This window comes from Pseudoalteromonas sp. SWYJZ19 (genome assembly GCF_015864375.1).
Classification (GTDB): Bacteria; Pseudomonadota; Gammaproteobacteria; order Enterobacterales; family Alteromonadaceae; genus Pseudoalteromonas; species Pseudoalteromonas arctica.
Window position 1 is genome coordinate 57,672 of the sequence record NZ_JADYXI010000011.1, and the last position, 57,671, is coordinate 115,342.

53 protein-coding genes, 2 tRNA genes and 2 pseudogenes (2 of these 57 cut by a window edge) are annotated in these 57,671 nt (G+C 38.0%); 22 read left to right on the forward strand and 35 right to left on the reverse strand.

Annotated elements, in window-relative coordinates:
* From I6F45_RS12240 to I6F45_RS12250, 3 genes are all read right to left on the reverse strand, one after another.
* Positions 1 to 127: the beginning of a GGDEF domain-containing response regulator gene (locus tag I6F45_RS12240; protein WP_024598317.1), read on the reverse strand. 791 nt of this gene lie to the left of the window's left edge; the window shows 127 of its 918 coding nt (coding positions 1–127); its start codon is at positions 125 to 127; the stop codon falls past the left edge of the window.
* 193 nt (positions 128 to 320) lie between these two features.
* The gene (locus I6F45_RS12245) at positions 321 to 623 is read right to left on the reverse strand and encodes a DUF6172 family protein (RefSeq protein WP_002961433.1); all 303 of its coding nucleotides are present in this window, start codon (positions 621 to 623) and stop codon (positions 321 to 323) included.
* Between the two features lie 179 nt (positions 624 to 802).
* Positions 803 to 1,330, reverse strand: a complete 528-nt coding sequence (locus I6F45_RS12250; RefSeq protein ID WP_165728208.1) for a VC2046/SO_2500 family protein — start codon at positions 1,328 to 1,330, stop codon at positions 803 to 805.
* Positions 1,331 to 1,442: 112 nt separating this feature from the next.
* On the opposite strand from I6F45_RS12250, the gene I6F45_RS12255 reads away from it, so the two are divergent.
* Together I6F45_RS12255 and I6F45_RS12260 are read left to right on the forward strand one after the other, a co-directional pair.
* Positions 1,443 to 1,527: transfer RNA gene (locus I6F45_RS12255), tRNA-Tyr, on the forward strand.
* A 97-nt stretch (positions 1,528 to 1,624) separates the two neighbouring features.
* A tRNA-Tyr gene (locus tag I6F45_RS12260) sits at positions 1,625 to 1,709 on the forward strand.
* Between the two features lie 85 nt (positions 1,710 to 1,794).
* On the opposite strand, the gene I6F45_RS12265 is transcribed toward I6F45_RS12260, so the two are convergent.
* Positions 1,795 to 2,427 carry a M48 family metallopeptidase gene (locus I6F45_RS12265; RefSeq protein ID WP_442960271.1) on the reverse strand — a complete coding sequence of 211 codons (633 nt, stop codon included), beginning with the start codon at positions 2,425 to 2,427 and terminating at the stop codon, positions 1,795 to 1,797.
* A 343-nt stretch (positions 2,428 to 2,770) separates the two neighbouring features.
* Here I6F45_RS12265 and I6F45_RS12270 point away from each other — a divergent pair, with 343 nt between their 5' ends.
* Entirely contained in the window at positions 2,771 to 6,103 is a 3,333-nt protein-coding gene (locus I6F45_RS12270; protein WP_197160637.1) for an MHYT domain-containing protein, read from the forward strand.
* Positions 6,104 to 6,106: 3 nt separating this feature from the next.
* The gene (locus I6F45_RS12275; RefSeq protein WP_197160638.1) at positions 6,107 to 7,099 is read left to right on the forward strand and encodes a response regulator; all 993 of its coding nucleotides are present in this window, start codon (positions 6,107 to 6,109) and stop codon (positions 7,097 to 7,099) included.
* On the opposite strand, the gene I6F45_RS12280 is transcribed toward I6F45_RS12275, so the two are convergent.
* Complete coding sequence (locus I6F45_RS12280) at positions 7,096 to 7,536, reverse strand: VOC family protein (protein WP_197160639.1); 441 nt, start codon at positions 7,534 to 7,536, stop codon at positions 7,096 to 7,098. The genes I6F45_RS12275 and I6F45_RS12280 overlap by 4 nt on opposite strands.
* Position 7,537: 1 nt before the next feature.
* Positions 7,538 to 8,269, reverse strand: coding sequence for an HD domain-containing protein (locus I6F45_RS12285; protein WP_231609664.1), 732 nt, complete (start codon positions 8,267 to 8,269; stop codon positions 7,538 to 7,540).
* Between the two features lie 64 nt (positions 8,270 to 8,333).
* Between I6F45_RS12285 and I6F45_RS12290 the strand changes: the two genes are divergently transcribed.
* Positions 8,334 to 9,524, forward strand: coding sequence for a class I SAM-dependent methyltransferase (locus I6F45_RS12290; RefSeq protein WP_007581068.1), 1,191 nt, complete (start codon positions 8,334 to 8,336; stop codon positions 9,522 to 9,524).
* Positions 9,525 to 9,554: 30 nt separating this feature from the next.
* On the opposite strand, the gene I6F45_RS12295 is transcribed toward I6F45_RS12290, so the two are convergent.
* From I6F45_RS12295 to I6F45_RS12345, 11 genes are all read right to left on the reverse strand, one after another.
* On the reverse strand, positions 9,555 to 9,851 hold the full coding sequence (locus I6F45_RS12295) for a PilZ domain-containing protein (RefSeq protein ID WP_007581065.1): 297 nt from the start codon (positions 9,849 to 9,851) through the stop codon (positions 9,555 to 9,557).
* Between the two features lie 9 nt (positions 9,852 to 9,860).
* Positions 9,861 to 10,241: a response regulator gene (locus I6F45_RS12300; protein ID WP_007581064.1), complete on the reverse strand. Its 381-nt coding sequence runs from the start codon at positions 10,239 to 10,241 to the stop codon at positions 9,861 to 9,863.
* Between the two features lie 75 nt (positions 10,242 to 10,316).
* Positions 10,317 to 14,204, reverse strand: coding sequence for an ATP-dependent RNA helicase HrpA (hrpA, locus tag I6F45_RS12305; protein WP_197118893.1), 3,888 nt, complete (start codon positions 14,202 to 14,204; stop codon positions 10,317 to 10,319).
* A 272-nt stretch (positions 14,205 to 14,476) separates the two neighbouring features.
* On the reverse strand, positions 14,477 to 15,508 hold the full coding sequence (locus I6F45_RS12310) for an isoaspartyl peptidase/L-asparaginase family protein (protein ID WP_010555079.1): 1,032 nt from the start codon (positions 15,506 to 15,508) through the stop codon (positions 14,477 to 14,479).
* A gap of 290 nt (positions 15,509 to 15,798) precedes the next feature.
* A complete protein-coding gene (locus I6F45_RS12315; RefSeq protein WP_002961447.1) occupies positions 15,799 to 16,503 on the reverse strand; it encodes a SapC family protein in 705 nt (234 codons plus the stop codon).
* A gap of 336 nt (positions 16,504 to 16,839) precedes the next feature.
* Entirely contained in the window at positions 16,840 to 17,550 is a 711-nt protein-coding gene (gene pgl, locus I6F45_RS12320) for a 6-phosphogluconolactonase (protein WP_165741606.1), read from the reverse strand.
* A 2-nt stretch (positions 17,551 to 17,552) separates the two neighbouring features.
* Positions 17,553 to 19,025, reverse strand: coding sequence for a glucose-6-phosphate dehydrogenase (gene zwf / locus I6F45_RS12325; protein ID WP_101163306.1), 1,473 nt, complete (start codon positions 19,023 to 19,025; stop codon positions 17,553 to 17,555).
* Between the two features lie 268 nt (positions 19,026 to 19,293).
* Positions 19,294 to 20,940, reverse strand: a complete 1,647-nt coding sequence (gene pgi, locus I6F45_RS12330; RefSeq protein ID WP_165741604.1) for a glucose-6-phosphate isomerase — start codon at positions 20,938 to 20,940, stop codon at positions 19,294 to 19,296.
* 668 nt (positions 20,941 to 21,608) lie between these two features.
* On the reverse strand, positions 21,609 to 23,864 hold the full coding sequence (locus tag I6F45_RS12335) for an aminotransferase class V-fold PLP-dependent enzyme (RefSeq protein WP_197160640.1): 2,256 nt from the start codon (positions 23,862 to 23,864) through the stop codon (positions 21,609 to 21,611).
* A 135-nt stretch (positions 23,865 to 23,999) separates the two neighbouring features.
* A complete protein-coding gene (locus tag I6F45_RS12340) occupies positions 24,000 to 25,076 on the reverse strand; it encodes an AI-2E family transporter (RefSeq protein ID WP_165728202.1) in 1,077 nt (358 codons plus the stop codon).
* A complete protein-coding gene (locus I6F45_RS12345; RefSeq protein ID WP_002961455.1) occupies positions 25,069 to 25,287 on the reverse strand; it encodes a sulfurtransferase TusA family protein in 219 nt (72 codons plus the stop codon). Before I6F45_RS12345 ends, I6F45_RS12340 begins: the two co-directional genes overlap by 8 nt.
* Before the next feature lie 145 nt (positions 25,288 to 25,432).
* Between I6F45_RS12345 and I6F45_RS12350 the strand changes: the two genes are divergently transcribed.
* Genes I6F45_RS12350 through I6F45_RS12370 form a run of 5 tightly spaced genes read left to right on the forward strand, consistent with a single transcriptional unit; the run spans position 25,433 to position 28,952 of the window.
* Positions 25,433 to 26,098 (forward strand): hypothetical protein, encoded by a 666-nt coding sequence (locus tag I6F45_RS12350; protein WP_197160641.1) that lies wholly within the window; start codon positions 25,433 to 25,435, stop codon positions 26,096 to 26,098.
* A gap of 1 nt (position 26,099) precedes the next feature.
* Entirely contained in the window at positions 26,100 to 27,557 is a 1,458-nt protein-coding gene (locus tag I6F45_RS12355; protein WP_007581042.1) for a M48 family metalloprotease, read from the forward strand.
* A gap of 53 nt (positions 27,558 to 27,610) precedes the next feature.
* Positions 27,611 to 27,958 (forward strand): arsenate reductase (glutaredoxin), encoded by a 348-nt coding sequence (gene arsC / locus I6F45_RS12360; RefSeq protein WP_197160642.1) that lies wholly within the window; start codon positions 27,611 to 27,613, stop codon positions 27,956 to 27,958.
* Positions 27,958 to 28,512, forward strand: coding sequence for an NAD(P)H:quinone oxidoreductase (gene wrbA / locus I6F45_RS12365; RefSeq protein ID WP_197160643.1), 555 nt, complete (start codon positions 27,958 to 27,960; stop codon positions 28,510 to 28,512). Before arsC ends, wrbA begins: the two co-directional genes overlap by 1 nt.
* A complete protein-coding gene (locus I6F45_RS12370; protein WP_007581036.1) occupies positions 28,509 to 28,952 on the forward strand; it encodes a DUF2069 domain-containing protein in 444 nt (147 codons plus the stop codon). The genes wrbA and I6F45_RS12370 overlap by 4 nt, the downstream gene beginning before the upstream one ends.
* Positions 28,953 to 29,034: 82 nt before the next feature.
* Here the strand turns inward: I6F45_RS12370 and I6F45_RS12375 are convergent, their stop codons facing one another.
* Together I6F45_RS12375 and I6F45_RS12380 are read right to left on the reverse strand one after the other, a co-directional pair.
* Positions 29,035 to 30,372: an ankyrin repeat domain-containing protein gene (locus tag I6F45_RS12375; protein ID WP_197160644.1), complete on the reverse strand. Its 1,338-nt coding sequence runs from the start codon at positions 30,370 to 30,372 to the stop codon at positions 29,035 to 29,037.
* Between the two features lie 230 nt (positions 30,373 to 30,602).
* Positions 30,603 to 31,196: an MlaC/ttg2D family ABC transporter substrate-binding protein gene (locus I6F45_RS12380; RefSeq protein WP_007583914.1), complete on the reverse strand. Its 594-nt coding sequence runs from the start codon at positions 31,194 to 31,196 to the stop codon at positions 30,603 to 30,605.
* A gap of 244 nt (positions 31,197 to 31,440) precedes the next feature.
* On the opposite strand from I6F45_RS12380, the gene I6F45_RS12385 reads away from it, so the two are divergent.
* Together I6F45_RS12385 and I6F45_RS12390 are read left to right on the forward strand one after the other, a co-directional pair.
* Positions 31,441 to 31,977, forward strand: coding sequence for an acyloxyacyl hydrolase (locus tag I6F45_RS12385; RefSeq protein ID WP_165728195.1), 537 nt, complete (start codon positions 31,441 to 31,443; stop codon positions 31,975 to 31,977).
* A gap of 126 nt (positions 31,978 to 32,103) precedes the next feature.
* A complete protein-coding gene (locus I6F45_RS12390; protein ID WP_165728194.1) occupies positions 32,104 to 32,250 on the forward strand; it encodes a DUF2897 family protein in 147 nt (48 codons plus the stop codon).
* A gap of 53 nt (positions 32,251 to 32,303) precedes the next feature.
* On the opposite strand, the gene I6F45_RS12395 is transcribed toward I6F45_RS12390, so the two are convergent.
* Positions 32,304 to 33,674, reverse strand: a complete 1,371-nt coding sequence (locus I6F45_RS12395) for a YjiH family protein (protein ID WP_165728193.1) — start codon at positions 33,672 to 33,674, stop codon at positions 32,304 to 32,306.
* A 66-nt stretch (positions 33,675 to 33,740) separates the two neighbouring features.
* Entirely contained in the window at positions 33,741 to 34,802 is a 1,062-nt protein-coding gene (bamC, locus tag I6F45_RS12400) for an outer membrane protein assembly factor BamC (RefSeq protein WP_165728192.1), read from the reverse strand.
* A gap of 359 nt (positions 34,803 to 35,161) precedes the next feature.
* On the opposite strand from bamC, the gene I6F45_RS12405 reads away from it, so the two are divergent.
* Both I6F45_RS12405 and bcp read left to right on the forward strand, forming a co-directional pair.
* Positions 35,162 to 35,695 carry a glycine cleavage system protein R gene (locus I6F45_RS12405; protein ID WP_007583906.1) on the forward strand — a complete coding sequence of 178 codons (534 nt, stop codon included), beginning with the start codon at positions 35,162 to 35,164 and terminating at the stop codon, positions 35,693 to 35,695.
* 11 nt (positions 35,696 to 35,706) lie between these two features.
* Positions 35,707 to 36,186, forward strand: coding sequence for a thioredoxin-dependent thiol peroxidase (gene bcp, locus I6F45_RS12410; protein ID WP_002963124.1), 480 nt, complete (start codon positions 35,707 to 35,709; stop codon positions 36,184 to 36,186).
* Positions 36,187 to 36,766: 580 nt separating this feature from the next.
* On the opposite strand, the gene I6F45_RS12415 is transcribed toward bcp, so the two are convergent.
* The 3 genes from I6F45_RS12415 to I6F45_RS12425 all read right to left on the reverse strand — a co-directional run bounded on the left by I6F45_RS12415 (position 36,767) and on the right by I6F45_RS12425 (position 41,027).
* Positions 36,767 to 37,285, reverse strand: coding sequence for a GNAT family N-acetyltransferase (locus I6F45_RS12415; RefSeq protein WP_165741693.1), 519 nt, complete (start codon positions 37,283 to 37,285; stop codon positions 36,767 to 36,769).
* A 461-nt stretch (positions 37,286 to 37,746) separates the two neighbouring features.
* On the reverse strand, positions 37,747 to 38,964 hold the full coding sequence (locus I6F45_RS12420; RefSeq protein ID WP_197160645.1) for a hypothetical protein: 1,218 nt from the start codon (positions 38,962 to 38,964) through the stop codon (positions 37,747 to 37,749).
* 791 nt (positions 38,965 to 39,755) lie between these two features.
* Entirely contained in the window at positions 39,756 to 41,027 is a 1,272-nt protein-coding gene (locus I6F45_RS12425; RefSeq protein WP_197160647.1) for an IS4 family transposase, read from the reverse strand.
* A gap of 292 nt (positions 41,028 to 41,319) precedes the next feature.
* Here I6F45_RS12425 and I6F45_RS12430 point away from each other — a divergent pair, with 292 nt between their 5' ends.
* The 4 genes from I6F45_RS12430 to I6F45_RS12445 all read left to right on the forward strand — a co-directional run bounded on the left by I6F45_RS12430 (position 41,320) and on the right by I6F45_RS12445 (position 44,285).
* Positions 41,320 to 42,327, forward strand: a complete 1,008-nt coding sequence (locus tag I6F45_RS12430; RefSeq protein WP_165740084.1) for a zinc-binding alcohol dehydrogenase family protein — start codon at positions 41,320 to 41,322, stop codon at positions 42,325 to 42,327.
* 57 nt (positions 42,328 to 42,384) lie between these two features.
* Positions 42,385 to 43,053 (forward strand): oxygen-insensitive NAD(P)H nitroreductase, encoded by a 669-nt coding sequence (gene nfsB / locus I6F45_RS12435; RefSeq protein WP_197160649.1) that lies wholly within the window; start codon positions 42,385 to 42,387, stop codon positions 43,051 to 43,053.
* A gap of 67 nt (positions 43,054 to 43,120) precedes the next feature.
* On the forward strand, positions 43,121 to 43,753 hold the full coding sequence (locus I6F45_RS12440) for a putative quinol monooxygenase (protein ID WP_197160651.1): 633 nt from the start codon (positions 43,121 to 43,123) through the stop codon (positions 43,751 to 43,753).
* Positions 43,754 to 43,814: 61 nt separating this feature from the next.
* Complete coding sequence (locus I6F45_RS12445) at positions 43,815 to 44,285, forward strand: carboxymuconolactone decarboxylase family protein (RefSeq protein WP_197160653.1); 471 nt, start codon at positions 43,815 to 43,817, stop codon at positions 44,283 to 44,285.
* 541 nt (positions 44,286 to 44,826) lie between these two features.
* Here I6F45_RS12445 and I6F45_RS12450 read toward each other — a convergent pair.
* The 3 genes and pseudogenes from I6F45_RS12450 to I6F45_RS12455 form a co-directional block, all read right to left on the reverse strand.
* Complete coding sequence (locus I6F45_RS12450; protein WP_269435521.1) at positions 44,827 to 45,570, reverse strand: substrate binding domain-containing protein; 744 nt, start codon at positions 45,568 to 45,570, stop codon at positions 44,827 to 44,829.
* 36 nt (positions 45,571 to 45,606) lie between these two features.
* Positions 45,607 to 45,756 (reverse strand): annotated as a pseudogene (locus I6F45_RS21540) (LysR family transcriptional regulator); the annotation flags it as partial.
* A 273-nt stretch (positions 45,757 to 46,029) separates the two neighbouring features.
* Complete coding sequence (locus I6F45_RS12455; protein WP_197160655.1) at positions 46,030 to 46,926, reverse strand: LysR family transcriptional regulator; 897 nt, start codon at positions 46,924 to 46,926, stop codon at positions 46,030 to 46,032.
* Between the two features lie 119 nt (positions 46,927 to 47,045).
* On the opposite strand from I6F45_RS12455, the gene I6F45_RS12460 reads away from it, so the two are divergent.
* Complete coding sequence (locus I6F45_RS12460; RefSeq protein ID WP_197160657.1) at positions 47,046 to 47,681, forward strand: NAD(P)-dependent oxidoreductase; 636 nt, start codon at positions 47,046 to 47,048, stop codon at positions 47,679 to 47,681.
* Between the two features lie 64 nt (positions 47,682 to 47,745).
* Here I6F45_RS12460 and I6F45_RS12465 read toward each other — a convergent pair whose 3' ends face one another.
* The 4 genes from I6F45_RS12465 to I6F45_RS12480 all read right to left on the reverse strand — a co-directional run bounded on the left by I6F45_RS12465 (position 47,746) and on the right by I6F45_RS12480 (position 52,588).
* On the reverse strand, positions 47,746 to 48,585 hold the full coding sequence (locus I6F45_RS12465; protein ID WP_165740070.1) for a nuclear transport factor 2 family protein: 840 nt from the start codon (positions 48,583 to 48,585) through the stop codon (positions 47,746 to 47,748).
* 161 nt (positions 48,586 to 48,746) lie between these two features.
* Positions 48,747 to 49,571 (reverse strand): acetolactate decarboxylase, encoded by an 825-nt coding sequence (locus I6F45_RS12470; RefSeq protein ID WP_331460652.1) that lies wholly within the window; start codon positions 49,569 to 49,571, stop codon positions 48,747 to 48,749.
* A 135-nt stretch (positions 49,572 to 49,706) separates the two neighbouring features.
* Positions 49,707 to 52,229 (reverse strand): antibiotic biosynthesis monooxygenase, encoded by a 2,523-nt coding sequence (locus tag I6F45_RS12475; protein WP_197160661.1) that lies wholly within the window; start codon positions 52,227 to 52,229, stop codon positions 49,707 to 49,709.
* Between the two features lie 53 nt (positions 52,230 to 52,282).
* Entirely contained in the window at positions 52,283 to 52,588 is a 306-nt protein-coding gene (locus I6F45_RS12480; RefSeq protein ID WP_197160663.1) for a DUF1330 domain-containing protein, read from the reverse strand.
* Between the two features lie 868 nt (positions 52,589 to 53,456).
* On the opposite strand from I6F45_RS12480, the pseudogene I6F45_RS12485 reads away from it, so the two are divergent.
* A pseudogene (locus I6F45_RS12485) lies at positions 53,457 to 53,792 on the forward strand (transposase); the annotation flags it as partial.
* A gap of 375 nt (positions 53,793 to 54,167) precedes the next feature.
* Here the strand turns inward: I6F45_RS12485 and I6F45_RS12490 are convergent.
* Both I6F45_RS12490 and queE read right to left on the reverse strand, forming a co-directional pair.
* Positions 54,168 to 54,911 carry a class I SAM-dependent DNA methyltransferase gene (locus tag I6F45_RS12490; RefSeq protein WP_197160667.1) on the reverse strand — a complete coding sequence of 248 codons (744 nt, stop codon included), beginning with the start codon at positions 54,909 to 54,911 and terminating at the stop codon, positions 54,168 to 54,170.
* A 285-nt stretch (positions 54,912 to 55,196) separates the two neighbouring features.
* Positions 55,197 to 55,862, reverse strand: coding sequence for a 7-carboxy-7-deazaguanine synthase QueE (queE, locus tag I6F45_RS12495; RefSeq protein WP_197120016.1), 666 nt, complete (start codon positions 55,860 to 55,862; stop codon positions 55,197 to 55,199).
* Positions 55,863 to 56,007: 145 nt separating this feature from the next.
* Here queE and queC point away from each other — a divergent pair, with 145 nt between their 5' ends.
* Complete coding sequence (gene queC, locus I6F45_RS12500; protein WP_007583902.1) at positions 56,008 to 56,664, forward strand: 7-cyano-7-deazaguanine synthase QueC; 657 nt, start codon at positions 56,008 to 56,010, stop codon at positions 56,662 to 56,664.
* Between the two features lie 86 nt (positions 56,665 to 56,750).
* On the opposite strand, the gene I6F45_RS12505 is transcribed toward queC, so the two are convergent.
* A complete protein-coding gene (locus tag I6F45_RS12505; RefSeq protein WP_197160669.1) occupies positions 56,751 to 57,200 on the reverse strand; it encodes a methyltransferase family protein in 450 nt (149 codons plus the stop codon).
* Between the two features lie 208 nt (positions 57,201 to 57,408).
* Between I6F45_RS12505 and I6F45_RS12510 the strand changes: the two genes are divergently transcribed.
* Entirely contained in the window at positions 57,409 to 57,651 is a 243-nt protein-coding gene (locus I6F45_RS12510) for a hypothetical protein (protein ID WP_197160671.1), read from the forward strand.
* Positions 57,652 to 57,655: 4 nt separating this feature from the next.
* Here I6F45_RS12510 and I6F45_RS12515 read toward each other — a convergent pair whose 3' ends face one another.
* Positions 57,656 to 57,671, reverse strand: the end of a protein-coding gene (locus I6F45_RS12515) for a hypothetical protein (RefSeq protein ID WP_197160673.1). Its footprint extends 1,007 nt past the window's final position; only the last 16 of its 1,023 coding nucleotides appear in the window; its start codon lies off the right edge, out of view — the gene reads right to left on this strand; it ends in the stop codon at positions 57,656 to 57,658.

Below are 57,671 nucleotides of genomic sequence, written 5' to 3' on the forward strand. Positions count from 1 at the left end.
TTACACTAAAATGCTCTGATAATATTTTTTTTAATACAATTAAGCTTAATAGCTGATCGTCAACGACAAGTACCTTAGAGCTCTTTAAGCTTAATTTCAATTGGTGGTCAGAGTAATTTATCGGCATGGTACAACTGTTTTGTTTTTTTTATTAAACACACCCTATATCACTACATTTTGTTATGCAAATGTTAACAAAGTAAAATTCTACTTATTGGTTACTAATAAAAATGATTTATGGTGAATCTTTAATGCATAAAAACAAAAAATGAGCCACTTGGGCTCATTTTAAAACTTCGAACACTTAATTAAATTAAGTGTTATTCGTCATCATCTAAATCTAACTGTTGACGTTGTGCAGGTCGAGCTAAAATCTCTACATAGAAAGAGGTCAAACCTTGCTTTTCAATTTCGCCAATTTGGTTACTTAATTCAGCAACGTGCACAACTTGCGCATCTTCAGCTGTGTTACCAAACTTACAGTCAAATGCCCAATAGTCAGCATCTTCAGGTAGCGTTTTATTACGCTCTCTTTTCAAATATTTTTTCACTTCGTGCTTTGCAGCATCAACCATACGAGGGTATTTGATTTTCTCGTGATTTAGCGTGAATGTTTTCTTCATTACGTTCCTAATTACCTTGGTTTAATGATAATGGCATTTCATGTCATACCATTTGACGCCATTATAGCAATTGCATTTAATTTTTGGATGCTTTTTTTTCATTAAATCAATTATTAGCAAATATATAAAGCAGACCCGTTATAAAGCATATATTAACTGGTGATTATTACAATCATATATCACACCGCAATGAGCTGAAGTGGTTGATGTAATGCATCATTATTAAGGCTGTCGTAAAAAGCAGCTGCATCTATAGGGGGATTAGCTAGTTGGGTTTGTTCGCTTTTAATTCTTCTTCTGACGGCAAGCTCACAGTTATCTATTATATTAAGTGGAATATGCTTATCATCATTTCTAATCGCAAGTGGTTCAGGGCTTAAGCATTGTCTTAACTTAATACTTGTCATACCACAGTGCTCTCCTTCTTGAGATATTAATGATGCATTAAATTGTCCAACCAACATATTATATTCATCAGGGGCTAAAAGTTGCTTTGGACCTGCGCCAAATTGCTTTCTTAACGCCTCTTCTTCTATAACTAAATTATCTATTTCAGTTTTTGGTAAATGAAATTGACTAAAGTCGAGTGCGTCATGTGACAGCATCGCTAATAATAGTGCAAATTCGCCACGGCGATTTTCATGCACACTATTATTGAGTCTACTGTTTAACTGACTCTCTGTGATTAACAAATCATCTATTTGCATAGTCTTTAGCCGATTGTGGTAACTGATAGATATTTATCGGCTTTATTTCAATTTTCTTTAGCTTTTTTCTTTACTTAAATACGCAATTTGCTATTATCAGCGCCGTTGCATTGGAGGGGTTCCCGAGCGGCCAAAGGGATCAGACTGTAAATCTGACGGCTCAGCCTTCGCTGGTTCGAATCCAGCTCCCTCCACCACTTCTCTACTATTCCTATATTCCTATATTCCTATATTCCTATATTCCTATNTTCTTACCGCTAAGTTAAGTGGGGCCAAATGCAATAAAATTAGTGTGGAGGGGTTCCCGAGCGGCCAAAGGGATCAGACTGTAAATCTGACGGCTCAGCCTTCGCTGGTTCGAATCCAGCTCCCTCCACCACTTCTCTACTATTCCTATATTCCTATATTCCTATATTCCTATATTCCTATATTCCTATATTCCTATATTCCTATATTCCGTAACATCAAAACACCCACTGTAAACTCATACCATTTTGTTTTAACCAATTAGATGATGTTTTGTAATCGGGGAAAAACGCCTCTACTCGCTGCCAAAAAGCTTTGCTATGATTTAAATACTTTAAATGGGCAAGCTCATGAACAATCACATAATCTATAGCGTGGTAAGGAGCACCTATAAGATGTAAATTAAAAGTGAGTTCTCGCTTGCTATTACAACTCCCCCACTTTCGTTTATAAACACCTATTTTTAAATCATTTGGCAACTCTTCACCCATTTGAGTACAGAAATACGCTAAACGCATTTCTATGTAAGCAATAAGCTGCTCTTTTAAATAAGTCTCTAATAGCTGTCGATACTTTTGATTAGTGTTTTTAACTCGAGGAGATATTGTAATAAGTAAGTGGTCATCATACGGGGTTACTTTGGAATCTTGGCCTGAGTCCAATTTCAAATAAATAGTTTCTGAAAAAACACTTATTTTTTTAGATTCAAAAGGGTACTGCTTAGTGTCATCAATTGACAATTGTTTTTTTAATTGTTCTGCAACCCACTCTTGTTTGTCAAATAACCAAGTATCAATGTGTTTTTTTGCGACAAAATGTGGCGCATACACAGTTACCTTTTGACTATGCACTTTTATTGCGACTGTTTTGCGTCTAGTACTCTTTTTTAGTTGATATTCAAACACGACCTAAACTCTAAATATTGCATCCGTTTATATAATCCATATTACCATCAATTTTAAACTCTTAGGCATACAGTCGCACCTAACTCCTAATCCACTTTATTATAATAAGCTATAGATTGAGCCGTCTGTTTTATTTGAATTGAAAGTTAAAATATTTTATTTACTTCAATAACAAAAAATAAATAAACTTGGTTAGAATTCGTCACTTTATAGCGCGATTAGAAATAACGGTTCATTTATTAGTAAATTAGATTAAACTTGTAAAATAAAGATTATATTTCGAGCCGTTATGCTATCAGCTTTCTTCATTACAGACCAAGATCCAAGCCTAATACTCAATGGGGTTTACGACCCTCTTCTAGTCTCAATGTCTGTATTAATAGCCATTTTTGCTGCTTTTTTTACTACAAAGCTCATTGATTTAGCAAAAGAGACTAAATTCCCTCGTTATCAACGTTTAGCAAATATAACCGCAGCAACTGTATTTTCTTCTGGTATTTGGAGTATGCACTTTATAGGTATGTTAGCTTTTTCGCTATGTACTAATATAAGCTACGATCCAACAATCACACTACTCTCTTTTCTTCCTGCTTTATTAGCATGTCAGTATGCAGTATCAATACTTGTAAATAGTGATGGAAACTTTAGAGTGCTCAGCATTTGCTCCATCTTACTAGGGGCTGGTATTGGTACAATGCATTACAGCGGTATGGCTGCAATGGAGCTTTCCCCAATGTTGCGCTATGACCCACTGACCTTTGGCCTTTCAATTTTAGTTGCCGTCGCTCTTTCGTTTATAGCGTTATATAGCCGCTTTAATCTTGAAAAATTTTTTCCAAAACTATCATACCTACAAAATAGAGCCATCAGCGCTACAATATTAGGCTTTGCTGTTGCTGCTATGCATTATATGGGCATGGCATCTACACGCTTTGTTGCAACATCTCCTCTTTTATATGACGACGCAAATGCTTCTGCTGGGCTCACTTTTGTAGCCATCGCGGTTGCAACTGCAACGATTGCCATTACAAGCGTAGTAGCGGTACTTAATGGCATGGTCAGATATAAAATGTTACTTGAAGAAAAGTCAGCCGACGAGTCTCGCTTAAACGCAATTTTAGGCACAGCCATTGATGGAATCGTAACGATTGATCACACCGGCATTATTTTAAGTTTTAACGAATCAGCCAGTAAAATTTTTGGCTGGCACGAAAATGAAGTACAAAATCATAATATTAAAATGCTAATGGATGATGCTATCGCGATGCATCACGATAGCTACCTTTCTAAAGCTAAAAATATTGATTTAGGTAAAGTAATCGGTGTTAACCGTGAAATTTTTGCAAAGCATAAAAATGGCCACTTATTCCCGATTCGTTTGGGGATTGGAGAAGTTAATCAGCCAGGGCAAAATCCTCTATACGTAGGCTTCATAACCGACTTATCAGAGCAACGAGCTTTACAAAAAAGCCTTGAAGAAAAAGAGCAAAAATACCGCTCTTTAATGGATAACATGCCAGGTGTGGCTTTTAGGTGTAAATTTGATGATAACTGGACCATGCTTTTTATCAGCCCGAGCATCAACGAGTTAACGGGTTATAACCCTAATGAATTTACTGAACATTGCATTGAATTTAACGATCTAGTTTTAAAATCAGACCAGCAACCTATTGTAGATGCCGTCACAAAAGCCGTAGAAGAAAAACGTCAGTATTCAATCGAATATAGAATTCGCCACAGAAGCGGTAAAATCTTATGGCTTTTAAATAAAGGCAGCATCGACTTTGACCCCCAAGGCCAAGCAAAGTGGATTGATGGTGTTTTAGTCGATATTACAGAACGCAAAGAATATGAAGAAAAACTAGAGCAAGCTAAATTTAAAGCTGAAGAAGCTGCTTATGCAAAGCAATCTTTTATGGCTAATATGAGCCATGAAATACGCACCCCAATGAATTCTATAATAGGTTTTAGTGACTTGTTAATGGATACCCCACTTGATCAAGAACAACAAAAACATTTAGTGACCGTAAATAATGCAGCGCGTTCATTACTTAGATTATTAAATGAAATTCTCGATTCGGCAAAACTAGAGCGCGGTAAGCTCACTATTGAGCTAATACACTTTAGTTTAAAGCCAGTAATAGACAGTATTATTTCTACTTTTTGGTTAGAAGCTAAAAAGAAAGATTTAGAACTTAAACTTCATATTAAAGAATCAGTAAGTGCTACTTATTACGGTGACCCAGATCGACTCAGGCAAGTACTTACTAATTTAATTGGTAATGCTATTAAGTTTACCGAAAAAGGCTCTGTTACCGTAACTGTTGCTATAACACAAAATCAGCATCTGTTTTTTGAAGTGCAAGATACCGGTATTGGTATTGCAAAAGATCGTATTCAAGCAGTGTTTCAACCTTTCGAACAAGCCGATGGTACTACTACTCGCCGTTTTGGTGGTACAGGTCTTGGTACTACCATAAGCAAACAACTTGTAGAGCTTATGGGCGGAACAATAAACTTAGTAAGTGAGCTAGGTAAAGGCACCTGCTTTTACTTTTCATTGCCGCTTACTTTAGGTGACGAAACTAAAATAGATCATTTTGATGGTCTACACACACAACTGCCTGCACTTAGGGTGTTAGTAGTTGACGATATAGAGCAAAATACAGAACTACTTTCTTTACTCCTGTCACGCGATCAACATGCAGTTACCAAGGCATCTAACGGACTTGAAGCGATTAAAGTATTTGAAGAACAAGACTTTGATGTCATTTTAATGGATATACATATGCCATTGTGTGATGGCATAGAGGCAACACAAAAAATAAGAGCAATAGAAAATCAAAGACAAATTAAATACACGCCAATTATCGCGCTCACAGCCAGTGTATTACAACAAGATAAGCTTACGGCTAAAAAAGCAGGCATGAATGGCTTTGCAAATAAACCCGTCGATATAAATCAGCTAAACCAAGAAATAGCACAAGTGCTTGGTCTTGGTATTGCAAAAGAAATGGTTATATCGCAAAGCGATCCTAAAGCGCAGCATATAGATTTTGAAAAAGGGTTAGCTCTTTGGGGTTCTAAATGTAAGCAACTTACAGAGATTACTAAATTTATTAGTGGCAGTAATAAACGGTTCGAAACATTATTCAGTGATAAATTATCAAACATAAAAGATGTCGATAGCACCATTCACACACTTAAAGGTGTTGCTGGTAACTTAGGCCTAATAACATTAATGAAGTTATTAACCGATTTAGAGCAAAAACAAAGTGACGCTAAAGTTATTAGTACTTTAGACGATATAAAAAACGAGCTACTTGTCATCTCACAATTGCTATCATCTAATACTTGCGATAAGCCAAGTAGTAAGCCTGAAGATAATAGTTCTGACACGCTATCAATTGATGAAATTAAGTCACTGTGTAAGACGCTCTATCAAGATGCACAAAATGCAGAATTAAATGATGAGCTACTAGCAAAACTGCAACGCGGCATACCTTCAATCTATAAAAATGAAGTTGATGCTATAGCCGAGGCCTTTGATGAATTTGATTTTGATAAAGCACACGTAATACTAGAAACCTTACTTGAAAAACTAACAAACAATGAGTATTAATTAATGGATTTTACAACAGATAGGCCACGAGTATTAATTGTTGACGATGAGCCTGCAAATCTAAAAGTAATGCGCGAAGTGTTAGGTAATCAATATCGTATGTCGTTTGCTAAATCGGGTGATGCCGCATTGGCACTACTTGAAAAAGAACTACCAAAGCTAATCTTGCTCGACATAATGATGCCAGATATGAATGGGTTTGAAGTCTGCCAGCGGGTAAAAAACAATCCTAAAACGTCTCATATCCCCATTATTTTTGTGACAGCTTTGGGGGACGAAAATGATGAATTTAAAGGTTTTGAACTTGGTGCCGTAGATTATATTACTAAGCCAATAAGCCCTGCTATTGTAAGAGCTAGAGTTAAAACTCACTTATCGCTAGTGCAAGCTGAGCAATTAAAACAAGCACATGTAGATTTAGTACAACGCCTAGGCCGTGCTGCTGAATATAAAGATACTGACACTGGCGAACATATAGTGCGTATGAGCCAATACAGCAAAGTATTAGCATTAGCGCTAGGTATGGATGAGCAAAGTGCAGAGCTTTTACGCCAAGCCGCCCCAATGCACGATGTTGGGAAAATAGGTATCCCTGATGCTATCTTACTCAAGCCAGGCAAGTTAACTTCTGAAGAGTTTGAGCATATGAAGAAACACGCCATAATTGGTGCACAAATATTAGCAAATTCTTCATCGCCATTATTACAACTCGCTCATAAACTTGCTATTGAACACCACGAAAAATGGGATGGTTCAGGCTATCCTAACGGGATCAAAGGCGAAGAAATATCAATTGAAGGTAGAATTGTTGCCGTTGCTGACGTTTTTGATGCTCTGACTTCAAAACGCCCTTATAAAGAGGCATGGAGTGTAGAGAAAACAGTTTTGCATATGCAAGAGCAAGCAGGAGCTCATTTTGATCCCGCTCTAATCGAACTATTTGTGAAAAACTTAGACGATATTCTTGCTATAAAAAATTCAAATCAAGAAAGCTAATTCTTTTTAGCGCTGTGAGAGCCAAGCTCAACATTTGGATAGTAAGACTTTATATAACGATAGTCATGTGAGGTAATTTCATGGCTATTACCGCTTCCATCTTTAAAGTACATAGAAAACGTTACACCATGATCTGCTAAAACTACTTTTATATTTAAACCCTCAAGATGATTACGCCATTGAATAAATTGCTCGCCAGTTGCCAAAAATGCAATCCCTTTACTACGCCCCTCACCTTCAAAAAGTGCTAAACGAGTTGTTGAACTAGCGTCTTCAAGTGTTAAAGGGCCGCGTCCGTCCTCATCCCAAAAGGCAAGCTCGGATACTACACTAAAACCTAAAACACGCTCATACCACTTAACGGCATCAACCAAGCTATCAACATTTAAATGGCAATGATCAATCCCAGATAACTTAGGTATGCTTGTATTATTCACGTTACTCACCTATTTCTGACTTTAATTGCTCTAAAAAGTCATGCATATACCTTGTACGTCTATTCGCTTCTGCTTTAGCAGATGGCGTATTCATACTATCGGCAATATGTAATAACTTTATAAAAAAGTGATCAAGCGTGTATTTTTTATCATCAGCCTCGCGTTCAATACAAAAAGGGTCTTCTGGGTTATACAATAACCGAGAAATTGATCCGCCTACTTTCATGCAGCGACTCACCCCAATAGCGCCCAATGCATCCATTCTGTCAGCATCTTGTACTATTTGCGCTTCAACTGTTTTAATTTTTATATTTGCGCTGAAACTATGAGCGGCAATGGCATGATGAATCTCATCAAAAAGTGACTCGTCATAATTAATAGATTTTAAAAATTCCAATGCCTTATCGGCTGCCATAGTAGAGGCTTTTGCACGATCAGGGTGGTTTTTAGCCACCGCCACACAGTCGTGCATCCACGCTGCAGGTAATACAACTGACATGTTTGCCTGCTCCGCATTACATAACTGTATTGCAACGCGCACCACGCGTTCTATATGGGTAATATCGTGAGCAACATCGGCATGCACTAAAGAGGTTATAAATTCTCTACATTGTGAATTAAGTATTTTTAAATCGGGGCTTAAAACGGCGTCAGGCACTATTAGGTTCCAAAAGCTAATGAATCGATAAATTATCCGTACTTTACCGTGCTTTATGCCCACCTTGCAAAACATTCATTGTATGTTGCTCCTTGCTTGACTAAAATACAGCGCTTATTTATTACTACTGAGAAGCCTTATGTCATCTGCCGTTTACCTACAAGCTGGTCGCGATAAATCATTAAAAAGAAAACACCCTTGGTTATTTTCAAAAGCCATCAAAAAAATTAAAGGTAAACCTGGATTAGGCGACACAGTAACGATTCACGATAGCGAAGGTAAGTTTTTAGCAACTGCTGCTTACAGCCCTCACTCACAAATTCGTGCACGTGTTTGGAGCTTTGACGAAAAAGAAGTAATTGATCAAAACTTTTTTGAACGCCGTTTACGTCGCTCATTAGAAGCACGTAGCCAAGTAATAGAAGAAGGCGGATTAACAGGGTTTCGATTATGTGCTGCTGAATCTGATTACTTACCAGGCGTTACAATCGATAAGTTTGATAATGTATTAGTGTGTCAGCTACTAAGTGCGGGTGCCGAGCGTCATAAAGGCGAGATTGTTGGCGCGTTGATGTCTATTTTCCCAGGTTCTAGCATTTACGAGCGCTCAGACGTAGAAGTACGCACTAAAGAAGGCTTAGAGCCAATAAAAGGCGCTCTTTGGGGTAACGAACCAACACAGCCGGTACTTATTGAGGAAAACGGTTTTAAAATTGAAGTCGATATAATTGATGGACATAAAACAGGCTTTTATTTAGACCAGCGCGATAGCCGCGCCGCACTTGAGCGCTTCTCAAAGGGTAAAACGGTACTTAACTGTTTTAGTTATACAGGTACATTTTCGTTGTACGCCCTGCGTGGTGGATGTGAGCATGTAACTAACGTAGACGTATCTCAACCCGCTTTAGATACAGCAAAACGTAATGTTGAGCATAATAACTTAGATTTAAATAAAGTAAGTTTTGTTAAGCAGGATGTATTTAAGTTACTACGCCAATACCGCGACGAAGGTAGACAGTTTGATACCATCGTAATGGACCCACCAAAGTTTGCTGATAATAAAGCGCAGCTAACCGGTGCGTGTCGTGGTTACAAAGATATCAACATGATTGCCATGCAAATACTAAAACCAGGTGGAACATTACTAACGTTCTCATGCTCTGGTTTAATGGAACAAAACTTATTTCAAAAAGTAGTAGCCGATGCAGCACTTGATGCAGGTAAAGACCTACTTATAATGGAGCGATTAAACCAGGCAGCTGATCACCCAATTGCTGGCAGCTACCCTGAAGGCTTTTACTTAAAAGGCTTAATCTGTAAGGTTTTTTAATATCTACTATTGAGTTTAACTGGATTCAAGTTAGTTAAACTGAATGATTTCAAGACCTGCTGTTACCGTGCCATCATCTTCTTTGCTGGCACGTATTACTTTTGCTGTTGCATTTAAAGGCGCAATACTTGGGTGAGTTGAATCAATGTTCACCGTCAGTAATGTATTAGGTTCAAGTAATTCATCTAAATGAATTGATAAACCTGTTGCACTTAAATCCACGCACTCTGCGGCAAAACTTAAACCCGCTATTGGTTCTATCGTTGTTAAATTTGCAGGTGTATTGATCTGCATGCGTCTAAAATTTCGCTTATCATCAGTAAACATACGTTACCTCTAAAAAACCGTGTTAATTTCTTCCAACAAAGCACCCACTGAAAATGGCTTTACAACATATGCGTTACAACCAGCGTCAAACCCTGCTTGTTTTTCAGATGGAGACTCTAGGCCCGATACCATAACAACAGGAATATTTTTTGTTTCAGGTGTGTGTTTCAGCATTCGGCATGTATCATAACCATCAAGACCAGGCATACAAACATCAAGCAAAATTATATCTGGCGGACTCGCAATTGCCGATGCAAGACAGCTTTGCCCTGAATCTGCATAACTAACATCAAATTTCGACGCGAGTGCTGCTTTGAGCATTTCAAAATTAAAATACTCGTCGTCTACCACTAAAAGTCGCTTTGTTTTATGTTCAATCGATGAGGACATAACTATGTCACTTCCTTTTCAAAACAAAAATAAATCCTCCTATTAAGGTACTAAGCTTAATAGAAAATGCAAGTTTTATTCTATCTCTTTTATCGCATTGAGTACCCGTTTAGCAGATATTGGGTAAGGCGTGCCAAGTGTTTGAGCAAATAGCGACACTCTAAGCTCTTGTTGCATCCAAAAAATAGCGGTTACTTCTTGTGGAATAGGCAAGCCTTTAGGCGTTTTATTAACTACTTTTTTGTACTCTTGAGCAACTTTATCCAACTCTAGTACGCATAACCTATCACGATTTGGATCCACAGGCAGCTTCTCTAAACGTTTTTGAATCGCTTTTAAATAACGAATTAAATCCGTTATTTTATCTGCGCCATGCGCGCTCACAAAACCTTTAAATATAAGTGACTCAAGCTGTGATTTTATATCGCCATGCGCGGTTATCATGGTTAAATCAACGCGCCCTTTCATTTTTTTATGCAGTGCGTGCGCAATACTTAATACTTGCTCAACTTGCGTTGCAATCGATACAACGGCATCACCTAGCTCACCTCGTATTTGCTCTTTTACTGTTTCAAATGCTTTTTCGTCGCGTATATCGCCGTGTTTCACTAATAAGCTATCAACACCTGCGGCGATACAATCATCAATTAAATCAGCTATTTTACCAAATGGATTAAAGTACAGACCCAGCTTTGCCTTATTCGGTAAGTTTTGTTGTAAGTACTTAATTGGCGACGGCACATTTAACAATACTAAACGGCGCAAACCTTGTTGATGCGCTTGCTGCGCTTTTGCTTCACTATCAAAAAGCTCCACTGCAGCGGCTGATTTTTTATCCACCAGCGCAGGGTATGCTTTTATTTCGTATTGACCTTGTTTTTTAACATATGACGCTGGCAGCTCACCAAAGTCCCATTGTGTTAGGTCTGATTTTTCAATGCCTTTATCGGCTACTTTAGACAGTGTTTCGGTTACTTCACCTTGCAGCTCTGCTTTAAGTTTGGCTAAATCAAGTCCACGAGCAAGTAACTTATCGTGTTCATCACGTACTTCAAACTGCAATCGTAAATGCGGTGCAAGCGCGGTTAAATCCCACGCTTCTGCATCAACTCTCACACCTGTCATTCTTAATAAGCGCGTAGCTAAAGCATCAATTAAGCTACCTTGCATTGGCTCAATAGCTGCAAGTACTGCATCTGCATAATTTGGTGCTGGCACAAAATTACGGCGAAGCGATTTAGGCAATGACTTTATAAGCCCACTTATTAGCTCATGTCTAAATGCAGGTATATGCCAGTCAAAACCACTCTCTTGTACTTGATTCAACAGTGCTACCGGTATTTGCACCGCAACACCATCAACCGCTTGTCCTGGGTCAAAATGATAAGCAAGCGGTAATATAATATTGTCTTGCTGCCATGTGTCAGGGTAGTCAAACTCAGTGATATTACTTGCACCATGCTGCATTAGCTCTTCACGGGTCATGTGTAAGTAATGTTTATTTTGTTGTTTTTGTGTTTTATACCATTTTAAAAATGCAGCGCGGTTATTAATTTCTTTGGGTATTTTTTTATCGTAAAACTCAAATAACGTTTGCTCATCAACTAAAATATCACGACGACGAGACTTATTTTCCAGTACTTGAATATCTTCAATAAGCTCACTGTTAAACGCTAAAAAGCCCTCGTTTAAGCCCAGCTCTTGCTCAACTAATGCAGTGCGTACAAAAAGCTCTCGGCTCACTTTAGGGTCAATATTGCTATAAACACAGCGGCGTTTATTTACAACAAGTAAGCCGTACAAAGTTTGCTGCTCAAACGCGATTACCGCACCTGGCTTTTTCTCCCAGTGTGGCTCTGTGTAGCTACGTTTTACTAAATGCTGTGCTAATGGTTCTACCCAGTTAATGTCTATTTTTGCATTTGTGCGGGCATATAATTTACTGGTTTCTACCAGCTCCGCTGACATGATCCATTTAGGACTCTTTTTAAATAAACCTGAACCCGGAAAAATATGAAACTGACTATTACGTGCACCTTTGTATATTTGCTTCTCATCTTTAAAGCCAATATGGCTCAGCATTCCGCTTAATAACGCTTTATGAACAAGTTCGCCATCAGCCGCTTGGCTGGTTGCTTTCATGCCCATTTCGTTACACACAGTACTTATTTGATAAACAATATCTTGCCACTCACGCAAACGCATATAGGCTAGGAAATCTTTTTGACACAGCTTTCTAAACTGGCCGTTAGTCAGCTCGCTTTGCTGCTCTTCTAAGTAATTCCATAAGTTCAAAAAAGCGATAAAGTCTGAATCTGGGTCGTCAAAGCGACCGTGTTTTTCGTTAGCTGCAGCACGTTTTTCTTGCGGGCGTTCGCGTGGATCTTGAATCGACAGCGCCGCCACAATAACAATCACTTCACGCAATGCGCCAAGTTTGTGAGCTGTGAGCACCATTTTAGCTAAACGAGGGTCTACCGGTAATCGGCTGAGTTCTCTACCTGAAGCGGTTAAACTCGTTTTACTATCACGTTTGTCTGGTTTTACTGCTTGTAGTTCTTCTAATAACGATAAACCATCACTTATATTACGGCTATCTGGTGCTTGCACAAACGGAAATTGCGCCATATCACCAAGCCCGAGTGCCAACATTTGCAAAATAACTGAGGCAAGATTAGTGCGCAGTATTTCAGGGTCGGTAAACTCTGGGCGCGATAAAAAATCATCCTCAGAGTACAAGCGAATACAAATACCCGCTTCAACACGTCCACAACGACCCATACGCTGATTAGCACTTGCTTGCGATATAGGTTCTATTGGCAGGCGCTGAACTTTTGTACGATAACTGTAGCGGCTTATACGCGCAGTACCTGGATCTATGACATAACGAATACCAGGCACGGTTAGTGACGTTTCGGCTACGTTGGTCGATAAAATAATATGACGACGAGAATGTGGCGCAAATATACGGTTTTGCTCTGCGTTAGATAAGCGCGAGTAAAGTGGTAATACATCAGTGTGTTTTAAATTACGCTTGCTAAGTGCATCAGCGGTATCGCGTATTTCACGCTCACCGTTTAAAAATATCAGTATGTCGCCAGGACCTTCCGCGCACAGTTCGTCAACAGCATCAAAAATACCTTGTAGCTGATCGCCCTCGGCTTCCATATCTTCTTTATTAATATCGGCCGTTGGGTTGTAACGCACATCAACAGGGAAAGTACGACCCGATACTTCTATAATGGGCGCATCATTAAAATGCTTTGAAAAGCGCTCAGGATCGATGGTTGCAGACGTAATTATTATTTTTAAATCGGGACGTTTTGGAAGTAGGTTTTTTAAGTAACCTAAAATAAAGTCGATGTTTAAGCTACGCTCGTGCGCTTCATCTATAATTATGGTGTCGTATTGGTTTAAAAATCGATCTTGCTGAATTTCTGCCAGTAAAATACCGTCAGTCATGAGTTTAACGTACGTATTATTAGAAACCTGATCGCTAAAACGAATTTTAAAACCGACTTGCTGACCAAGTTCGCACTTCATTTCTTCAGCAATACGGTTAGCCACCGTTCGCGCAGCGAGTCGGCGTGGTTGAGTATGGCCTATTAAGCCATCAACACCACGACCAAGCTCTAAACACATTTTAGGTATTTGAGTTGTTTTACCTGAGCCCGTCTCACCGGCAATAATAACCACTTGGTTATTTGCAATGGCGTCTTTAATTGTTTCCTTTTTTTGACTTACTGGCAATTGCTCAGGGTAAGTCACTTTAGGAAGGCCCGCTAAGCGTTTATCGCGTAATTCTTGGCTACGGGTTATATCAGCCGCTATTTTTTCAAGCGCGTTGGCATGCTTGTTTTCATCCGTTATTTTTTTTACGCCATGTAAGCGTTTTTTGAAAATGAATTGATCTTTTTTCAAGCACGTTTTTAGCTCGCCAAACAACTGACCTAGGTTTACCACCCGCATACCTTACAAAATTAGTTAAAGAGCCATAATTGTATCAAATTAAACGGCCGGGGTTAATCCTACAAAATGCATAACACGGGGTTGTTTGTTATATAAACGCTGCGATTCACCTAAACTGCGAATAATAAATCTATCTCAAGCAGTTATTTTCAGCGCTAACTGCACTGAAAATAACTGGCTAGCAATAAATGAATTAAAATATCATTGTGGTTCAATATGTTAGTAAATCTCTTAACCAGAGTTGAGGTTAATTAAATTACTTTGGCTTATTCGTCGTTAAAAATGCCCACGTAGGTCGCTTGCGTATTCGATTTACTTGCCCGATACATGCCAGAGGTATTAAACGGCAAGCTAATATTCCCCTTAGTATCAATAATAATAACGCCACCAGTGCCACCAATTGGCTTAAGCACACCGTTTATAACTTCATCTCCAGCTTCAGCTATGGTTTTACCTTGATACTTAACACGCGCACATATATCGCTCGCTACGTTATAGCGAATAAAATATTCACCGTGCCCTGTTGCCGATACTGCGCACGATTCGTTTTCAGCAAATGTCCCAGCACCAATTACCGGCGCGTCACCTACACGGCCATAACGTTTTGCCGTCATACCACCTGTGGATGTACCTGCCGCTAAATTACCGTTTTTATCAAGCGCCACTGCGCCAACCGTGCCCATTTTGTAAGAGTTAGGCAATGCTTTGTGCGCGGCTTGGTACTCTTTACTGGTTGCTTTGGCTTTATCTAATTTTTGTTTTGCTTTTAAAAGCGCTTTGTAACGAGGCTCGGTATCAAATAAGTTATTTTCGACAAGTTCAACACCTTGCTCTTTAGCAAACTCCTCAGCGCCTTGCCCACTAAGCATTACGTGTACAGAGTTATCCATGACCAAACGCGCTAATTTAATCGGGCTCTCAATATGCTTTACACCCGCAACGGCGCCTGCTTCACGGTTTCGACCATCCATTATGGATGCATCAAGCTCATGCCCGCCATCGTAAGTGTATACCGCTCCACGCCCTGCATTAAAATAAGGCGATTGCTCTAATACTGTAATTGCCGCAGTTACCGCATCTAAACTTTCACCGCCTTGGTGCAATACTTTATAACCTGTCTCTACAGCCTCTGTTAATTTAGCGCGGTACTGCTTTTCTTGGGCGGGTGTAAATCGTGCTTTTTCTATTGTCCCTGCCCCACCATGAATCGCAATGGCAAAAGGAGTCTCTGCAGCGAATACGCTATTACTTAAAGCAAAAAGGCTGCTCGCAAAAATTGCTAATAAGGGTGTTTTCATAATGAGTTCTTTTATGGGAAAGTTATAAACTAATGTGAATGGTTGCGGGCTTAATTTCAACTAAAGTGAGTTTAATGGCATAAAAAAAGCGCCTTAAGGCGCTTTTTAAAATTTTACGTGTTTGTAATACCAATTTTATTAAAAACATGATCATTCTAGCGTATTAAATAGCTCACTAACTACGTTGAAAATTATTTATATAGAACAACTATGTATCATAATTTTAGCCTTGTTATTGAGCTATTTTCTTATCGCTATAATAGATCACTAATTTAATGCAATTGGTATAATTAAGCTTGTTTAGCTTTTAAACGCGCTAAACGTGCTACTTGATGAGTAGACGTTAAGAAAGAATAAATTGGTGCTAAGTAACCACGTTTACGAAGCTCTAAGAAATCAGCATCGCTTAACTCGTTTAGCTTTTTCTCATCGATAAGGTAAATACCGTTGATGTCTTTTTTCTCGCCTTTAATGTCTACTGTAAGCGTTTGCGCAATTAGTAGCTCTTTATCAGCAAGGAATTTAGTGAACGCTTCAGTTACTTGAGAAAACTCAATAAAAGATACAAGCGCTTCTTTACGACGTTTTAGGTAATCTGTTTCTTCGCCGTTTTCAAATAATGCATTACCTTCGTCTTCACCAACAAGCGCACTTGCTTCGTCAATTACGATACCGTATTGATCTTGATCTGGGTGTTTAACTAAGCCCAGTGGGTAACGAGTAGATGCCATAGGTGCAAATGCTGCAGTCCATTTACCATCTTCTACAAAAAGGTTTTCGCCTGGCTCTAAGCCAAACATAGCAACAGCTTGAAAAGTGCCGCTTTCGTTGTTTTTAACGAATGACATTGGAAACTCGTTTGCTACGCGTGCAAACTCATGTGCAACTACTGGCACTAAATGTTGAGTTTTCATGAATTCTACATTGATGCCGTTTTGAATTTTAGTGTTGGCATGCTTTTCGTTGTGTAAAGGCTGTACTTGTTGCTCCGCCATGTTACTGCTCCGTTTATTTTAATTTATATGTTTCATTGTTAATACCTTTAGGCTAATGCTTTTGAGCTAAAAAAGGAAGGGAAACTTTTATGACAGCGACCATGAAAAAATAAAATCTAACCAAATCTGAGCGTTGCTAAAAAACATACAGCTCAAACTCATAAATTCTGTTCAAAAACAACACACTTCATGGTTGATTTTAATACAAACCAAAGTTATTCATTAACATTGGTTAACAGTTCAGGACTGTTTTTTTGCAGTGTTTAGGCTTAAATTTGAGCAAATAAAAAAGGCCGCTTATATAAGCGGCCTTTAAAAGTTAAATTAGCACCTAAATTAAGGCGCCCAATATACTTCAATATTTATACTTGGGTGATTAAGCACAGCGCGAAGTGGCATGTCATGAACATCGCCGCCCGCTTTTGCTTGCTTATAAACAGCGAGTTTTTCTTCACCGCTAATTAAAAGCTTAACCACTTTAGATTGCGCAATGGCATTTAGCGTTAAGGTCATTCGCTCAGTAATACTACCCGTCACATCACTTTGTATCGCATTAATTGCACATACTGTTTGCTCAGTTGTTAAACCGTGCTCTAAACCGTCTGCATTTGGGAATAACGACGCTGTATGACCATCTGGGCCCATGCCTAGAATAGTTACATCGTATGGCGCTTTTAAAGCACTGTAAGCGGCTTCACACACTTCACTGCCTTGCTGCGCGGTTGCAGCATCGTTTTTCATGGTTATAAAGTTTGCAGCACTGCCAAAATTTTGTAATAACGTGCTTTTAATAAACGCTTCGTTACTTTTTTCATGGCTTGGGTCTACCCAGCGTTCATCAACCATAGCAACATCAACATGTTGCCAATCTAAATCAAGCGTTGATAGATGCTTATAAGCGGGCGCAGGAGACGAGCCACCCGACACCATTAATACAGCACGGCCATCATTTTTAATACCATCACGTAGTGATTGCTCAAGCGTTGCAGAAAGCTCAGCTGTTAACGCATCTTTATCGTCAAAAAATTTTTCAACTAGTGTTGCCATGCTTATACCTTATCGCCTGTGTTAAACCACACGTGGCTTTTTTCTGCCAATAGTTCATCAGCATCCTCAGGACCCCAGCTACCAGCACGGTAAAGCGCAGGCTTGCCTTTGTCTTGCCAACGGTCAATGATTGGATCAATCCATTTCCACGCTTGACGAACTTCATCACGGTGAATAAATAATGATGGGTTATTTGCAGCGGCATCAAGCATTAAACGCTTGTACGCATCTGAGTGAAAACCATTGCTGTAAGCTTGTGAAAGCTCAATATTCATTGTTACTGGTTCAAGTTGCATTTGAAGGTTATCAAGACGCTTAGACATAAGCGTTAGTTGAATTGTTTCCTCTGGCTGCAAACGAATAACAAGACGATTGGGCTCGATATTACCCACGTTATCTTCGTAGATATTGTGAGATACTTTTTTGTATTCAACCACAATTTCTGCACAGCGCTTAGCCATACGTTTACCCGTACGAAGGTAAAATGGAACACCCGCCCAGCGCCAGTTATCAATATGCGCACGAATAGCTACAAACGTTTCTGTTTTACTAGAACCTTCATTTAGCTCTTCTAAGTAACCCGGTACAATTTTACCGTTTAAGTCACCTGGTACGTATTGACCACGCACAATATTTTCATCAACATCACCACCTACTAGTGGGCGAAGTGCTTCTAATACTTTTAATTTTTCGTTACGAATGCTGTTAGCGTTAAGCTTATTAGGCGACTCCATTGCAACTAAACAAAGTAGTTGTAATAAATGGTTTTGAACCATGTCACGAAGTGCACCGGCTTTATCGTAAAAACCAGCACGGCTTTCAAGGCCAACAGTTTCTGATAAGCTAATTTGGATGTTATCAATAGATTTAGCATCCCACATATTTTCAAACAATGAGTTTGAAAAACGTAGCGCCATTAAGTTTTGTACTGTTTCTTTACCTAAGTAATGGTCAATACGGAAAATTTGCTCTTCATTAAAAAATTCTGCAATTTTTCCATTAATTGCTTCAGCAGAATCACCGCAATAACCAATAGGCTTTTCAACAACAACGCGTGATGTAGGTGTAATTAAACCTTTAGTCGATAATATTTCACAACATGTGCCGTAAACAGCAGGCGGAAGCGATAAATAAAACACGCGAGACTTAGTGCTTTCGTGCTCATCTAAAATGCCTTTTAGCACATCCCAGTTGTCGTCTGCTTCTGTAACATTACTTACCACTGGCACTAAAAAAGTAGAAAATGCTTTCCAATCTTTAGCGTTAAACTCACCTTTGCTTAAAAATTCTTGTAATGCTTTATGCGCTGTTTCTATGTATTCAGCACGTTTCGATTCTTCGCGTACTGTTGGTAGGATACGTGAGCCTTCAGGTAAGTTACCTTCTTGATATGCTCTGTACATTGCAGGTAGCAATTTGCGTAACGCAAGATCACCACCGCCCCCAAAAATTATAATATCAAAAGGATTAAGCATAGTTACTCTCTACGTTGTGATACCCAGTACACTTTATAAATGCGCGGGTATGCCTATTTATTGCTAGATTAGATGGCTTTTATAGCTGTATTTAAATAAAAGCCTGCTGAATTGTTCTGTATCGATGATTTATTATTATTTTTATCATTGCGCTTATTAAATGAGCCTTAGGGGCCCTGTATCTCCTCTCACAAAAATACAGACCCTAAGCACTCCAGCGCTACCCGTTCAAAGGTACTCGGTTTACTTACTTGCGTAAGCGAATTTTTTACTGCGTACGGTTTTGTTTGTAGTACGCCATTAAGCCGTTTGTCGAACTATCATGAGCATGTTTAACGCTTTCATCAGTGAGTTCACTCTCAATTTTAGATGCTAAACCTTTACCCAGTTCTACACCCCATTGGTCAAACGAACATATTTCTAAAATAATGCCTTGGCAAAATATCTTATGCTCATACAGTGCAATTAAACGGCCCACTGTTTTAGCATCTACTGTATCTAATAGCATAGACGTTGTAGGACGATTGCCTTGATGAATTTTATGATTTAATAACTCATCAATCTCTGCTTGCGATTTACCCTTAGCGGTTAAATCAGCAGTAACTTGCGTTGCATCTACACCACTCATCATCGCTTCTGTTTGTGCAAAGAAGTTTGATAATAAAATATCGTGATGCTTATCAACATTCACTTGTGGCTTAACTGATGCAATAAAATCTGCAGGTACAATTACATTACCTTGGTGTAAACACTGATAAAACGCGTGCTGACCATTAATACCCGTCATGCCCCAAATAATTGGAACTGTAGTATAAGGTACCGTTTCGCCTGCAAAGTTAACGTGTTTACCGTTACTTTCCATTTCGCCTTGCTGTAAATAAGCAGGCAACATATGCAGTGATTGGTCGTACGGTAATATAGCTTGCGCTGTGTAGCCTAAAAAGCTCGTATTCCATACACTAAGCAATGCCATAATTAATGGTATATTTTGCTCAAACGGCGCAGATTTAAAGTGCTCGTCTATTTCAAACGCGCCTTCTAAAATTGCTTCAAAGGCGTCGTAGCCTAAATATAAAGCAATTGGTAAGCCTATCGCACTCCAAAGTGAAAAGCGACCGCCAACCCAATCCCACATAGTGAATACGTTTTCGTCGCTGATACCAAAAGCTGCCGTTTTTTCTAAATTTGTACTTACTGCAACAAAGTGTTTTGCAATTGTACTTTCATCTTTTGTTGTTTGTAAAAACCAGTCAACCGCTGTTTTAGCGTTTGTCATAGTTTCTGACGTAGTAAATGTTTTTGACGAAATAACAAATAATGTTGTTTCAGGGTCAATGGCTTTTAATATAGACGAAATTTGTACACCGTCAGCATTAGATACGTAATGAACATTTAACGTATCATCAGCAAGTGCTTTTAATGCCTCTGTTGCCATTTGTGGGCCAAGGTTAGAACCACCTACGCCAATACTTACCACATCTTTTACCGCTTTACCGGTATAGCCTAACCATTTACCGCTACGAACTTTTTCTACAAACACTTTAATTTTAGCTAATTCGTTGTCTACGGCTTGTGTTACGTTTTCGCCATCTACTATTAATGGAGTGTGAGCACGATTACGAAGTGCCGTATGTAGTACTGAGCGATCCTCGGTGATATTGATTTTTTCACCGCTAAACATTTTATCGCGCCACGATGCAATATCGCATTCTTTAGCAAGCGACATTAAGTTTGCAAAAACATCGTTATCAATAAGTTGCTTAGAATAGTCGAATAATACGCCAGGTACTTGAGTCGAAAACTGAGAAAAGCGCGTGTCATCTTGTGCAAATAACGTTTTCAGATGTGTTTGTTTCATCTTAGCTGCACTTTGCTCTAGTGCTTGCCAACTTGCTAGTTGCGTTCGGTTAGACATGGAAATATCCTCTAGTTTTTTCAATCAATTGATTTAAAAATGTTTTTTATAAAAGCAGAACTCTTAACACTGCTTATTTACACTAAAATTAAGCGCCGATAGTATAACTAAAAATGCAAAAAAAGTGCTGTTTTTATAATTTTAGATGCAGATGATAACGCAATTTTTAGCTTTTGACACCGGTATCATAAAAATTTTATAAATTAATTTACCCGCAATTTTAAAGGCAACGGGATAGCTTAATCAATCAAAATGAAATATTAATGAATTTTTCTCAGCACAATAATTACTTTTTATAGTTATTCACTAATTATTAGGGCCTGTTTATCTTTCGAAGTTAAATTTGCAGCAGTGTGTTTGGCATTTAGGCAAGGCAGAGCCTATGTAGTGTGGTTATTCCCCATAAATAGGCGATAACGTGGAATAAATGCCAAACATGCGCTGCCCGAAGGGTTCTGCCTAGGGGCAATTTACTCTTTGTTACTCGGTTTTTACTTAGCCCACTAGGTTACAAACCTCACGCCGCGATTAAATAGCCCCTAGATTGAACAAATTTTAATCCTGAAAGGTCAACAGGCCCTAGGGCTTGTTTACCTTGCGAGCAAATAAACCTTAAAAACAAAAAAAATCGGCCCTAAAGCCGATTTTGTATAAATTACAATCTTTGTTTAATTACTAAGCGCTAACCCGCCACTTAGGTTATAAACCGTTTTGTATCCTAGTTGCATTAAATTAGTTGCAGCAATTTTTGAGCGGTTACCACTACGGCATAATAAAATGTACTTGTTATTTTTGTTTAATTGCCCTTCAAATACCGCATTTGCCATTCTGCTAAGTGGTATATTTAATGTTTTTTCATCTAGCGTATTAAATAACTGAGCAACATTATTTGCTCCATGCTCATACGGCTCCCGAGTATCTATTAAATATGTATCGCTGGTGTTTAACATTACTTTAGCGTCATCAAAATTTAATTGCTGTGTATCAACCTCAGGTAACGCATTTACATAACCACACAATTGCGTGTTATCTACTTGTTTTGAAGCGTCGTACTGCTGTTTTTGTATTGCAAATTCATCAACTGAAATACTGCCGCTCACTAACGCATCAAGTAATGGTGTTTGGTTTTGCTGTACAGCCCAGTTCATGGCAAAACATTGTTGGTAATCGTGCCCTGAGCAAATAATGCTGGTGCTATTAAGTTGCTCGCTCATTGCTAAAATAGAGCGTGCCATTGCTTTTGCATCCCCACCTATAAGCGATGTATTGCCAAGCCCTGCAGGCAGTATTAAATCACCACAAAAACAGTAACGCGTTTCGCCATTACTGTTTTTTAATAAATAACTTACACTGTCTTTGCTGTGCCCAGGTGTAACTACTTTTTCAAGTACGTCGTTTGCCAAGTTAATACTTGCTGTATTTAGCGGCCAACCTAGCGAATCAACCTCACCTTTTATAACTCTTGAGTCAAGAACGCTGGTTAGTAAATTAGTCGCTGACTCTCGCTCTTGATGCAGATGAGTATTAAGCACCGCCGATATAGTTAAGTTTTGTGTATTAGCTATTTTTTCAAAGCGCGGAATAAGCTCAATAATAGGATCGATAATTACAGCGTGTTTATCATCGCTCACATAAAGCCAACTACATGCACCTTGGTGCCTAAATTGAGTAAGGCCCAGTGCGCATACTTCTTGTTGTGGTGTGGTGCTGTCAGATACGATTAAACAGTTTGCCTGTAATATTGCTTTAAGAGCGCGAATACGCACACAAGCATCATCAATATCGTGTTGTGTTGCAGCAGGTCCATACGATAGCCTAATCGCGTTTTCGCTTTGCCACTTACTTGCACCCATTGCATCTAAAACAAAACTTGTTGATGCGCCTGTACTGCAAGCCGAGCCACCACTTACGCGAATGCCCGCAGCGTCAAATAAATCAATCACTTCTTTGCTCGTTAAATCGTTAACAGCAAAGTTAAGTGTGGTAGGCACGCTATAAGCAAAATCATGATTGAATGTAATATCGCCAAAGGTGTCTTTTATAGCGCTTTGTAACTGGCTTCGATAAGAGTTAAGTACGCTAACAGACTTAAACGTGTTGTCTGATTTATCAAGCAACATACTAAATAGCTTATTTAACCCTGCAATACCGGGTAGATTTTCGGTGCCTGAGCGCATTCCACTTTCTTGACCGCCACCCGCTATAAAAGGTGTGTACGCACTGCCACTACGAATATATAAAAAACCAATACCTTTAGGTGCATAAAGCTTATGCCCCGAAAAAGGTGCGTAATCTATTGTTGTATCACTCAGCGCGAGCGCTTGTTTACCGAGCGCCTGCACGCAATCCACCATCCACGATACATTTTTATTACGGCTACGAATTACCTGCTCAATAGCGGGTAAATCTTGATATACACCGGTTTCGTTATTAACGGCCATGGTGCAAATCATCAAAGCGTTATCTATATGCTGTGCTATAAAATCTAAATCTAAAATACCGTTACTATCAACCGGAATAGCAAGCACCTCAGCATTAACGTCAAGTACGCTATTCCAGTGTTTAAGTGTATTTGGCACCGCTTTGTGCTCAGTAGCGCCATATAACAATACGGGGTTTTTAATCGGGTGTTTTTTAGCATCAATTAGCGTAGAAACCACCGCAGTTTGAATGCCTTCTGTTGCGCCAGAGGTAAATAAAATATCGCCATTACTTGCGCCAATAACCGTGTGTGCTTTTTGACGTGTTTGTTCTAATAAATGCTTGGCTTGAATACCTGTAATGTGCGGGCTTGAAGGATTACCAAAACATATTTGCATGGTATGAGAAACAACATCAGCAATACAAGGCAACACAGGGGTCGTTGCGTTTGCATCAAGGTAAACTTGTTTTACTGGCTCATCGTGCAATAAAAACTCAGACATTAAAAAACGCACCTTATTACTAAAAAATATATCTTATTACCAATAGTACATAAATTTACAGGTAATGAGTAATAATCAATTAGCACTAGAGGTGCGTTTACTATTCTTTTTTAGACTAAAAGTCTGTTTACTTAATTATTCACTGGCCTCTTTACTTATCTCTTCATGCGTTGACGACCAAGCTGTTATTAGCGCTTTTACTAATGAAGCCAACGGGATGGCAAAAAATACGCCCCAAAATCCCCACAAGCCACCAAAAAATAATACCGCGACAATTATAAATACCGGATTTAAATCAACCGCCTCAGAAAACAGCAGTGGCACAAGCACGTTGCCATCAAGCGCCTGAATAATTCCGTAAATAATTAAAATGGTCCAAAACTGTGTTTCTAATCCAAACTGAAACAGCGCAACTGCCGCTACCGGAATAGTGACGAGTGCCGCGCCAATAAATGGAATTAATACCGACAAGCCAACAAGCACACCAAGTAATGCGGCGTAGCGTAAATCTAAAACAGTAAATGCAATAAAAGACACACCACCAACAATTAAAATTTCAAACACTTTACCGCGAATGTAATTCATAATTTGTTGATTCATTTCGTGCCACACTTGCAAAATTAAGCGTCGTTGCTGCGGGATCAGTTTAGCAATACTCCCCGTTAGCTCCAGCTTATCTTTAAGCATAAAAAACACCAGTAACGGCACAAGTACTAAATATATAAGCCATGCAACAACATCTTTTAATGACGTAAGTGAAAACGACAATACAGTTTGACCAAACTCAATGATTTTAGCTTCTACCGTTGCAACAATAGCTTGTACTTGATCTATGTTAATTAAACTTGGGTATTGTTCAGGTAAAGCCATTAAATAAGACTTTCCTTGCTCTAACATATGCGGGGTTTCTTGCACTAAGTTACTGGTTTGCTTCCAAAGCACTGGGCCAATAACCAAAATAAGGGTGAGCATAATGCTAATAAATATCAACATTACAATAATCGTTGCAGTAAAACGTTTTAAGCCAACGCGCTCTAAATGAATAACCGGCCAATCAAGTAAATAAGCAATAACCAATGCTACAAGCACAGGAACAATTAACGAGCCAAAAAAGTAAAGTAAGGCCACTGAGGCTAATAATAAAAATAATAAGGTAGACGAATGAGGATCCGAGAACTTCCTTTCGTACCATGTTTTTACGTATTCAAACATGTAATGGCTCCACTAATAACAACCCACGTTGTTTATCAAAATTGTAACTATAAGCATTTTTTTGCAAAAAACGTTCAATATCGTTCGCACTTTCACCTTTATTAAGACTAAAAGTGATACGTTGTTTTGAAGATTGCGCACTTCGTAGCGCAAGTTTAAACTGCACAAATTGCTGAGGGCATTTAAACTCTTTTAAATCGCGCTCTACCATAACTACTTTATCCGTATAGTAAATGAATAATAAGTCGCATATTTACGGTCAATATACTTATATACCCAAACCGTTGTAACTTTTTGTTAAAACAATACCTGCAATAGTTTATCCTTATAACATAACTAGCAGTAAGGATAAGTTAATGCCTGGCACGCATAATAAAGCGCAACTACCCAGTAATCCAACACTCAAAGAGATTAATTGGTTTAAAAAGCAAATTAATTGGGGCGAACTACCTCCTTTTTATCACCTTGTTGCCTCATCAATAAGCGAATCTGAAGGGATTTTAGATCATGGATTCGATAATGCAGTTAAACAACTTATAGATAAACGCAATTGGAACTTAGATTTATTAGAAGGCCATGAAGACAGCCTTGGAGTAATACACACTAAACATAAGCCACGTATTGCGCTGTACCAAGTTTTTACCGACAGAGGCTTTGAGCTATGGGCACAGCCTTATGCTAAAGATGTTATTGTTGACCAATACATAAAAAATAATCGCTTTATGGAGTTTAGAGTGTGGGATCCACATTCAATGAAAAACCTAATCAGAATAAGTCAGTTACATAAGTTTATTGGCTTTTATTTTGAACGGGGCGACAAAGCAGATAAAGCCATTATTTTACATGCACATAAAGTAGTACATAAAATTATTACTTTTTTGCAGCGAGAATTGAACGTTGTAAAGCTTGATGGAGTCACAATAAAAGAACTATACCAATTGTGCGAAAAAGACAGCCGTGCAAGCAGTGACGAAATAGACATAGCCAAAATTGCAATTGGCGAACAAATTAACAAGGAATAAAATGCAGCTAAAATCAGCATTTATCACTTTATGCAGTGCCGCGCTTACGTTTAGCTTATTAGTAAGCGAACCTTTAAAAGCGCAAACCAATTTCACACTTCCTGATTTAGGAACATCTGCATTACAAGCACTGCCACTTGAAAAAGAACAAGCTATTGGCGAAGTAATGATGATGCAAATACGAGGTTCATCGCCAGTTATAAACGATCCTGTGCTAGATGAATACCTCACGACTATTGGCCGTAAACTTGTTGCTAATGCTAACGATGTACGTTTTCCATTTTCGTTTTTTTGGATAAATAACTCAGAAATAAATGCCTTCGCCTTTTACGGTGGACACGTGGGTGTGCATACAGGGTTAATAGCTCAAGCCGATAACGAGAGCCAGTTTGCTTCGGTACTTGGTCACGAAATTGCTCACGTAACACAGCGCCACTTAGCACGTAGAATACAGCAACAACAAGATAACAGCGCGCTAACCATTGCCGGTATGATTGCAGGTATATTAGCAACCGTTGTTGCACCCGACGCGGGTATTGCCATTATATCTGCCAGCCAAACACAATCAGCTTTTAGTCAGTTAACGCATAGCCGCTCAGCTGAGCAAGAAGCTGACCGCATAGGCATGCAAACACTTAATAATGCAGGATTTGATCCCCGTGCATCGAGTGAGTTTTTAACTAAACTTGCAGCGCAAATTCGCTATAAATACAAGCCACCAGCATTTTTGCTAACTCACCCATTACCAGAGAGTCGTGTATCAGATGTGCGTTTGCGTGCAGAGCAATTTCCTGTGCGCCTTATGAATGCGAGCCTTGAGTTTAATTTAGCAAAAAGTCGAGTGCTTGCCCGCTATGACAACAAACCAGAAAACGCAGAAGATCTATTTCGAAAGCTACTGCGCGAAAACACCTACAACAACACTGCATTAAAGTATGGCTTAGCCATAAGCTTGCTTGATCAAAAAAAGCTTGATGAAGCAGCACCAATATTAGACGAGCTTTTAAAAAACGATCCTAAAAACTTATTTTATATAGATACCCATACCGATTTACTTATTGCACAAAAAAAGGCAGACGAAGCCGTTAAGTTTTTAGCGGATTTAAATCAGTATCGCCCTAATAATCAGGTAATTACACTTAACTATGCCAACTCAGCACTTGAAGCTGAGCAATATGAGCTTGCTGAAAATATTTTAAAGAGTTTTTTACTCGAAAAGCCAGATCATAACTTAGGCAAACAACTCCTTGCAGACGCGTATAAAAAACAAGATAAATTAGCCTCTTATCACGAAGCTAACGCCGATGTATTAGCGCAATATGGTGCTTATTTAAAAGCCGCAGACGAAGTACAAAAAGCACTAAACTTTGTAGAGCCTACTCAACTTGTAAAGCAACAACGTTTAAAAGCACTACTTACTCAGTATCGACTTTTACAAAAAGAGCTTGCAAGACTTTAAGTCTGCAAGCGCTTACCCTAAAATAGACGCAATTCACACTTTGGAATCATTTTATGTCTGTTACTATTTACCACAACCCACGTTGTTCTAAATCACGCGAAACGCTAGCACTACTGCAAAGTAAAGCAATAGAGCCAAGTGTTGTAGAGTATTTAAAAACGCCTCTTACACACGAGCAAATTTCAACGCTTGTAATCCAACTTGGTTTTTCATCCGTACGTGAATTAATGCGCACAAAAGAAGATGACTACAAAGCGCTTAATTTAAAAGATGAAAGCTGTGAATCAGCATTAATAGATGCCATGGTACAAAATCCAAAACTAATTGAACGCCCTATTGTAGTGAATAACAATAAAGCAGCGATTGGTCGTCCACCAGAAAACGTACTAAGCGTTTTATAATGAGTGCAACCATAGTGGTGCTTTATCACTCAAGCCATGGCTCAGTTGAAGCAATGGCTCACGAAATAGCAGAGTCGATAGAGCAACAAGGTGCTACAGCACTACTTCGTACCTTTGTGGCTAAAAATGCGCACGACATTGTGATCACCAAAGATGATTTAATAAATTGCGATGGTTTAGCATTTGGTACACCAACCCGATTTGGCATGATGGCCTCTCAAGCTAAAAGCTTTTGGGAAACCACCAGCGACTTATGGTTAAAAGGTCAGCTAATAGATAAGCCAGCATGTGTGTTTTCGTCATCAAGCAGTATGCATGGTGGTAATGAAGCAACCTTACTTAACTTATCTCTGCCACTATTACACCACGGTATGATGCTACTGGGCGTGCCGTACGATGTACCCGAACTACTTGCAACACAAACAGGTGGAACACCATACGGTGCAACACACGTTGCTGGCAGCGCTAATAGTGCACAGCTAAGCAAAGACGAAATTAAAATATGCCAAAGCGTTGGTAAACGCCTTACTCAAATTGCGAGAAAACTTAAATGAATACAGCTGACAACCCAGCTAAAAAGCCGATTACAGTAAAGTTTCAGCGTGCCGCACTATTTGGCTATGTAGGTTTACTTGTTCTTATTCCACTGTGGATGTATTTTGTGCCACCTCTAAATGGTAATGCGAGTTTAGTGTCTTTATTTTTGCCTATTATTCCGTTACTACTGCCGCTAAGAGGCATAATTAAAGACAATACATACACTTATGCGTGGGCTAACTTTGTTGTAATGCTGTATTTTATTCACGGGCTTACCATGCTGTGGGCCGCTCCTGATGAATTAATTTGGGTATTGCTAGAGCTTGTGTTTGCCTCTTCAATGTTTATTGGCTGCACTTACTACGCAAGACACCGCGGACAAGAACAAGGTTTAAAAATCCGTAAGCTTAAAGAAGAACTAGCTGAAGAAAAAGCAGCAAATGAGCACGGTAAATAAGGCTTAACCATAAACGGTTATAAACACAAAAAACGCGCTTAAATTGCTTTAAGCGCGTTTTTTATTAGCTGTTTAAAAGTGACTAAACTAAATCACTTAAGGCAGCTAGCACCACAATACTCGCCAACCCTATTTGAGCAATTAAGCTAATAAACGAAAAGCCTCTAAGCACAAATAAACCCCAAGGGTGTTTAATATGTGGATATAACGCACAGCGTTTTAAAGTGGTCGCAAAGAAAAAACAAATCACTGCCGCCATAGTTAAACTCAGCGTCAGCTCACTTTTAATAGAGAGTGTTTCATCAAAAAAGAAGAACAACTGCAAAGGCAGCAATATAGTGACAATAGCGTGCAGCACATGTACTTTTTTAATGCGATCAAACTGCCCTTCCGGCGAAAGCTCTTTAATACCAAAGTCACGCTCTAAGCATTTAACTAAGTTATTAGCTTTAATACTAACCGCCAAACGGTAACAACTTAAACCTTCTTTATTGCGCGCTCTAAAGTTATAGCCTGCTTTAATAAGCAGCACCATTAACGATTCATTTTTAGCAAATACAGCGTAATGAAGTGCTGTGTTACCTAAATTATCAACCGCTTTTTTGTCTTGCTTTGCAAGTAGCGTTTCAACCACATTTACAAAGCCTTTTTCGGCGGCCCACATAAAAGCTGTTTTATTGTTTTCATCAGCAAGAACACCTGTAGCGCCTTGCTCAATAAAGCGCATTGCCATTGTTTGCTTGGCTGTTTTTTTACGCAGGTGCGTTAATAATGCTTTTTCTAGCAGTACAACAGAGTCAACATCAGGAGAAACCTGTGTAAGCAACGTAAAATAATCTTTACCCGCTGCTACTTTTTCGCTGGCAAGTTCAGAAAGAGTATCTAAATCAGCAATAGACTCTGGAATAAACGCACTTAAACGCTCTCTAAAATCAACTTCTTTCCAAAGCGCTAATGTATCCTTTGCCGAAAGCTTACTGTTATTATTTAGCGCATGCTCAATTAACGTGAAATAGCGCTTACTAAAAAACAAATCAACTAAAGACAGTGGCGTATCTATGGTGTTTTGCGCAGCCACACTTGCGTATTTTTCAAGGCGTTGGCATAGCATAAGCACTAAGCTTTCAGGGGTGTATTCATTATCGTAGTAATGGCTTTTAACCGCACTAATATACGCTTGTGCGTCTTCGTCATATTCAGAGATATGTTGAAAGTAACATTCTTCAAATGGTTCTAGCGGGGTTAGCCATGCCAAATAATAAATAGGCGGTAACACGGTGGTGCATACACCATCGTCTTCATTTGTAGAACGACAAGCAGGCCAAGCTTCCAAAGCATCTAAAATAAAGGCACCGTTTTGTTCTACCAGTCCTTTAATAAGTAATGGGTATTCCTTTGGCCAAATCAGTACATTTTCCATTAAAACAACACAACTCCAGTGTGGCTTGGGGGTGGTAAGTTATATCAGTTTTTAGCTGACACCACGCTTAATCAAAGTGTCGATATTCTAGCACACCTTTGTTTTGCTGCTAGCGCAAAATTACGCAATAACAACAATCCTTTACTTACAAATATAAAAACGGCCAAGTACATAAGTAATTGGCCGTTTTTGAGGTTGGAGTTGGGCTTAATCAGAGCCAGACAAATAGTCTATTTACTTTTTAACTCGCTAATAACTTGATCTAAACCCACTTCAGAAATACGTTGAATAATCTCTTTTTGCTTAGCACTTAATAGTGAAATGCCTTCGGCAACAATATCGTATACTTTCCACTCATCATTTTTACCTAAACGAAGCTTAAAACTTAAGTCAATTGTAGGCGCATTTGGCTCAATAATTTGTGTATTAACTGTTGCGTACTCAGAGTCACTTTTTGCGTTATTACGCTCAAATACTACTTTTTGACCTGTGTACTTCATTAGTGCACCAGCGTATGTGCCTGTTAAGTAATGCTCTACTGCATCTATAAATTGAACAGCCTGTTCGCGCTCAATGCCTTTAATGTGCTTACCTAATAATTTAAACGACACAAACTTAACATCAATATGTGGCATTAAACGTTTTTCAACAATGGCAGCCATCGCTTCTTTGCTTGCTGTGCCTTTTGAATTTACTTGGCCAATGTCTGCAAATAGCTTATCGGCTACTGATTCAAGTAACTGATCTGGCGATTGCTGAGTTTGTGCAAATAACGAACTACTAAAAAAAGCAGTGGCTAAAACGAATAGTTTAAAGAGTTTCATAATTGTATATGTCTGTGTGATTAAGATGGCTGTAATTTACGCGAACTATACGCAATAAAAAAGGCACAAATAAGCAACTTATTAATGCCCAAATCGCACCAATAAAATAACTAAAATAAATTCAAGCAGTTAGAAAACTCCATTAACAGGCCATATACAACCGGCATTTTGTCCTCATTGTAATTGTTAATAGGTCGCCCTTATCATTTAGTTATCACTTGAATCAAACAGACATTTGGCACCTATGAAAACGTCACTTAAAACACTTATTATCTCTTTTGTATTAGTAGTTTCACTTTTTGGCAAATTTGCTTTTGCTCAATCGAACCACGGTTATGCCGTTGATTTTCTCAAAGGCGAAGGTAACGTAAACGGCGTTAAGCTTGCGTATCAGTATCATGCACCTAGCATGCAAAATATAATTGGTGATGCACGCTTTTACTTTGAAACCAGCGTAAATATGTGGGAATACCGCCACGGCGATGAAACACAATCAAACCTAGTACTTGCTATGTCACCTGTGCTGCAATTTCCTGCCTTTAGTTTTAACAACACCCCATTTTATGTAGAAGCAGGGATTGGTGTATCACTGATTGATGAAACGCAGTTTGCCGGTAAAAACATAAGTACTCACTACCAGTTTGAAGACCGCATAGGCCTTGTTGCCGACTTTGGTCATACTAACGTTGCCCTTAGAGTTATTCACTATTCAAACGCAGGCTTTAAAGAGCCAAACCCAGGGCTTAACTTTTTAACGCTTTCGGTAGCTAGACGTTTTTAAGGTTATTGATTGTGTTTAAGGTTATTGATTGTTTTTAAAGTTATTGATTATGTTTTGAGTAATTTAATTGCTGTTATAGCGTAAAACGGTCACACTTAAACGTACTAAATATTAAGTGATACTGCGATGCAAACTTGGCATATTGTAATTATTGTCGCCGTTGTTTTTACTATTGTCATTGGTAATATTGCGCTGATTAAACTCTCTGCAAAAACGGAGTTTAAAAAGCCCAACGCCAATATTAAAAATACAACAGACACAAAAAAGCCCTGATTAATCAGGGCTTTTTTAATAATACCAATTCGCTTAATTATATTTTCGTTAATTTAGCCTACTAACCAATGCGCCATTAGCGCAATAACAGGTAAAGTAATTAGCGTTCGCAAAATAAATATAATAAACAACTCTAAAATATTTACCGGTATTTTACTGCCAAGTAAAAGTGCGCCCACCTCAGACATATAAATAAGCTGAGTTACACTCATTGCGGCAATAATAAAGCGCGTTACATCACTTTCAATTGTTCCTGCTGCTAATATTGACGGAATAAACATATCAGCAAAACCAACCATAATAGTTTGCGACGCTGCTGCCGCTTCGGGTACTTGTAATAACTCTAAAAATGGCACAAACGGCATACCTAAATACTGAAATATAGGCGTATGCTCAGCAATGATCAGTGCAAATGTACCTACCGCCATAACTACAGGCAATACACCAAACACCATATCAAGCGCGTTATGTAAGCCCTCTTTTATAGTACCTTTAACACCCGTTGAGTTATCTGCTTTAGCTAATGCAACATCTAACGAATGACCAAATAAGGTTTTATGACCCGGAATTGTTTCAGCGTCTCTATCTGGCTCAGTGCCATCAATCAGTAAGTCTTTTTTAAAGCGCAGTGGAGGTAATCGCGGCACAATAATAGCGGCAACAATACCGGCTAAACATACCGTTGCGTAAAACGGTGCAAATAGGTATTCAAGTTTAACTTGCCCAAGCACCACTAAACTAAACGTAATTGAAACCGCTGAAAACGTAGTACCAATAATAGCCGCTTCGCGTTGTGTATAGTGCTTTTGATCGTACTGCCTTGCAGTCATCAAAATACCCACACTACCATCACCTAACCACGATGCAGTACAGTCAACCGCGCTTCTACCAGGTACACCAAATACAGGGCGCATTACTTTAGTCATTAACGTACCAGCAAGCTCTAGTAGACCAAAGTTAATTAATAGCGGCAGTAATAAGCCCGCTAAAATAAATACCGAAAACAACACCGGCAATAAGTCATTTAATACCAGCGCGCCAGTATTGGCCGAGGTAATCATCTCGCTGCCTAGGCTTAAGTACGTCATTAAACCAAACGCCATACCAAATAAGCGCACCACCAGCCATGTCCAGCTCACATCAAATAAATGCTTTAACAAAGATGAGTTACATATAGCGGCGGGTTTAAACACTTTAGTAATTACAGAAATAACCCCTGTAATACAAATAATGAGAGTAATAATTGCTTGAGCAGAGCCAAGCATCATTGCTTGAACCGCTTTTGCCATAACGGCAATAGGAATGGTCATCCCTTGCGAGGTACTAATGGGTGTCATAAATAAAAACACACCAATTAACGAAGGAACCAAAAAAGTAAACCAAGTGCGCCACGTGTAGTGTGAACGATGAGGTAGCTGAGACATATTTATTAACCTATAAAAACCACAAAAAGAGCATAGCGCTCTTTTTGTGGTAAAACTTATTATTATTTAAATTTTAATGCCGCGCTGAATGAGTGCTGCTTCTAATGCTTGTTGTAAACCATTCATAGTACCTGGCTCAAGCGTTTCGCCTTTGTCATCCATCCACGTTAAGCTAGTACCGCCTTCTTTAGTTTTACTTACTAAAATTTGGTATTGGCCTTCATCAATAGGTAGTTGAGCTACATCATCACCCCAAATTGAATCCCAAACACTTGTTTCTGGTTTAGTGTAATCAGCAGTAATTAAGCCCGTATCTGGGTTAATTTCAACAATAGTGAACGACAAGCGCTCTAAAAATCCAGAGAAACGGTCAAAAACAGCTTCGTAAGATTGCTCAGTTACAAGTGCTGCATTACCTTTGTTATCAAAGCCCATTTCAAGAGAAATAATACCTTGGCGTTTACGCATATCAACTTCAAGTTGACGGTAACGGTAATCAAACTCGCTCACTACTTGGTTAAGCGCACGTACTTCTAACTGCTGTTTTAACAAATCAGTTAGCGTATGGTCGCCTTTAAAATCAATCAGCTCTACACGTAAAGACGCAGTACGCTGATGTGACTTTTCTTCAATAGTGAATCTAAATTTTTCTAAGTCATCGTTAACTTCATCGCCCCACCACCAAAAACTTTCTTCCGTTTTGATAATTGAGTACCAATCAGTTTCAATAGTACCTAGTAGCTTGTCTTCTTTAGTGGTTGCTGCATTGTTATCAGCGAGGACTGATTGAATCGTGTCCCAAAGAAATTCATCTAAATCAGCAATGCCATCGTTTTTATCAAAATAAATACGCGCTTGTTTATCTGTCTCTTCTACCCAACTGCCTTTAGCAATTGTTAATACTTGTGCCGGTGGGCGGTAATTTGTAGCTTCAGGATTGTTGTCGTATTGACCTACATCCATTTTATAAACTGGGTCTTGAGCTGGTTGAGATAACGACGTTGGTGCTTTTACAGGCTCATGCGTACGATAGTTACGCTCATTATGTGCTTGATTAGTAAATACACTACATCCTGATAAACTTACCAATACACTTACTGCAAGTGCTTTTGGGATCCAATACTGCACAGATATTTCTCCTTAGCATACCCTTTAATTGTTTTAACAAATATATGAGTGGGTAATGCCGATTTGGTTCAGTGTAAAATCAATATTAACTTTACATTTATTATTTGGCTGCCTAAATGCAATAAAGTTCAGCACTTCAACTTAGCAATAAAACTAAGCGCAAATAAGCAAATTTTAGCTATGGTACTTTCCCGTGCCAGTAAAAACAAGAAACACCGTACTTTAAAAGCGCTTAATTAGCGTGTGCTGTAGTTTAGAGCCCTTTTTGTGTTAAACTTCGCCGCCGTGCAACTTCTCGTGTGTATTTTTGGTGTTGCCAACTCGGTTGATATAATCCAAGTAACAAGGTATTTGAACTCATGACTGCATTTTCAAATCATCAAATTGTTTTAACAGCGATTGGCGAAGACAGACCCGGTATTGTAAGTGAACTAACCCAACTCGTTAGCGATTGCCACTGCAACATTATTGACAGCCGTATTGCTATTTTAGGCTGCGAATTTACCTTCATAATGCTACTAAGCGGCGACATGTCTGCAATAAGCCGCATTGAGCACGTACTGCCAACCAAAGCCATGGAACTTGGCCTACTTACCATGATGAAGCGCACAGCGAGTCATACTCCTAGCGAATTTTGTGCAGGTTACACACTAGAATACACTGGCATAGACACCCCAGGCACATTGAGCAAAGTAACGCGCTTTTTTGCCGACAATAATATTAGTATTTGCTCACTTAAGTCAGACACTTATTCTCAAGAAGACAACATTAAAATGCGTTGTGAACTTGAATTCAACATACCTGTTGATGTAGATATAGATCAATTTAAAATTAGTTTTGAGAGCCTTTCTCATACGCTAAACGTAGATTATATTTTTAAACGAATTCGTTAAGGATGCTAAACATGAACACAATTAGTCCATTACAAGCAGGCGATACTGCACCCGCTTTTAGCCTACAAAACCAAAACGACGAAACAGTAACATTAAGTGAGCTGTTAAAAGAGCAACAAGTGCTTGTGTACTTTTACCCTAAAGCGTCAACGCCGGGCTGTACTGTACAAGCCGAAAACCTACGCGATGAGCAAGCACAGCTTGCTAAATTTAACACCCGCGTTGTAGGTATTAGCCCAGATCCAATTAAGCGTCTTAAAAACTTTGAAACTAAAAAAGAGCTTAATTTTGACCTATTAGCCGATGAAGACCACGCCATTGCTGAAGCATTTGGTGTATGGGGCTACAAAAAATTTATGGGTAAAGAGTACGATGGTATTCACCGCTTGACGTTTTTAGTAGGCCAAGACGGTAAAATTAAACACCTATTTGATAAGTTTAAAACTAAAGATCACCACCAAGTGGTTTTGGACTATCTTGCAGCAGAATAAGTTAGCTGCAGAGTAAGTTAGTGGTTGAGTAAATTAGCTACCCGCTATTAGACAAATACAGAAAAGCGTTGCTCAAGGGCAACGCTTTTTTTATGCTAATTATTAAGTATTTTGGTTAAGTGAAAGCATGATCGAGGGATAAATAAGCAGTCAATAATTTTGATGACTGGAGTCAAGCTTTGACCCCCTTTGGTTTCCTAATTTGACTACGCACCAGGTAAAATAACGCCAACAGGGTTGATGTTATACTTGTAGGCGCGGCTTTATGCCGCGTTTTTGGGGTTATAAAAAATCAAACTAAACGTCAACCTTAATTAAAGAATTTAGGATGGGTGTCACGTTAATTTTCTTAGATTGGCGCTCAAACCCGTTTTATATCGGTAGTTTCGTTTTTACTATTGCGCTTATAATCTCTGTAATTAATTACGCCTGCCCTGCCTGCAAGAAAAACCAAGTAATGCGCTCTATTTCTAGTTATAAGCTTCCCACTAACGATTGTTATAATTGCGGGAAAGAAATTGATGAGAAAAGTAATTAAGTAGACGGAGTTATTACTGGAGAGTCTAGTACGTGGGGTTATTCACAAAGTCACTTGGTATATATTAAGTTGTTGTAGTGTATTATCAACCGATACAAAGTTTGGAATTGTACTAACTAAACTCGCACCTAATTTTAAAGCAATTTTAATACTAGCTTCATTTTGTTCTAAGCATCTAAACTCAATGACTTTAGCGCCTGTGTTTTTAAGTATGCTTGGCAATCTTGCGATTACTTGACTGATAATACCGTTGCCTTGTGCATCACTACTTAACCAGTAACCAAGTTCCGCTATATTCAAATCAGGACAAATAGACTTAACTGCAAAAACACCACTCAGATTATCTTTATAATAAATTTTAAACCACCGCGAGCCATTTAGCCCGCTGTTTACTCTGTCGAGTATGTACTTTTTAGCTGATTCAATATTGTTTACCCCTTCTACCCAAGGCAAAAATGCACCTAAACTTGCCCGACTTAAATTAACAGTCTTCAAAATATCCGCAGCATCGCTTTCCACTAAAGGAGCTAATTTAATGTGTTCTGCAATTTGAATATGCAAGTGTTCTTCCTTGTGAGTATTGATTTTATAGTTGTAAGTTTAAAGCTAAAGATCACTATTAAGTAGCCCCAAACTTATTTAAGGACTGAATAGCCTTTGAGCTATTAAAAAGGTACAGACAAGTATTGCTCTAGGGCAACGTTTTTTTATGTTACTTATTCAAACTTTGATTGAGTAAAAGCGTGTTCGAGGGATAACTAGGCAGTCGATAGTTTTGATGTATGAAGTCAAGATTTGACCCCTTTGGTTTCGCTTTGGTTTCCTAATTTGACTACGCACCAGGTAAAATAACGCCTACAGGGTTGATGTTATACTTGTAGGCGCGGCTTTATGCCGCGTTTTTTGGGTTATAAAAATCAAACTAAACGTCAACCTTAATTAAAGAATTTAGGATGGGTGTCACGTTAATTTTTGTATTTCCATAATCTAGGGTTGAAGAGTCAATTTTATTATTTCAGCAGTTAGCTATAGTTGATAAACTTTTTGACCATTTTGAGGTTTTCTATTTGTTGGTCAATAGTGGTTAATTCTGTAGGTGATGAGATAAAATCTAAAATTGTATTGAATTTTTCACATTTAAATGGATTTAAAATTAAAAATCTCAATATGTTTTCGATATAAAAACATAAGTTATAGTTCTTTATCTCAACATTTAAAGGCTTCACTCCAGCATGTACATGTACATTCCTCGTTTTCCTAAGTGATGTTAGTACCTCTGTTGCGTAGGCTCTATTTGCATAGAAAAAAGAAATTCTTTTTATCAATAATTTTGTATCATCAGTTTTAATGAGTACTTCTACTACTGACCAGAGCTTCATAAACCTAAACTCTTGGTCACTATGATCTAGAGCATTAATGTAATTAACTAAAGATTTACTTAAATGCTCAGCAAATTGGCTATTTCTAATTTTGTCCAACCAAAGTGTAATATTTGACTCTGTACGTTTATGATCTTTTACTCGAGTTGATTGTTTACAATAAAAATCAGGTTCATACCATATAAAGTCACAAGCCTTTGCACCACTTACATTATGAAGAGAATGCATTTGGCCTAAAGATATAGCGCTATCACTGGAATATTTTAATTTAGGCGCTTGTTCTAAGATTTGTATTCTTTTTTTGAAACTCATTTGCAAAAGGCTTCTGATAATATCTAGTGCTGCAATACTTTTTTTAAAAGCGGTCATCTCGTCATGAGCTTGAGTTGATACAGTGACATATAAATAATTAGGTTGCTCTGACATATCTATTTCTGCATGCTCTTCAATTAATTGAGAGCGAGAAAATTTATACTTTTTTGGTATTTCTCTGTAAAAATTTATAACGCAATTATTTATTTTTCGGCGCTTCAATTTAAACTCTTTATCCAAACTAATTGAAGTCAATAAAACGTAGTCTTTTTTTATAGATAAACTTTCATCACAAATTTTTTTGAATTTTTTTAAAATATCGTTGTGCTTTTCCAATCTATTATTTTCATAAGTAGATATAACGGCTTTTTTGAAATTCTCATAAAGTATATTTATATCTAGTTCATATTTATGCTCTACATAACTAAAAAGAGCATCTACTATAAATTCAAAATCGCCTTTGTAGCTTACTAAACCACAGTTAGAAATGTTCAAACTATCCTTTAATGAGCTGATTAAAGCCCTAATTTTATTTTCATCCCAGTTCATATTTAAATATATGCCTTAAAGTCTCTAACTGTTAATGGGTAACATAATGATATAAGAGATCGGCTATTGTACATAAAGCTTCTATAGTATTTAATAATTTTCTATAAAATATTAAATACAGGTGAAATCTGTAACCTAACCTCTAACATAAATTTCAGAGGCATAACTTACCTATATAGTGTGTAATTTTAAAGCCAAAGGGGTCAAATATTGGCTTCACACATCATGATTAATTAATTTTCTGTTTCTAACCATTTAACAATAATATTGCCCATCCTAATCCTCTTCGCGAGTAACGATAAAAAATGGGCTTTTAGTTCAAAGTTAGCTTAGCATTAGCGTTGCTTGTTTAATTAAGATGTCTGCCCTGCTAAATTATGGAAGTCAGTGCAATACCAAGATCTTAATAAGAATTATAAATTTCGGATATAACACAAATTAGCTATTTATACGCGTCAAAACTTAAATACGTTACTGTATCGGATGGCGCTTCGCTTATCCGACCTACGTTTTCAAATATATAATATGGGTTATTGGGGGCGTGGGTATTGGAGGTTTGTTGGGTTTCGCTACGCTCTACCCAACCTACGTTGTTTGTCTTAAAAACCAGAGGGGTCAGATTTTGACTTCATACTTTGACTGCCTAGAAAGAACTATAGCCGTTCCACCAGTCCCTAATAAGACTCACCTACTACGTATTGTTGACAGTTTTTTAAACCATTTCATACATTCGCGCTTGAAGTTTTATTAACTTCAAGCGCTTTAATTAATATGAACTCATAGGTTAGACATTAAGAGTGAATTGGATTCAGGCCGCATTTTAATCGTCCTTTTTCTTTATCTCTTTTTGGGTTCGCTCTTCGTGCATATTTTGACAAAAAACTGATAGTTTTTTGCCATGCTTTATTCAGTGTCGATATCACGCCTTGTGTTATCGACTCCATTAATTGATAAAACCAACCTTGGGTGTTTTTTGCTACCATAAATGTTGATAGCTCAATACCGGCAAGTTGTTGAACACTCATGCCTATTCGCCTCTTTACTAACAACGTCAATAAACTTGCCCACACCAAGCCTTCCATCATGCTCGCTTTTCTGGTGTTAAATTTCTGAAGGTTGCAATAAGACTTCCATTCTTTAAACAGTAACTCTATTTGCCATCTGAGACTGTAGAGCTTTATTACCGCTTCAGCGCTAAATTTTTCTCGATTTAAGTTCGTTGCCCAATAAGTAGGCTCACTTTTTCCTTTAGGCCAGCTCGCAATCAATCGATAATTCGTTTTACCTTCCACATCCATATCGACAATAACACTACGACGAATATGCTTTTTAACGTCCTTTTGCTTCTTCTGTGAAAACCGTTTTAACGCGTTACCGTGACGATTAAAAGCAGCTACTACGGTTGGATTAACCGTGGTTTTAGCCCTGACAACATAAAAGCCTCCTGCTGTATCAATTGATTCAAGATACGATAACTTAAAATAACCTCTATCCGCTAAAAACAAGGTGTCGACTAACGATTTAGCATCAGGTAAAAAATCATATTCAGCTTGGCTATCAGGACTCACTGAGATTTCTTCGGGATAACCTTGAAGCACATCCCAACTCACATGAACCTCTATTGCCGCAGGACTTATTTTAGTAAAGCGACCTTTAAAGGTATCTTTTAAACTATCGTGCACTGCGAACGAACTTCCACCTTGCATTACTATGCGTTTAAAGTCAGAAAGAGTGGCGTCTGTACCGAGTATTTGTTGCTGCCATTCATTTAACGCCACATCGACCAGTGATTTCATCAATAGGCTGAATTCAGGCTTACTCAGTTGATTGTGAAACGGTTTATATTGAACATCAGTTTCCGTCAACTTCACAAAATAGCGATGTAAATCTGTCACGGTGTTTACCGATTTATCGCCTAGAGCCGTTATTAACGACATGACTAATTCGAAAGGTTTTATTATTCGTTTACGGCTACAAAAACGGCTTGTTTTACCTATTTCGTTAATATTAAAATCGTTAAGCACTTTCGTTATTTTGTTTAACTCAGTATTATGTTTATTCATGCTCTGCTTTTGGGATAGATAGTGGTTTGGCGATTACTATCAGATCAAATTCAGAGCATGTTTTCAAGTTTTATTCCTTAAGATCCAACCTATGAGTCGTTATTAACTAAAATTCTTAATCGAATATTTTTATATTTTGCTCGCACTTCTTTAATTTTATTATTTATCATCAAATTCCACGTTAAAACATTATGGCTATATAAACCCATAATGTTTTGCATTTATGGCCATTTTCTTCGTTGCTGCTTTCTTTATAATAAAATTATCAAAGTAAAACAAATCGAGAAATAATATGAAAGCTATTGGATATCAAAATAACTTACCCATTGAAAACGAACTATCGTTACAAGATATTGAACTTGAGCAACCTGTTGCACAGGGACACGATATTTTAGTAGAAGTAAAAGCGGTATCAGTTAATCCTGCTGATTATAAAGTACGCTCAAGTATGCCTGTACCAGATGGCGAATGGAAAGTTATTGGTTGGGATGCTGCAGGTGTAGTTAAATCTGTAGGTGATAATGTTACGTTGTTTCAGCCGGGTGATAAGGTTTTTTATGCTGGAGATATAACACGTTCAGGTAGTAATGCTGAAATGCAATTGGTTGATGAACGTATTGTAGGGAAAATGCCTGAGTCTCTGTCTTATGGTGAAGCCGCAGCGCTTCCGCTTACTTCATTAACTGCTTGGGAGATGCTTTTTGACCGATTAGAAGTGTCAAAACAAGATAAAGAAAAAAGCATATTGGTTATTGGTGCTGCCGGTGGTGTTGGATCTATTATGGTACAACTGCTTAAAAAGCTCACTAATTTAACCATTATCGCATCCGCTTCTCGACCAGAAACAACAGATTGGTTAAAAGAGCTTGGTGCTGATCATGTGGTGAATCACAGAAATAAGTTAAGTGAAGAATTTTCAGAGCAAGATCTAGGTAATGTTGATTATGTTGTAGGTTTAAACCATACCGGATCGCATTTGGTAGAAATTGAAAAAGTACTTAAACCTCAAAGTAAATTCGGTTTAATTGATGATACTAAAACACTTGATATTGCAGCGTTTCAAACAAAAGCTATTTCGGTTCATTGGGAGTTAATGTTTACTCGGTCACTTTTTAAAACACCTGATATGCAATCTCAACATGACATCCTTAATGAAATTGCAACTTTAATTGATAAAGGTTTACTTAGAACTACGGTCGGTGAGAACTTAGGTCAAATTAATGCGGAAAACTTACGTAAAGCACATCAATTTTTAGAAACTGGAAAAGCGAAAGGTAAAATTGTTTTAGAAGGCTTCTAAACAACACTTATTACTACCTATTATTTTAATAATAACGACAACTATAGAGATTTGAATATGAATAACGATATCACTTATTATGCTAAAAAAAGACAATCAGTTAAAGCTTACGATTCAAGTAAAAAAATATCAGCAGAAAATATTGAAAAGATTAAAGAGTTATTACGTTACAGCCCATCAAGTGTTAATGCACAACCTTGGCACTTTGTAATAGCTTCTACTGAAGAAGGTAAAAATAGAATCGCTAAAGCAACTGATGTGCTTTATCCATTCAATAGTAATTCTATTCGCGAGGCATCTCATGTTGTTGTATTTGCGAGCAGATTAGATACTCCAGAAGAATACTTACAAAGCCTTTTAGCTCAAGAAGAAAAAGACGGGCGTTTTGATGCTGACCCTGAAGTGTTTAAAGCAAAAATGGACGGTGGACGTAAAATGTTTATTAATGTTCATAAAGAAAAATTTAACGATGTTCCTCATTGGTTGGCCAAGCAGGTTTATTTGAACTTAGGACATTTCTTATTGGGTGTCTCAGCGTTAGGTATTGATTCTACGCCAATGGAAGGGGTCGACCTTGATACCTTAGATAAAGAATTTGGTCTACGTGAAAAAGGTTTTTCTAGCATATGTGTTGTACCACTGGGTTACAGTGATGCTGAAAACGACTTTAATGCATTACTACCAAAATCACGTTTACCTTACTCAGATATATTAACGGAAGTTTAGACTTAACATCGCTTTATCAGAAAGCTCATAAAGTATTATTACGACAAAAACTAATAGGATTTTTTAGATGATTACTCAAATAGTAAAGTTTGATATTAAGTTGGAAAAAATTGAAGAATTTAAAGAGGCACTTCTTAATGACCAACGTGGTTCAAAAAATGATGATGGATGCCTTGAGTTGCGTTTATTTCAAGACAAAAAACAACCCAATATTATTTTTGCATATGAACGCTTTAAAAATAATGAAGCATTAACACATCATTTATCTCAACCTTATACTAAAACGTTATTAAATTTACTTGAAACATCTGCTCAATCTGCGCCGTTAGTCATGGAGTTAAACGATACTACGCCAAGTCCTTTACATGAAAACAACCCAAAGAGTGCTAATGAAGAAGATGATACCTTTATTATTTTCTTCATTTTTAAGATAAAGCCAGGTTACCGTGAAAAAATATTAAATCAATTTAAAATACATGTACCCAGCACTAGAGCACAAGAAGCAGGTAATATTATTTTCGATTTGTATACCGTTGAAGGGCAAGATGATACGTTTGCTGTTTATGAACATTGGCGTAAAGAGTCAGATGTTTGGGATATTCACTTCAATCAACCTTATGCAGTAGAGACTGGAAAACTGATGAATGAAGCTGTTGTGGGTGAATTAGAGCAATACATGAATTTTGTAACTGAATTTTAATCATTTCTAACCGTTTGTTAAATAATTTTATTACTAGGCATAAATTTGTAAAGTTGATTCTATGAAAATATATTTTTTGACTGTTTTGTTATTAAGTTTATGTAAGGTTACTAGTGTATACGCCTATGCTGAATCGTTAGTTGAGACTCAACCTATCTCAGAACGATTTACAGAAGGTATTAAACGGTTAAATGAAATAAACGGTGAAGGCTCAGGTGAAAAAATAGTTAATGCACTGAAAGATGTTTCACCTGACCTTGCAAAGTATGCAATAGAATATGGCTTTGGAGACTTACTTAGTCGTAAGATATTGGCAGTAAAAACCAAAGAAATGATCATAATTGCTAATTTAGCGGCTTTAGGAAATGCCCAGCCTCAGCTTAAAGCACACATTAATGCAGCATTAAATGTAGGGGTTACTCAAGAAGAAATAGCCGAAATAATGATATTAACAAGTGCTTATGCAGGTTTTCCTGCGGCAATAAACGGCACTTTAGCATTGAAAGAAGTGCTAATTCAGCGTGTAAAATAACTCATTTCAATCAAGGAGATTTTATAATGAAAATGATACATAAATTAACTATTTTACTTTGTTTAGTCTTGATGTCTGTTTATACATTTGCTGATGAACTGAAATCGCCAACACGTACTCTTGATGGAACTTCTATTACATACAACTACACTAGCGGTTGATCATATAACGTAAAATTCGAAAAATCAGGTGTCAGTTATCGTTTTTTAACAGGATCAAAACCCAATACATGGTGGGGACCATTTCCTTACACTGCATTTGAAGTTGAAAAAAACACCTTCCTTGTTGCTTGGTTTGAAGAGGAATACGGTGATTATTTTACCTTACATGTAAATTTCAATACTAATTTATTGTATGGTAGTGCTATTTTACAAGGCGAAACAGTACATTTTCATGGTGCTACAATTGTAAAAGCCGCAAGATAACCTTCAGAGTATTGATATAACACTCGAGGAGGCTCATATTCAACTTAACGAACATGTTAATTTAAGTTTTGAAAAGAAAGACTTAAACGAACAAAAATATTTATTGTAATACTTTCCTATTTATTAAGATTATACAGCTTTTTATAATTTGGTACGTGACTCTCCCAAAATGGAGGCTCGCCAATATTAGTTTGTAATATGTCAATAAATTCAGTAATTAATGGTGTTTGGTTTCTATGTGGGTAAACAGCGTAAATGCCAGTATCCATCATAGATATTTTATGATCGGTTAATAAAGGTACTAATTTTGATACATTTATTGGTTGTTCCAAATTAAATAAATCAAGCATGGTATAGCCAATTCCGTCTTTAACAGCGCCCATCATCGATTTAACATCACTGACTTTATAATTTCCTTTCATTCTATAAATGTTAAATTTATCACTAGTAGGTGATTCACTTAGCTGCATTTGATCTAATGTTACATCACCGTTACTGTATATAACTGCTGGTAATGCGATAAGTTCTTCTGGCGTTTTCGGCTGTCCATGTACCTTAACGAACTCTTCAGAAGCAAGAATGACGAAATTTGTTTTTGCTATTTTTTTTGCAATAAGGTTTGATTCGGCAAGCTTTCCAATTCGAAAAGCTAAATCAAAATGGTCGGCAATAATGTCACTTTTTTTATCGTCTAATGAAAGTGTTATTTTTATATCCGGAAATTTTTTTAGGTAACAGGAAATAGCAGGCTGTAAATACATTTGGCCAAAGGCGATTGAAGAAGTGATTCTAATATGACCTTTAGGTGTTTTATGATATGAATCAGCAATATTTTTAATTTGATCTAATGTTCCAATCAATGATTGTGCCTGTATAAGTATTTCCTCTCCTGCTGGTGTTAAAGAAAATGAACGAGTAGAACGATTTAATAATTGAATACCTAAACTGGTTTCAAGTTTTTTAATTTGTTTTGATAAAGATGAATTATCCATATCGTGAAGTGCAGCAGCTTTGGCAAAAGAACCCTGCTGAACAACATCAAGAAATAATGATAATTGAGATTTTTGATAGACATATAGCTCTTATTCTCCAACCCAAATAGTAAATGATATAATAACTGAAGTAACTCTTTTTTAAAGAGATTTTAATGCCCGCTTGAGAGTGATTTATTATTCGGTTCACTTATTAATTGAATCTGAAGGGCTACAAAGCCTAAAAATAGATATTGATAGGCGCCATAAATAAGCGGTTCGACTAAATCAAGATATTAATTAAGTTCGTTCAGCTACCGGTTGAACAACATTATGACAATGATTCATTTATGTACGAGCAACTTTAGCATCCTCTTGCCATTGTTCAGCCAAAAAATCGATAAATGCTCTGACAACAGGTCGCTGGTAGCTTCTTGACAAATATACAGCCCAAAGTGCCATTGTAGGTAAAGATATGTCAGGTAATAAATGTATTAACTCACCTTTTTCTAGCGAAGGATTTGCTAAGTCACAGGGAAGATATGCAAGACCGACACCATTAATGGCTGCTTTTATCAAAACACCGAGGTCATTTGCTTGAATACTGCCAGTTACAGGGATTGAGTGATATTTTTTATCTTCAATAAATGTCCAACTATTTTGAGATAAATGTACCAAACAATTATGCTCACTTAACTGTTTTGGGTGGTTTATTTTATCATGATTTTTGAGGTACCTTGCTGAGCCACATAATACACTTTCAATACTCATTAACCGACGAGCAATGAGGTTTTCATCGGGTTGGTCGGTATACCGCAAAGCAACATCTATGTGTTCTTCAACTAACAATGCATTTTTGTCCGACATTACTAATTTAATACTAACTTTTGGGTGTAAAGCGGTAAACATGGCAACCACCTCGTAAAGCAGGTTTTGTCCGAGCCCTATGGGCGTAGCAATACGGATATCACCAATAAGCTCTTCATTATGGCTACGGGCTAAGCTTTCCAAACCAGATACCTCACTTAAAATGCGTTCACAATGTTGCATAATATCTCGACCTGGCGAGGTTAAACTAACACTACGCGTTGTACGATGTAGTAAACGAATATTGAGCCAGTCTTCTAGCTCCTTAACATGCCGTGTTACTTTTACACGACTCAAGTCTAATTGCTCTGCTGCATCAGTAAAACTACCGGTACTTGCCACTTCAACAAAACTGCGTAGTGCTTCAAACTTATCCATAAAAAACCTTTATTTCAATATCTGTAATAATCATGTGCTTAAATGCGTATTTATTACAGTAATAGATTTATTCATAATAACGACATCTTAAATAAATGAAACAAACTTTGGAGAATACAATGAAAATAGCAATTATTGGTGCAACAGGTTGGATTGGCTCTACATTAATGAATGAAGCCTTAAACAGAGATCATAAAGTTATAGCAATTAGTCGTGGCGCAAAGAATATCGAAAAACAAGGTGTTACCACACACCCTCTTGATTTACTTACTGATGGAAGTATTAAAGACGCTGTTGCCGATGCTGACATCGTTATTGCGGCTATTGGTGGTCGAGCAAAAAGTAATCATGAAATAGTTTCGAGTACGGCACAGCGTTTATTGAAAGAGCTACCAAAATCGGATGTTAAGCGTCTAATTTGGGTGGGTGGTGCCGGAAGTTTAGAGGTAGCTCCAGGTGTTAAACTCGTTAGCGTTCCAGACTTTCCTGCTGAATATAAAGACGAAGCGATTGCTCAGGGTCAGGCATTAGACGTTTTTCGCAATAGTGATAGTACACTAGATTGGTTATTTGTAAGTCCTGCGGCTGAAATTTTCCCCGGTGAACGTACAGGTATTTATCGTGTAGGTGGAGAGCAATTACTGAGTGATGACCAAGGTAATAGTAAAATTTCTGTTGAAGATTATGCAGTGGCATTGATCGATGAGGCTGAAAAGTCACAGCATCATAATAAGCGCATTGGTGTCGCTTATTAATAGCTGAAAAAATAATCCTTGCAGTGACCTAATAAGAACAGATCACTGTAAGGATTAATACTATTTAGAACATACCATTTTCGTGAGCCATTTTAGATGGAATCGCCTGAATGCTGTCCCAGTGCTCAACTATCAGCCCATTATCAACACGGAAAAGATCGTAAAAGGCCGTTGGTTGGCCGCCAAAATCGCCTTCACTTTGAGTGAACACGAAGTTGCCTTCGGCAACCACGTTATGAATTTTTGTGTACCCAAAAGACGTTTTATTCTCAGCAAGACTCCCCATAAAATCAAGTAAACCTTTAGTGCCATCTGCAATCCCTGGATTATGCTGATGGTAAACCTCTCCTATATATTGACTAAGTTTATCACCTTTACCGTTCACCAATACATCGGTTACGAATTGTATGACTATTTTTTTGTTTTCTTTCGTTTTATCAATATCCTTAATCATTGTAGGGCCGTCTACCATACTGCGACCACTTACCGTTTTAACCGGCATTTCTTGAATCCCGTCCCAATGTTCCGCGATTAAGCCGTTTTCAATACGAAATAAATCAAATACAGCTAGTTTGCTGCCTAAAACAACCTCACTGTGAACCAATACGAGATTACCTTCTCGAAGTACACGTTTAGGGTGGTAACTGAGCGGCGTATCTAGTGTTTTTAGATAGCCAACAAAACCTAGTAGCCCTGTTAGCTTATCGTGTGCTCCTGGATTATGTTGAATATAACCCTCGGCTACATTCTCTTTAATAAAAGAGATATCACCCTGTACTAAGCCTTTATTTAGTAACTCTAAAGACTGCTCTTTTACTGTATCTTGGGCAATGGCCAATGGTGAGCCAAGTGTGATAACAGCAGTCACTATTAGACTTAAGGTAAATTTAATTGATTTTTTCATGTGTTAATCCTGTAATAATTTTAATGTCTACTTTTAGCAAGTAGACTTGATTTATTGAACCTATTCTTACTGCATCATCTTGCATATTAATGCAGCATATTTAGTTAATTACATTTGCGCTAAGCGATGAAATAAATGCGTATCGATAGCAATAGCTAACATTATTTACTGTCTTTTGTTCCTCCTGAACCTGATCCTGAAGGAGGTTTGATCATCTTCATTTTTTTCGTTCGGAATTCTTCAACATTAGGCAGAGCCAAATTGATTCGATCAAACTCCTGTACTTCAAATTCCATTTCATCAAAGCGAATATCTTCAAGATGACCGCCGACTGTGTTATCGCCATTTTGAAAATGAAAATGTAAACCAGGAATACTAATCGTGCCTAAGTAGTCAGGCGTGTAAATACCGACCAACGTCCCTTTGGTCTGCTCTAGGTTATACATTTGACGACTGCCTAAATATTTAAAAAAATCGACATCTTCATCTTCAACGCCGTGAGCCGATGCTAAGCGAGCAAGCTCAAAAGTGCCCTTTGCCTTGAATACATAAAAACTATTAACCGACTCAATTTCAGCCGAAATAACATCAGACAGCGCTTTAAATGAGGTAATGCCCTTAACCGTAATTGAATGTGTGGGTTCAAATTTTACCATCGACATATATGGCGCTTGTAAATTATCAGGTGCTACTGTTGATGTACCATCAGCGGCAATACTGTAAACCACACCATCAATAGCCGTTAACTCGCCATTGAGATGGTTACTCACACCCACGCCGATATCGCCTAGGGTTTTCATTTCTTTTGCTGTGATATTACCTTCGTAAATGGTATTCATTAACGTAATAGGTAAACCGTATTGCTCGATTGCTTTGCCTTTATTGAGAGTGCTGTGAGTATGTGTATGTGAATCCGTTTTCGATTCCCCTGCGATTGTATTACTTGAAATACCTAAAATGGCAGTTACGCTTATTAGCGCTAGAATTTTTTTTGTATGTTCATAGTGTTCCTATTTGTAGTTAATGCCAGAATATTGTGGTTATTAATCAATGATGTGCAGTTCTCAAACTACAGTCAGCCCATGACACCGGCATGCCGATGTCATGGCCAACTTACCAATTTAAGGGTTTACTTCTCTTAACTCATGTAGATATTCAGGAATAGGCCGTTCAAGAGATTCCGTCAGAACCTTCCCTGTTTCGATAGAAAGCGGATCTGTAGTGGAGAACGCACGTGCCACCTCAGCTGATTTCCACCATTCGATGACGACTAGCTGGTTTGGGGTATCAAGTACAGTGAAGGCATTAAAGGAAATGCTTCCCTCATGTTCTCGGACATTAGGAATTTGCTTTTTATATTGCTCTATAACACGATCGAATTGATCTGGTTTTATATCAAAAATCGCCACCACATAAAGCTCGCTTGGGTCAACTTTTCGCTCATCGGCTGCTCGCACTTCTTCTACAACAGCAGGGCCAAATACAAATGCAACTGGAGCGGCCGACAAGGCCGTGCCTGCAACCTCGATCAAAGCAAGTTCATAGGGTTGCTTTCGGTGATACTCAACGGCACTAAAGTCTTTGAATCGCTCTTGCCCGAAAACCAAGCCTGGATTATTTACGTCTTCAAACATACGAATTCCAAGGGCTCCTGGCTCATTTACGGTGCCCTTAACAACATCCAACATAGCGGCCTTAAATTTAGCACGCCCTTCTTCTTGCATCTGAAATCTGCCTACCATCTGAATCCTAGTATTTTCCTCTTTATCACTATTCGTTTTGCTATTAATAGCTTGCGCATCTGCATTTATCGTTTCGACCTGATTAACGAAAAACTCCAACTGCTTTAAATCACCAATCGCTTGAGTCATCATTTCATCTGTTTTCTTGGTGTAATCTTGCTCACGATGAAATGCGCCCGCCGCATCATTCTGCCATTGCTGCTGCAGTACAATGGTATTTTCACTGCCTTTTAAACGGTAAAAATCGAAACGGATATTACCTTCTTCCTGACGTGTCAATTTGGTGTGTATACGCAGTTGTTCTAATAATGCATCGCGATGTGTTTCCTTAACATCGAAGATAAAGAACAATAGAACATCGTCCTCCTCGACATTGTAGACTTCCACATCCTGAGTTAGTAACGGCGCCTGATTAATCAGAAACAGCGTTTTAGGCGCTTCAACTAACGCCGATTCAACACGCTCAGCGATACCTCGGTCTTCAACATTTTCTGAATGAGATTCCAATGATGCTGCCCCCGCATTACGACCAAAAACAAAAAAGTTACCCGTGGTGTTTTTGTCTTGAAATAGTTTCATTTCCAACGTGCCACCTTCTTTACGGACAACGTCTTGATTACCAAGCATCTCTTTTTTGTACAGCTCAATTTTCTCTGGTTTGATTTTAAACGTGGATAAAATTGTGATTTCATCGTTTTTGGGCTTTTTATCATAAACGACAGACATGCCTGTTCCTTTTTCTAAGGTCAGTCGCATTTTGTTGTCCGTTACATCAATCTGAATACAATCAGAACCAAGGTCCATTGTGCCTAATATGCTAGTTCTGCAGAAATATTCACCTTTCCAGTCCCAAGTTCCCGTTAGTTGCACCCCCGCAAATAGACCTTTGATAATACCGTCATGCGTTGCTATAGACATCCCATCCGCATCGCCGTAGTAATTGTCAGCACCTTTTTCTAAGTACTCATTTTTGGTGGTAACTCTGTCCCATGGAACCGCTGAATAAGCAGTTAACTTATTGTTAAACAAGTACGGTGCATAAATCGTTTCACCGTCGGTATTTATATCTGCAACGCCTTTATCAGTGGCATCAATTAAAAAGCTTTGGTTATTATCAAAGGTTAGAATTTGGCCTGTTGGGTTACTGCTCGCCATTAACACGCCATTAAATTCAATAACACCATCATAGCCGCCTTTTTTCGCTGAAGATGGAATTGCCGTTAGGGCTTTAGTCGCCATATCTATTTTATATAAGGTGCCTAAATCGTCTGCCCCCCACTTTTGACGCATTAATCCCTTACCGTTTTTAACGGCGTAGTTCGCTACAATTAAGGTGTTACCTTGTACCAAGATACCGTTAGGATAAGGGATCTTAGGAGATTCAAACCAAAGTGATAGTTTATTGTTTTTTAGACGATAAACTTTACCACCTGGCACGTCTGATATGTAAACGTCGCCTGTTTTCTGGTCAATGGATACATCATTTAGTGATAAGGCATCGTCAGCAGTAAAGCTTTGCGTAATTTTTCCGGTTGTTAAATCAATAGCATGTAACTGTTTTACATCAGCTACATACAATTTATTTTGATATAAATCTGACCCCGTAGGCGCCATGAATCCCGTTGCCCATTTTAGATTATCAATTGTTCCATCTTTGGCCACACGGCTAATAAAGCCGGGATTGGCTCCATTAACATTAGATACATACAGCCATGGATGTTCAGATGAAGCAAATACTGATTCAGGCATTTTAAACCCTGAAGTTTCCCATTTTTTTGTTAAAGAAAAGTCATTGCTTTGCACGGTTGGCATATCATCTACAAGCAAGTTTATTGAATCACAGCCTGTTAATATCTGACTACATAGCAACGTTATTATCAAAAACGCTATTATTCTTTTCATTTTTACTTCCTAATCATTTATTTCAACCTGTTGATTATTAACTGTATAACTACTTACGGCTCCAGCTTATCTACAATAAATGTATTTATATTTGCTGTGGAATCTAAACGGATCGCTTTTGCTGCAGCATAACCAGGGTCGTTATTCCATGCTTGTGCGGCTTCACGGCTTGGGAATTGAATAATCACTTTAATCGCAGTTTCAGAACCTTGTAATCTAAGAACATCATTAGTTGCAACGATAATTTCACCACCATGAGTAGCTACAGTACTCCCTGTTATATGGTTTGAACCTGGATTATATTGAGCATATTGCACAGGGTCAGCAATATCGTAAGTAGCAATAAAATAAGCAGTCATCTTTCAATTCCTTAACTATATTGAAAATTTAGATATCCCCTCTAATGACAGGCACTAATTGAATTATTCGGGTTGGTGTTATTAAAGTTCAGTCTGAAGTTAGTCTATTACTTCACGAATTAAGGACTATTACGTCAATAGATATATAGTAGATTTTTTATTAACAAAGAGAAATAGTTTAACCATCCAATCATTATGGAAAAATACTTCCTTAATGATTAAATTATTTTCAAGTAAAGTCGGTAGGATGATGAACGATAAAGCCGCTAAATGGAAAGCTATATTCTTATGAGAGTGAGATGATATTTCACTGATAGTGAAATAAAAACATTCAATTTATATCAGCCTACAGCCAATATAAATATTTGTATTGGTCAAGTTAAACTGTAGAGGTTTATAGCTTAAAATAAGAAAAAATCTAAAATATCAAAATGACTATAAAGAAAAAATTACAGTCAGTCCTGCGCAGAAGATTGAATATGCGACAATCAAAAATTAAACTAATATAAGACACGAAGAAAGCATGCATAAAATATAGTGTGCCGAATTATGCGATGTATTTAACGTCAGTATGAGTAGTTATTCTTACAAGTCGGCGCTACCGAACTTAGTCGACATAAACATTATCACAATGATTAAGGCTATCTCGAATGAGTATAGCAATAGTTATGGCAAACGTAGAATTCAAGCTGAACTCAATGGTCGTGGCCATAAGCTAAGACTACATAAAACAGCGAGTTTAATGGTAAAAGTCAATGTAGTGGCAATACAGCCAAAGAAGAGACATTACTACCCAAACTCAAGCCAGGAGCATAAATACGCTCCGAATTTACTCAAGGGATAGTTTTATCCTGAAAATAATAATACACATTGGATGGGTGATATTACCTATATTTCAACACACCAAGTTTGGAGTTACTTAGCTTGTGCACTCGATCTATGGACGAAGGAAATTGTTGATTATGCCATATCAAAATCACCTAATGGTCAATTAGCGAAAGATGCCATAATGAATGCGATAAAACGTGAGAAGCCAAAGACTAACTTGTTAATGTTCCATTCTGATCAAGGTGTTCAATACTCAGTATTTGAGTTTAGAAATTTATTAGCTAAACTCCAGGTGACAGAGAGAATGACCCGTCGAGGAAACTGTTGGGATAATGCAGTAATGGAACGATTTTTTAGAAGTTTAAAGAAAGACTAAATGATATTAGTTTTATAAATCATCAATCGGCAGTAAATGAAGTTTATAATTATATCCAATTTTATAATTACAGAAGGCGTCATGACCCTCTAACAGATTTTGTGGACTGTAGTGGTCAATAAAATATGGCCACTGTTTTAAAACCAAAGATAAAGCCAAAAGGCTCAAATATTGACTTCATACATCATAATTAATTAGCTGTTTATATTCGCCGAAACTCAAATACGTTAGTGTGTCGGATGGCGCTGCGCTTATCCGACCTACGTTTTCAAATATATAATGCTGGTTTATTGGAGGCGTGGGGAGTGAGGGTTCATTTAAGATCGTTGGATGTCGTAGGGTTTCGCTGCGCTCTACCCAACATACGTGTTTGTCTTAAATTTTTACGCAGACGAAAATGGCGTTGCCTGAGCGCTGTGCCCATGGGGTTATTTTGTCGTAGTCATGTTCAAATATGTGGATTTCGAAGTACGGCTTTAAGGCTTCTTTAAGCTCGGTATAACTAAAAGCAACCATTGGGTGCTCGTCGTGCCATACGAGTGTTTTGTCTGCGGTGGTTTTTTCTATGTTGAGTTTTAATAGCTGTTTATTGCCTGTGCCGCTGTAGTGCCAGCCAGAGCGAAATGTGAATAAGCTATTTTCACTTGTTGCGGTGTGCTCTACAAATGAATCGCTGTCGATTTTGTTTTTATCAACGGCGTTAAAGCAAAATATTCCACCTGTATTTAATGCACTGTGTACGCTGGCAAGGCATTCTTTTAACTTATCAATGCTGTCGCAGTAATGCAGTGAATACAAAAAACAGGTAATTAAATCCAGTTGCTCGGCTACCTTAAACTCACTCATGTTTTGCAACGAAAATTGCGCTTCTGGGCAGCGAATTTTTGCTTTATCAAGCATTGGTTGGTTTAAATCAAGCCCACTACTTTTATAGCCGTAATCAATAAAGTGGCGTACATGCGGGCCGGTGCCACATGCTAAATCGAGATGGGTATTTGCGCCATTACCAAAAATTTGGTGCAGCCGGTGAATAGAATTGCTTTGGGCTTGATAATCTATATCTGCGCACATTAAGTCGTAGTAATCAGAAAGGTCGGTGTAAAGCGCATTAGCGGACATATAAGCCTAGTGGTTTGTAGTAACATATTTTGAGTCGCGCATAGTAAACTAGTTATGGCTATTAGCGAAGAAGATATGAGCTTTTAGGTAGATGTAATCTTAGGTTATAAAGTTCAGGCTATAAAATTTAGAGTTGTCGGATGGCGCTTCGGTTATCCGAGCTAAGTACACGACCTACGTAATTTAAATATTATAGAGCGTTGTTATAAAACGGTGTGGAATAGGAGGTTCGTTGGGTTTCGCTACGCTCTACCCAACCTACGTACTATCACTTTAAACTGCGCTTTAACTAATTCCTAAATACTTATGTACTTGTATAGATAGGCGCCAGTTTTTGGCAATGCAGGTGTCGATTGCTAATTTGGTTGCCGATACTTTTTGGCTAATTGGCTGCAAGTAAACAAGCTTTGGGTTAACACCTGTTTTAACAAATAGTTCTTCTAACTCTTCTACGTGCTTTTGCATAGCAACGGGGTGTTTAATCTCGTTTGCACGCTTCATTGTGCTGGTAAGTACTTCATAACCACCGCGCATATTAATTTTTGGCGATACCGTTACCCATGTTTGCTCTGGGGCGAGTATTTCAAACGTACCGCTGGTTTCTATTTGTGTACTAAAGCCGTGTTCGTGTAATAAGTTACATACTGGGTTTAAATCAAACATGCATGGCTCGCCGCCGGTAATTACTACGTGCTTTGCGGTATAACCACGCGATTGAAACAACGCTAAAATTTGCTCTGCACTGGCGTTAGCCCAATGATCAGAGTCGGCTTTTTTTTCTACGGTTTCATCCAGCGATACTTTATATACATTATCAACATCCCACGTTTGCTTAGTGTCGCACCAAGAGCAGCCTACTGGGCAGCCTTGCAAACGTAAAAATATTGAGGGTGTGCCAGTAAAACTAGCTTCACCTTGAATGGTTTCAAACACTTCATTAATTTTGTACAAAAGAGATCTCACTTACTACCTAGCAGCCAAATTGCTACTATTAAAAAACCAAAAAGCGCTGTGCAAAAATTGTTATTTAAGCTGCGGGCGTGTAGTATATCGCGCCCTGATATAAACCTCTATTAAAACTAAGAGCAAAACAGATATGACGCAAAAAGTAGTTGTTATTTATTCCGGCGGTATGGACTCATTTACCGTATTAAATAAAGCCCTGCAACAAGGCCATGATGTATATGCCCTATCATTTGACTATGGTCAGCGTCATGTAAAAGAGCTTAAAGTGGCGGCAAGTGTGTGTGAAAAATTAAACGTTCCGCATAAGATTGTTGATATTTCGGCGATTAACCAACTTATTGGTGGCTCATCACTTACTGATGATATTGATGTACCTGAAGGCCATTACGAAGAAGAAAGCATGAAAAGTACGATTGTACCTAATCGTAATATGATTTTGCTCTCGCTTGCTGTTGGTTACGCGGTATCGCTTAAAGCTGGCCAAGTTTATTACGGTGCTCACTCTGGGGATCATGCTATTTACCCTGACTGCCGTCCTGAATTTGTGCAAAAAATGGATGATGTGTGTCGTATTGCTAACTACGACGCTGTAGAAATTTTTAGCCCATACTTAAACAATACTAAAATTGGTATTTTAACCGACGGTATTGAAATGGGTTTAGATTACAGCCAAACGTGGACTTGTTATAACGGCCGTGAAAAGGCCTGTGGTAAATGTGGCGCGTGCCAAGAACGTCTTGAAGCATTTGCCCTAAATAACATTACAGACCCGTTAGAATACGAATAAGCAGCAATTAATTAGTAATACAATTGCTGTAAACAAAAAAGGCTATCATCGATAGCCTTTTTTGTTTGTTTAATTTAACGTAGAGATTACAACCAGCGTTTTACGCGCGCTTTATAGGCGGTAAACTCTTCGCCAAATAATTTAGTGAGCGCACGCTCCTCAGGTATTATTTGAAAAAACGTTAAATACGCAATAAACCCTATAATACATAAAAGTGCCCACAAGGAACTTAACCAAATACCCCACCCAGCTAAAATAAATGCAAAACCCACATACATAGGATTACGTGAGATTTTATAAATGCCGCTAGTAATAAGTTTTGACGCTTGCTCTGGTTTATTAGGGTTTACCGTGGTATTTGCTAGTTTAAAGCTCGCCACACCTGCAATACAAAAAACACACCCTATAATGACCAAACTTGCTGCTAAGTAGGTAATAAAGGCGGTGAAATCAATAACACTGTAATGCGCAATAAGCGCCATTATGCCTGCAAAAAACAGCACAACAATAACGGGAGGTATTTTATTATTTAACATGGCAACTCACTGTATTGGCTAAAGTATGTTTATTATATGGAGACACTGACGTTATTAAACAATATCTAAAGTGTATAAATGATGAACACACTCAAAGCTGAACTTAAATAATGTATACAAATTAAGTTACAATTATCAGCTTTATCAAAAGCACTTAAAGGTTATACTTTAACCATAAACGAATAATAAAATGATAAGGAATGAGATTATGTCTGGAACTACGATGATTGTACTTATTGTGCTAATTTCGGTTGGCTCAGGGGTACTTTACGATATGTATAAAAAGCATCTTGAGTTTAAGCATAAAATGCAAAACAACAACAGCGATGCTCACAAACAATTAGCTGAAACAAACGCACAAGTGCTTGCATTAAAAGAGCGTGTACAAACACTTGAAGCTATTGTTACTGATTCAAGCTTTAGTGTTAAAGATGAAATTAATAAGCTTTAAATTGTTATAAATAATTTGGA

Coding starts and splice junctions, on each gene's coding strand:
- I6F45_RS12375 (WP_197160644.1), bottom strand. CDS start 30,372: ATGGAAAATGTACTGATTTGGCCAAAGGAATACCCATTACTTATTAAA.
- I6F45_RS12310 (WP_010555079.1), bottom strand. CDS start 15,508: ATGAAAACACCCTTATTAGCAATTTTTGCGAGCAGCCTTTTTGCTTTA.
- queC (WP_007583902.1), top strand. CDS start 56,008: ATGACGCAAAAAGTAGTTGTTATTTATTCCGGCGGTATGGACTCATTT.
- I6F45_RS12285 (WP_231609664.1), bottom strand. CDS start 8,269: ATGTTTTGCAAGGTGGGCATAAAGCACGGTAAAGTACGGATAATTTAT.
- I6F45_RS12340 (WP_165728202.1), bottom strand. CDS start 25,076: ATGTTTGAATACGTAAAAACATGGTACGAAAGGAAGTTCTCGGATCCT.
- I6F45_RS12315 (WP_002961447.1), bottom strand. CDS start 16,503: ATGGCGGAGCAACAAGTACAGCCTTTACACAACGAAAAGCATGCCAAC.
- I6F45_RS12440 (WP_197160651.1), top strand. CDS start 43,121: ATGATTACTCAAATAGTAAAGTTTGATATTAAGTTGGAAAAAATTGAA.
- I6F45_RS12405 (WP_007583906.1), top strand. CDS start 35,162: ATGACTGCATTTTCAAATCATCAAATTGTTTTAACAGCGATTGGCGAA.
- I6F45_RS12345 (WP_002961455.1), bottom strand. CDS start 25,287: ATGGTAGAGCGCGATTTAAAAGAGTTTAAATGCCCTCAGCAATTTGTG.
- I6F45_RS12510 (WP_197160671.1), top strand. CDS start 57,409: ATGTCTGGAACTACGATGATTGTACTTATTGTGCTAATTTCGGTTGGC.
- I6F45_RS12475 (WP_197160661.1), bottom strand. CDS start 52,229: ATGAAAAGAATAATAGCGTTTTTGATAATAACGTTGCTATGTAGTCAG.
- I6F45_RS12430 (WP_165740084.1), top strand. CDS start 41,320: ATGAAAGCTATTGGATATCAAAATAACTTACCCATTGAAAACGAACTA.
- I6F45_RS12505 (WP_197160669.1), bottom strand. CDS start 57,200: ATGTTAAATAATAAAATACCTCCCGTTATTGTTGTGCTGTTTTTTGCA.
- I6F45_RS12385 (WP_165728195.1), top strand. CDS start 31,441: ATGAAAACGTCACTTAAAACACTTATTATCTCTTTTGTATTAGTAGTT.
- I6F45_RS12290 (WP_007581068.1), top strand. CDS start 8,334: ATGTCATCTGCCGTTTACCTACAAGCTGGTCGCGATAAATCATTAAAA.
- I6F45_RS12465 (WP_165740070.1), bottom strand. CDS start 48,585: ATGAAAAAATCAATTAAATTTACCTTAAGTCTAATAGTGACTGCTGTT.
- I6F45_RS12270 (WP_197160637.1), top strand. CDS start 2,771: ATGCTATCAGCTTTCTTCATTACAGACCAAGATCCAAGCCTAATACTC.
- wrbA (WP_197160643.1), top strand. CDS start 27,958: ATGAGTGCAACCATAGTGGTGCTTTATCACTCAAGCCATGGCTCAGTT.
- nfsB (WP_197160649.1), top strand. CDS start 42,385: ATGAATAACGATATCACTTATTATGCTAAAAAAAGACAATCAGTTAAA.
- I6F45_RS12425 (WP_197160647.1), bottom strand. CDS start 41,027: ATGAATAAACATAATACTGAGTTAAACAAAATAACGAAAGTGCTTAAC.
- I6F45_RS12300 (WP_007581064.1), bottom strand. CDS start 10,241: ATGTCCTCATCGATTGAACATAAAACAAAGCGACTTTTAGTGGTAGAC.
- pgl (WP_165741606.1), bottom strand. CDS start 17,550: ATGGCAACACTAGTTGAAAAATTTTTTGACGATAAAGATGCGTTAACA.
- I6F45_RS12455 (WP_197160655.1), bottom strand. CDS start 46,926: ATGGATAAGTTTGAAGCACTACGCAGTTTTGTTGAAGTGGCAAGTACC.
- arsC (WP_197160642.1), top strand. CDS start 27,611: ATGTCTGTTACTATTTACCACAACCCACGTTGTTCTAAATCACGCGAA.
- I6F45_RS12250 (WP_165728208.1), bottom strand. CDS start 1,330: ATGCAAATAGATGATTTGTTAATCACAGAGAGTCAGTTAAACAGTAGA.
- I6F45_RS12335 (WP_197160640.1), bottom strand. CDS start 23,864: ATGTCTGAGTTTTTATTGCACGATGAGCCAGTAAAACAAGTTTACCTT.
- I6F45_RS12370 (WP_007581036.1), top strand. CDS start 28,509: ATGAATACAGCTGACAACCCAGCTAAAAAGCCGATTACAGTAAAGTTT.
- I6F45_RS12445 (WP_197160653.1), top strand. CDS start 43,815: ATGAAAATATATTTTTTGACTGTTTTGTTATTAAGTTTATGTAAGGTT.
- zwf (WP_101163306.1), bottom strand. CDS start 19,025: ATGCTTAATCCTTTTGATATTATAATTTTTGGGGGCGGTGGTGATCTT.
- I6F45_RS12420 (WP_197160645.1), bottom strand. CDS start 38,964: ATGAACTGGGATGAAAATAAAATTAGGGCTTTAATCAGCTCATTAAAG.
- I6F45_RS12295 (WP_007581065.1), bottom strand. CDS start 9,851: ATGTTTACTGATGATAAGCGAAATTTTAGACGCATGCAGATCAATACA.
- I6F45_RS12395 (WP_165728193.1), bottom strand. CDS start 33,674: ATGTCTCAGCTACCTCATCGTTCACACTACACGTGGCGCACTTGGTTT.
- I6F45_RS12490 (WP_197160667.1), bottom strand. CDS start 54,911: ATGTCCGCTAATGCGCTTTACACCGACCTTTCTGATTACTACGACTTA.
- I6F45_RS12355 (WP_007581042.1), top strand. CDS start 26,100: ATGCAGCTAAAATCAGCATTTATCACTTTATGCAGTGCCGCGCTTACG.
- bcp (WP_002963124.1), top strand. CDS start 35,707: ATGAACACAATTAGTCCATTACAAGCAGGCGATACTGCACCCGCTTTT.
- I6F45_RS12460 (WP_197160657.1), top strand. CDS start 47,046: ATGAAAATAGCAATTATTGGTGCAACAGGTTGGATTGGCTCTACATTA.
- pgi (WP_165741604.1), bottom strand. CDS start 20,940: ATGTCTAACCGAACGCAACTAGCAAGTTGGCAAGCACTAGAGCAAAGT.
- I6F45_RS12390 (WP_165728194.1), top strand. CDS start 32,104: ATGCAAACTTGGCATATTGTAATTATTGTCGCCGTTGTTTTTACTATT.
- I6F45_RS12480 (WP_197160663.1), bottom strand. CDS start 52,588: ATGACTGCTTATTTTATTGCTACTTACGATATTGCTGACCCTGTGCAA.
- I6F45_RS12380 (WP_007583914.1), bottom strand. CDS start 31,196: ATGAAACTCTTTAAACTATTCGTTTTAGCCACTGCTTTTTTTAGTAGT.
- I6F45_RS12350 (WP_197160641.1), top strand. CDS start 25,433: ATGCCTGGCACGCATAATAAAGCGCAACTACCCAGTAATCCAACACTC.
- I6F45_RS12245 (WP_002961433.1), bottom strand. CDS start 623: ATGAAGAAAACATTCACGCTAAATCACGAGAAAATCAAATACCCTCGT.
- I6F45_RS12275 (WP_197160638.1), top strand. CDS start 6,107: ATGGATTTTACAACAGATAGGCCACGAGTATTAATTGTTGACGATGAG.